This is a genomic window from Thermincola ferriacetica (assembly GCF_001263415.1).
In the GTDB taxonomy this organism is placed as follows: Bacteria; Bacillota; Thermincolia; order Thermincolales; family Thermincolaceae; genus Thermincola; species Thermincola ferriacetica.
This window is the reverse complement of record NZ_LGTE01000024.1, coordinates 1-43,326: the sequence shown is the minus strand read 5'-3', so window position 1 is coordinate 43,326 and position 43,326 is coordinate 1. Positions and strand designations below refer to the sequence as shown.

The 43,326-nt window shown below is 46.6% G+C and carries 46 protein-coding genes; 4 read left to right on the top strand and 42 right to left on the bottom strand.

The features are described 5' to 3' along the window. Positions 1-130 precede the first annotated feature (130 nt). On the bottom strand, positions 131-1,123 hold the full coding sequence (locus tag Tfer_RS13100; protein WP_052218790.1) for a hypothetical protein: 993 nt from the start codon (positions 1,121-1,123) through the stop codon (positions 131-133). Between the two features lie 10 nt (positions 1,124-1,133). Here Tfer_RS13100 and Tfer_RS13095 point away from each other — a divergent pair, with 10 nt between their 5' ends. Next, positions 1,134-1,520 carry a hypothetical protein gene (locus Tfer_RS13095; RefSeq protein ID WP_052218789.1) on the top strand — a complete coding sequence of 129 codons (387 nt, stop codon included), beginning with the start codon at positions 1,134-1,136 and terminating at the stop codon, positions 1,518-1,520. 217 nt (positions 1,521-1,737) lie between these two features. Here Tfer_RS13095 and Tfer_RS13090 read toward each other — a convergent pair whose 3' ends face one another. From Tfer_RS13090 to Tfer_RS12985, 21 genes are all read right to left on the bottom strand, one after another. Continuing rightward, positions 1,738-2,064 (bottom strand): nucleotidyltransferase domain-containing protein, encoded by a 327-nt coding sequence (locus Tfer_RS13090; RefSeq protein ID WP_052218788.1) that lies wholly within the window; start codon positions 2,062-2,064, stop codon positions 1,738-1,740. 134 nt (positions 2,065-2,198) lie between these two features. Continuing rightward, positions 2,199-2,504, bottom strand: coding sequence for a hypothetical protein (locus Tfer_RS13085; RefSeq protein ID WP_052218787.1), 306 nt, complete (start codon positions 2,502-2,504; stop codon positions 2,199-2,201). Beyond that, entirely contained in the window at positions 2,501-3,559 is a 1,059-nt protein-coding gene (locus Tfer_RS13080; RefSeq protein ID WP_052218786.1) for a hypothetical protein, read from the bottom strand. Before Tfer_RS13080 ends, Tfer_RS13085 begins: the two co-directional genes overlap by 4 nt. 447 nt (positions 3,560-4,006) lie before the next feature. Then, complete coding sequence (locus Tfer_RS13075) at positions 4,007-5,431, bottom strand: S-layer homology domain-containing protein (RefSeq protein ID WP_052218785.1); 1,425 nt, start codon at positions 5,429-5,431, stop codon at positions 4,007-4,009. Between the two features lie 23 nt (positions 5,432-5,454). Next, complete coding sequence (locus tag Tfer_RS13070; RefSeq protein ID WP_052218784.1) at positions 5,455-5,748, bottom strand: hypothetical protein; 294 nt, start codon at positions 5,746-5,748, stop codon at positions 5,455-5,457. Between the two features lie 26 nt (positions 5,749-5,774). Continuing rightward, entirely contained in the window at positions 5,775-6,176 is a 402-nt protein-coding gene (locus Tfer_RS13065) for a hypothetical protein (protein WP_052218783.1), read from the bottom strand. Positions 6,177-6,294: 118 nt separating this feature from the next. After that, positions 6,295-7,536: an RNA-guided endonuclease InsQ/TnpB family protein gene (locus Tfer_RS16120; protein ID WP_200901042.1), complete on the bottom strand. Its 1,242-nt coding sequence runs from the start codon at positions 7,534-7,536 to the stop codon at positions 6,295-6,297. Between the two features lie 58 nt (positions 7,537-7,594). Then, positions 7,595-7,996 (bottom strand): hypothetical protein, encoded by a 402-nt coding sequence (locus tag Tfer_RS13055; protein WP_207642455.1) that lies wholly within the window; start codon positions 7,994-7,996, stop codon positions 7,595-7,597. A 482-nt stretch (positions 7,997-8,478) separates the two neighbouring features. Beyond that, positions 8,479-8,820, bottom strand: a complete 342-nt coding sequence (locus tag Tfer_RS13050) for a hypothetical protein (RefSeq protein ID WP_152909058.1) — start codon at positions 8,818-8,820, stop codon at positions 8,479-8,481. A 262-nt stretch (positions 8,821-9,082) separates the two neighbouring features. Then, entirely contained in the window at positions 9,083-9,472 is a 390-nt protein-coding gene (locus Tfer_RS13045; RefSeq protein WP_052218780.1) for a hypothetical protein, read from the bottom strand. A gap of 561 nt (positions 9,473-10,033) precedes the next feature. Continuing rightward, positions 10,034-11,314, bottom strand: a complete 1,281-nt coding sequence (locus Tfer_RS13035) for an RNA-guided endonuclease TnpB family protein (RefSeq protein WP_052218778.1) — start codon at positions 11,312-11,314, stop codon at positions 10,034-10,036. A gap of 17 nt (positions 11,315-11,331) precedes the next feature. Next, positions 11,332-11,760 (bottom strand): TadE/TadG family type IV pilus assembly protein, encoded by a 429-nt coding sequence (locus tag Tfer_RS13030; RefSeq protein ID WP_152909057.1) that lies wholly within the window; start codon positions 11,758-11,760, stop codon positions 11,332-11,334. A gap of 47 nt (positions 11,761-11,807) precedes the next feature. Next, complete coding sequence (locus tag Tfer_RS13025) at positions 11,808-13,631, bottom strand: hypothetical protein (RefSeq protein ID WP_052218776.1); 1,824 nt, start codon at positions 13,629-13,631, stop codon at positions 11,808-11,810. Beyond that, complete coding sequence (locus Tfer_RS13020) at positions 13,624-15,498, bottom strand: VirB4 family type IV secretion system protein (RefSeq protein ID WP_052218775.1); 1,875 nt, start codon at positions 15,496-15,498, stop codon at positions 13,624-13,626. The genes Tfer_RS13025 and Tfer_RS13020 overlap by 8 nt, the downstream gene beginning before the upstream one ends. Then, on the bottom strand, positions 15,479-16,201 hold the full coding sequence (locus Tfer_RS13015; RefSeq protein WP_207642454.1) for a hypothetical protein: 723 nt from the start codon (positions 16,199-16,201) through the stop codon (positions 15,479-15,481). The genes Tfer_RS13020 and Tfer_RS13015 overlap by 20 nt, the downstream gene beginning before the upstream one ends. 476 nt (positions 16,202-16,677) lie before the next feature. Further along, positions 16,678-16,968 carry a hypothetical protein gene (locus Tfer_RS13010; RefSeq protein ID WP_052218773.1) on the bottom strand — a complete coding sequence of 97 codons (291 nt, stop codon included), beginning with the start codon at positions 16,966-16,968 and terminating at the stop codon, positions 16,678-16,680. A 15-nt stretch (positions 16,969-16,983) separates the two neighbouring features. Then, complete coding sequence (locus Tfer_RS13005; RefSeq protein ID WP_052218772.1) at positions 16,984-17,328, bottom strand: hypothetical protein; 345 nt, start codon at positions 17,326-17,328, stop codon at positions 16,984-16,986. A gap of 26 nt (positions 17,329-17,354) precedes the next feature. Then, on the bottom strand, positions 17,355-17,819 hold the full coding sequence (locus tag Tfer_RS13000; RefSeq protein ID WP_052218771.1) for a hypothetical protein: 465 nt from the start codon (positions 17,817-17,819) through the stop codon (positions 17,355-17,357). 14 nt (positions 17,820-17,833) lie between these two features. After that, on the bottom strand, positions 17,834-18,193 hold the full coding sequence (locus tag Tfer_RS12995; protein ID WP_052218770.1) for a hypothetical protein: 360 nt from the start codon (positions 18,191-18,193) through the stop codon (positions 17,834-17,836). Between the two features lie 155 nt (positions 18,194-18,348). Then, the gene (locus Tfer_RS12990) at positions 18,349-19,167 is read right to left on the bottom strand and encodes a sigma factor-like helix-turn-helix DNA-binding protein (protein WP_052218769.1); all 819 of its coding nucleotides are present in this window, start codon (positions 19,165-19,167) and stop codon (positions 18,349-18,351) included. A 500-nt stretch (positions 19,168-19,667) separates the two neighbouring features. Continuing rightward, entirely contained in the window at positions 19,668-19,904 is a 237-nt protein-coding gene (locus tag Tfer_RS12985) for a helix-turn-helix domain-containing protein (protein ID WP_052218768.1), read from the bottom strand. Between the two features lie 138 nt (positions 19,905-20,042). Here Tfer_RS12985 and Tfer_RS12980 point away from each other — a divergent pair, with 138 nt between their 5' ends. From Tfer_RS12980 to Tfer_RS12970, 3 genes are read left to right on the top strand one after another with little or no spacing between them, the layout of a single operon-like run. Then, a complete protein-coding gene (locus tag Tfer_RS12980; RefSeq protein ID WP_052218767.1) occupies positions 20,043-20,405 on the top strand; it encodes a helix-turn-helix domain-containing protein in 363 nt (120 codons plus the stop codon). Then, positions 20,398-21,057 carry an ImmA/IrrE family metallo-endopeptidase gene (locus Tfer_RS12975; RefSeq protein ID WP_052218766.1) on the top strand — a complete coding sequence of 220 codons (660 nt, stop codon included), beginning with the start codon at positions 20,398-20,400 and terminating at the stop codon, positions 21,055-21,057. Before Tfer_RS12980 ends, Tfer_RS12975 begins: the two co-directional genes overlap by 8 nt. 32 nt (positions 21,058-21,089) lie before the next feature. After that, a complete protein-coding gene (locus Tfer_RS12970) occupies positions 21,090-21,383 on the top strand; it encodes a hypothetical protein (RefSeq protein WP_052218765.1) in 294 nt (97 codons plus the stop codon). 128 nt (positions 21,384-21,511) lie between these two features. Here the strand turns inward: Tfer_RS12970 and Tfer_RS12965 are convergent, their stop codons facing one another. The 20 genes from Tfer_RS12965 to Tfer_RS16620 all read right to left on the bottom strand — a co-directional run. After that, on the bottom strand, positions 21,512-22,666 hold the full coding sequence (locus Tfer_RS12965) for a DUF3854 domain-containing protein (protein WP_052218764.1): 1,155 nt from the start codon (positions 22,664-22,666) through the stop codon (positions 21,512-21,514). Continuing rightward, a complete protein-coding gene (locus Tfer_RS12960; protein WP_052218763.1) occupies positions 22,632-23,165 on the bottom strand; it encodes a hypothetical protein in 534 nt (177 codons plus the stop codon). Before Tfer_RS12960 ends, Tfer_RS12965 begins: the two co-directional genes overlap by 35 nt. A 593-nt stretch (positions 23,166-23,758) precedes the next feature. Further along, positions 23,759-24,106 carry a hypothetical protein gene (locus Tfer_RS12955; protein ID WP_052218762.1) on the bottom strand — a complete coding sequence of 116 codons (348 nt, stop codon included), beginning with the start codon at positions 24,104-24,106 and terminating at the stop codon, positions 23,759-23,761. 240 nt (positions 24,107-24,346) lie between these two features. Next, positions 24,347-26,773, bottom strand: coding sequence for a YecA family protein (locus tag Tfer_RS16985; RefSeq protein WP_052218761.1), 2,427 nt, complete (start codon positions 26,771-26,773; stop codon positions 24,347-24,349). A 231-nt stretch (positions 26,774-27,004) separates the two neighbouring features. Continuing rightward, entirely contained in the window at positions 27,005-27,919 is a 915-nt protein-coding gene (locus Tfer_RS12945; protein WP_052218760.1) for a restriction endonuclease, read from the bottom strand. An 81-nt stretch (positions 27,920-28,000) separates the two neighbouring features. Next, on the bottom strand, positions 28,001-28,771 hold the full coding sequence (locus Tfer_RS12940; RefSeq protein ID WP_052218759.1) for a trypsin-like peptidase domain-containing protein: 771 nt from the start codon (positions 28,769-28,771) through the stop codon (positions 28,001-28,003). A 441-nt stretch (positions 28,772-29,212) separates the two neighbouring features. Further along, on the bottom strand, positions 29,213-30,256 hold the full coding sequence (locus Tfer_RS12935; RefSeq protein WP_052218758.1) for a hypothetical protein: 1,044 nt from the start codon (positions 30,254-30,256) through the stop codon (positions 29,213-29,215). Continuing rightward, positions 30,250-31,656 carry a DUF3696 domain-containing protein gene (locus Tfer_RS12930; protein WP_052218757.1) on the bottom strand — a complete coding sequence of 469 codons (1,407 nt, stop codon included), beginning with the start codon at positions 31,654-31,656 and terminating at the stop codon, positions 30,250-30,252. Before Tfer_RS12930 ends, Tfer_RS12935 begins: the two co-directional genes overlap by 7 nt. 294 nt (positions 31,657-31,950) lie before the next feature. Beyond that, complete coding sequence (locus tag Tfer_RS12925) at positions 31,951-32,166, bottom strand: DUF3006 domain-containing protein (protein WP_242843598.1); 216 nt, start codon at positions 32,164-32,166, stop codon at positions 31,951-31,953. A gap of 11 nt (positions 32,167-32,177) precedes the next feature. Next, positions 32,178-33,425: an MBL fold metallo-hydrolase gene (locus Tfer_RS12920; protein ID WP_152909056.1), complete on the bottom strand. Its 1,248-nt coding sequence runs from the start codon at positions 33,423-33,425 to the stop codon at positions 32,178-32,180. A 94-nt stretch (positions 33,426-33,519) separates the two neighbouring features. After that, complete coding sequence (locus Tfer_RS17330) at positions 33,520-33,702, bottom strand: ComF family protein (RefSeq protein WP_052218754.1); 183 nt, start codon at positions 33,700-33,702, stop codon at positions 33,520-33,522. Positions 33,703-33,759: 57 nt separating this feature from the next. After that, positions 33,760-34,824, bottom strand: coding sequence for a restriction endonuclease subunit S (locus Tfer_RS12910; RefSeq protein WP_052218753.1), 1,065 nt, complete (start codon positions 34,822-34,824; stop codon positions 33,760-33,762). Continuing rightward, a complete protein-coding gene (locus tag Tfer_RS12905) occupies positions 34,817-36,733 on the bottom strand; it encodes an HsdM family class I SAM-dependent methyltransferase (RefSeq protein ID WP_052218752.1) in 1,917 nt (638 codons plus the stop codon). The genes Tfer_RS12910 and Tfer_RS12905 overlap by 8 nt, the downstream gene beginning before the upstream one ends. A 52-nt stretch (positions 36,734-36,785) precedes the next feature. Further along, a complete protein-coding gene (locus tag Tfer_RS12900; protein WP_200901040.1) occupies positions 36,786-37,355 on the bottom strand; it encodes a site-specific integrase in 570 nt (189 codons plus the stop codon). Positions 37,356-37,566: 211 nt separating this feature from the next. Beyond that, positions 37,567-38,676 (bottom strand): DNA methyltransferase, encoded by a 1,110-nt coding sequence (locus Tfer_RS12895; protein ID WP_200901039.1) that lies wholly within the window; start codon positions 38,674-38,676, stop codon positions 37,567-37,569. Then, positions 38,663-40,774 (bottom strand): ATP-binding protein, encoded by a 2,112-nt coding sequence (locus tag Tfer_RS12890; protein ID WP_052218751.1) that lies wholly within the window; start codon positions 40,772-40,774, stop codon positions 38,663-38,665. Before Tfer_RS12890 ends, Tfer_RS12895 begins: the two co-directional genes overlap by 14 nt. Before the next feature lie 15 nt (positions 40,775-40,789). Continuing rightward, positions 40,790-41,932, bottom strand: coding sequence for a hypothetical protein (locus Tfer_RS12885; protein WP_052218750.1), 1,143 nt, complete (start codon positions 41,930-41,932; stop codon positions 40,790-40,792). 354 nt (positions 41,933-42,286) lie between these two features. Next, positions 42,287-42,661, bottom strand: coding sequence for a DUF7715 family protein (locus tag Tfer_RS12880; RefSeq protein WP_052218749.1), 375 nt, complete (start codon positions 42,659-42,661; stop codon positions 42,287-42,289). Continuing rightward, on the bottom strand, positions 42,658-43,101 hold the full coding sequence (locus tag Tfer_RS12875; protein WP_052218748.1) for a hypothetical protein: 444 nt from the start codon (positions 43,099-43,101) through the stop codon (positions 42,658-42,660). Before Tfer_RS12875 ends, Tfer_RS12880 begins: the two co-directional genes overlap by 4 nt. Next, a partial coding sequence (locus Tfer_RS16620; RefSeq protein WP_160315566.1) for a hypothetical protein occupies positions 43,086-43,326 on the bottom strand: 241 nt, incomplete at its 5' end. The genes Tfer_RS12875 and Tfer_RS16620, both read right to left, overlap by 16 nt.

Genomic DNA, 43,326 nt, shown 5'->3' with positions numbered 1-43,326 from the left:
CGGAGCTCGGGCTATACTCCGGGGTGTGTTCACCATACCAACGTAGTCTCCAAAAGACTTGGGCTAGTCAACCCGAGGCTTACGGTATCCTCCCGCAAGCCTCCGGCCTTGCCGGAGGTGGTTGACTGTCTTAGAAACTCACGGTCTGGCTGTCCCTCGGCGAGCACCACCATGTGGGCGCAACCTTGTCGGCCATTGTCTCCGCCTCGTCGGGGTTCAGGTATGTGGTGCTGAACCCGTTGACCGGGACCTCGAAGGTTACTTCTATGGCGTCGCCGGTTTCCAGGCGCAGCAGATAATATACCATCGATCCCGGCTTGCCGGCGCGTTCGTACTGCCAGAGGTGTTTTACATGGCCGCTGCTGCCCAGGCTGGACGCCAGGGTTTCCACGGGCCAGACGTACATCTGGCCTTTGTCGTCATACCGTTCTATGACATGGTACGCTTCCACCTTTGTAACTTCTACGGGTATCTCATCGCTTGAGCCGTCGCTATAATAGACCACTTTGCGGAAATTGGACCAGCTTACGTCCACCTTCATGTCGCACAGCTCGCCGCTGGGCCGCCGGTGCCAGGCGGTGAACACGTACTTCGGTGTCTTGCTTACCGACACCGTGCCGTGGTACTCCGTTGACGCCAGAGTACGGCCTCCGCCTCCACCTCCGCCACCGCTACCGCCGCCGGAACCCCTGCCGCTGCCGGACGGGTTGGACAGGGTCAGGGTGGCAATACCGCCAGGACCCCAGGGCGTTGCAGTGTTAAAGCTCGTATAGCCTTTGCTGACGAAATACTCAATACCACCCATATAATCTATTATTGCCCTGTCCAGAGTAACGTCCTTTCCGGTACCTTTCTGCCACGCCAACTGCACGCCGGATATGCCGTATGCCTTGTTGATCAGGTAGGTGCTGCCTTCTTTGGGGATACCGGCGGCATCCAGGGCGGCCCGGACCTCCTTGGACAGGCTGCTGCCGTTTAAGGCCATACGCCCGTCGGTCGGGCTGTTCCCGAACACGTCGCCCAGCACCGTCACCTTCTGCCCGTTCGCCAGGGTGATCTGCAGCGGCTGCTGGTTCTTGTACTGCGTGCCCGCGTATGCCGCGGGGGGTTGTTTTGGGGCCAAAGAGTTATTATTGTTACTCCTTCCGCTTCCCGGCGTGGTACTGCCGCTGGCAGGGCTGGACCAGCCGGAGCTGGTTGTTGACTTACTGCTGGTACTGGTTGACTTACTGCTGGTACTGGTTGACTTACTGCTGGTGCTGGTTGACTTGCTGCTGGTGGTTGATTTACTGCTGCTGGTCGATTTACTGCTGGATGATTTACTGCTGGAAGATTTACTGGTTGTCGCCGCGGTGGCCGACATCACTGCCGATGCCGTGAAAAGCATCACAACCGCCAGTGTCAGTGCTGTCGTTAACCTTGTCCTCCGCAAGGAGCCTTACCTCCTTTCCTGCTTTATATATTTGAAACCGGCGCTGTGCCCGTATCAAACCACCCACCCCCTGCCGGGCGTAAACTAGCCGGTACAAAAAAGAAAACCAGCGGACATCTGCCGCTGGTTCAGGTTGGGGTTATTATTTTTTTGAACCGGCTTTTTGTACTATCTCGAACAAACGCTTATGTCTATAGTATATGGGAAAAAACTTCCCATCTCAATAAAATATGAGTAAAAAATTAAAAAATTTACCCATAAACTAGCCGGTACAAAAAAGAAAACCAGTGACATCTGCCGCTGGTTCAGGTTGGGGTTATTATTTTGCCTTTTTCTATTATCTCATCGTGGAGAAAATCTCCCCGGCCTGCTTTTTTGTTCTGTTCGGTAGAATACGGCCTCGGTGACAGGTCGTAGTCTATCTCCTCTGCCAGCTCCTTCAGGCGTACCGTTTCTTCTATCCTGTCCTTGCCGAAGTCAGGGCCTATGACCGCCAGGTCTATGTCGCTGTCCTCATCAGCTTTGCCGGCAGCGTATGACCCGAACAGTATCGCTTTGTCAATCCTTATATTTTTGCTTCGCAATAGTTTGATGTATCGGTCGATAATTATTTCAGCCTGCTTTGGAGCCATAATATTACCTCCCCGGTCTCGCGAACCACTTCTGCAGCGTATTCCCTTTCGGAGTTGACGGCAGACGGTAAACCCTGCATCTCTTTTGACCACACGGGCGCGTGGGGAACCTTTCCCACCTCATCAACTCCGCTCTATATCTGTTTTAGCATAATATATCCTCCAGAAACCATTCTCTGTTCATATTCTTCCCTGCTTAAAGGACAGTCTAGCAAATCACAAAAATCCTGCAATGTTAGCCGGCACTGCTTTGCCATCTTTTTCAGGTTGTCCAAAGATATATCCTTATGGCTAGTCCCATGACTGGTCTTAGTCCAGATACTTGTTTTTTTACCAGAAAGAGAATAGTAAACAAATTTTCTGTGATCGTTATTATTTTTCCGAAAACCTTTATTCTCCAAAGCCGTTTCTACGTCTTTTCTTGGACGAACAATCCTCAACTTCTTTTAACCTCCTTGACAAGCGCCCTCAATCGTTCTCTCAGGTTTTTAGCGTCCTCGGACAAAGTTTGTTCAGGCACATCCACATATTCCTTCCATAACCAAACGAGATCGGACTGTAACTGCTGTATTGCTTCCTCTCTTTTAACATCAGCTGCAATTATGTTAAATTCCGGTAGCTCGAAAACAATTTCTTGCAATTCTTCATCAAATACCGCTTCTATTTCTAACGGAGTATTTAATACTAGAACAGTATCGTCACTTGCTACCAAGGTTAGTTTTAAGGGACGAAGGTCAAGTTCTGCTATTTCAAACACTTCGACTATTTTGTCCGGTTGCCCATTTGAATCAAGTTGCACTTTACCATACACCTGAATTAAGTCTCTAAGGTTTTGTATAACGAAATCTTCTAATTCAGGATCATAATAACAATCCAAAACCCGTTGAGTAGGTTTGTAGTCAATAGCCAAGCGGTTTTCATCCAAATGCAAACGCACCAATTCACCCGTTATTACGCGATATTCAATTTGTTTTTCAACCAACAAATTTCCAATGTTTTGGCGGACTTTGCCATTTAAGTAACCTGTATAGGGCACACCAATACCGCTTAATGACAACTGCCACTCATCGCCAACTTTTGGACAAAAAGATTCGATAGACCTAAGTATCCTTCTGCGGTGCAAGCTATCAGGCACTAGCTCATTTAATGGAGTTGATGTCTGATTGGAAAGCGTATCAACAATGTGTAAAAACTTTTTACATGAAACTAAACCAATATCTTTTTCAAATACCGCCAATTGCGGTGGTTCGGCTACCTGTACAACAACTTCATAACTCCCCGGCTTTTCCAAAACTCTGCGCAATTCACAGGCTTTTTGAATATCGTTGGGAACCCTGACCTTCTTTTTTATATCATAATGTTTTTCTGACAAAGCAATATAGTAAACTGTTTGTTGAATTCCCTTTAAAATGTCGGCAAGCAACAACAAAGGAATCTGGTTGTCATTTGTTTCCGGTCCTTCAATTTTGACAATAAATTGGCGTTCGTTCACCATTTTTTACCCACCTGACATTTTTGTTTATATTTTAGCACTCAGAAAAAGTACGTTCAACACTTTTAGTATTTGCTGTTTTTCTCCTCAAAAATCGACTGACCACCAGGTTCCTGTGAAATCCTTGACAAAACAAAAACGCAGGCTATAATAAAAATCAAAAAGGGAATAATGTTACCAGCGGCTCGCGTTCCCCGACCGGGGTTTTCAATCAGACCCTTAAAACTGCGGCAACAGTTTTAAGGGTTTTGAACTACTTGCGCCGGTCCGATATGGCAACCACGAGGTTAAGCAGGAGCACAACCACGATAATAATTTGAATTGCATCTGATGTTGCTATCACCCGCCTCACCTCCCTTTGGGTTTATTTCCCCCGGTCGGTGAGGCCCGCCAGCAACCTATCCCCCGCAAAAAAAACGAAGGGAGAGGCGAAAACCTCTCCCTCAATGCTTACGGCTTTTTGTTCGGGTCATACGGGATCACCCTCAGCCAGGGGTCCTTGTCAAGGCGCTCGATCATGTACGCCGGGCCGTCTGTGAATTTGATTATGTTCAGCCATGGGCTGCGGCCATCACCCCATATGGAGGCGATTTTCCATTTGCCGCCCTGCTTTACAAACAGGGCATGTTTTCCACCATAATCTGCAGGGCTGCCGGGAACAGTTTGTACTGTATCGTCGCCTATGGTGTTGCCGTCAACATAAGTGTTAGAGCCAGCAGCGCGAAAAACCACTTCTACAATAGGACCATGGCCAATAAGGTTGACCACTTCTATTTTAGAAAAAGTCAGATACCATACATCTTGGCCGTAGCCCTCGTCCTGGGCCACCTTCAGCGGCAGGGTGCCGGCTATGCCATAGCCGGGGTTCGTTTCCGGCGAAACGCCCACGCTGCAGGCATAAGTCAGGCGGTCACTGTTCTCCACATCCCATCTCAGACTGTACAACCCCTCCGGGTGCATACGGATCTCGCGGTTGTAGTCGGTGAGCAGGCCGGCAGTTTCCGCCTGCCACTGCTTGAAGGCGGCCTCGAAGTCTTCGTTGTACACCATCTTTGCCTGGTAGTCGGGGAACCAGGCTTTCTGCATCTTGGTCTCGATGTCGAAATACTGCTTGATCATCTTCCCGGCGGTGTCCCTATCAATGCCGCCATAGATGGGCACGTGTTTGAGCATTTTTATCAGCATGACGGCGGCTTCGGCGCGTCTGGCGTTAGCCGTCGGCCGGAAGGTGCCGTCGGGGTACCCGTGCAGTATGCCCAGGCTTACGGCTTCGGCCACTTCACCGGCGTATTTGGACGCGGGGTTGAAGTCCCTGAAGCTCACCTGCACCGGTTCGGGTTTGGCCGCGCCGGCCAGCCTGGCGGCCCGGGCCATCCACACGGCGATCTCCAGCCGGTTGATGGGCTTGTCGGGATACAGCCTGGGACCGTAGTCCTCCTGTCTAATGATACCTGCCTTGACCAGGCGCAGGACGTTTTTCCCGTACCATGCGCTTTCCTTTACGTCCTCGAAGGGGCTTTCGGCATAGGGCGCGGCTTCCATGTCCAGGGCCTTCACAGTGATGGTGGCGAACTCGCCGCGGGTGATGTTCCAGTCAGGGTTGAGCTTACCGATGAATTTTACTTTCGTGATCCCCAGCCCGCGCCAGTAGTAGATGCCGTCCTTGTCACCCTCCGGCGGATACCCGCCGAACAGTTCGCTGGCCACGGCCAGGGTCAGGTCGTTGACGGCCCAGGCGAAGTCGCCGTCGGGCCGGACGTACCGGTCGTAATCCGCCACGGCATAGCCGTCGGCGGCATATGCGCCGGGTACGGTTATAGAAAGCAGCATGACGGCAGTTAGAACCAGAGTGAGCAGTTTTTTTCTTTTTAACATAGCATCAGCCTCCTTGAAAATTTCTAACCCTCGGGTTCAGCCAGGGTTAGCTGTTCAGCTATTTCCGGCGGTTCGGTTTCAGAGAAGCCAAACTGTTTCAGCACCTTCGGCACCATGTCCGCCGACACCGGCACGCAGCGGGAACGCAGCGCCTTGAAGGGTTTCCCCAGTTTGCCGCAGTACAGCAACTGCCGAACCACAACAAACATCTTTTCCGGTTTTTCCACCAGGTAGAACCCTGGTTGGTCCACAACATGCACCAATGAAACAAAATCTTTATTTACGTATGTAGGAAAATCTTTGTTAATATTTGACATATCTTATCAGACTCCTTCCAGCTTGCTTATCTTTTTTTTGTTGCGTGTTCCGGCGGCAGAAGCGGTGTGTACAGCCCGTACAGCAGGCCCTCCCCGTCGGTGATGGCGTATACTTCCGCGCCCACCGGGATGTCCAGCAGGCGGTCGGTAACGTATGACGCGTACTGGAATTTCGCGCCGGGCGCAGGCTTTACAGTGACGTTTTTTCCGGCTTCTGCGCTGGCGTAGGTAAGCTCTTTGTCCGGAACCGCCTTAACCACGGTACCGTAGTCGGTTACCTGCTCCACCTGCCCGGGCGTAAGGTCCGGCGCACGGGTGTGCTTCGTGAGTACCGGGCCGCGCCCGCCCAGCCACCAGAGGAACAGGATTACCGCCGCCAGGGCGGTAACGGCTGCAGCAGTGATAATTATAATTTTTTTCCTGGTCAAAAAGGCATTCCCCCTTTCAAAAAAAAGACGGCTTCCGCAGCCGTCTTATTGCACTCTTTTAGATTCGCAACAAAAGAACATTCGTGACATCCTCCCCCTACTAAAGTAGGGGGCATCCTTAAGCGGATGGGCGCAGGGTTATCCTGCGCTTCGGTTCGTGGACCGTATGCCGATCCATCCGGAACGACAAGACCACGGGCCTCGCCACCAGGCCACTACTCCCCTTGACGGGAGATACGTTGTACGCCCTCTCGTAGATATTTAGGGCTGCATTGATGTCGGCGTGCGCCGTCCAGCCGCACCTGCACAGGTACAAGCCGCGGCTTTTCCGGTTCGACGGTTTTTCTACACCGCAGGCGTGGCAGGTTATAGACGTGCCGTTTTCGTCGTGCTTCCGCACCGCGATCCCGACCAGCGCCGCTTTGTACACAACCATGTCTGTCAGTTTGTGGAACGCCCATGCGTGCAGCCGCTGGTTCATCCGGCCAAACCTCCTGCCTTCCACCCTGCCGGTCAGGTCGCCGAATACGATCTCGCCCACCCCGCGCATCACACACTCTTCCACAAAGTGCTTGGAGACTATATGCAGCAGGTGTTCTACCTGCCGGCGCTCCTTGCGGGCAATCTGGCGGTAATGCCGGGACATGCGCGGCTGTTCTTTGGACGGGGGTTTGACTTTCGCACGCACTTTCTGCCAATACCGCCGGATTGACTTGATCAGTCTGCCGGAATAGAGAATAGACCCGCCGTCGTCAAATGCCGCCGCCAACAGCACTGTCTCGCCCAGGTCCACTGCCGCCCTGCCGGTACCGGCATTTTCGCATAACTGAACTTCCACCACCAGACGGGCTTCCAGCCGCCCGGTTAGCTTATCGTAGATGATGGAAAGTTCGCGCAGGTTACTTAGGCTTATCCCGGATCGGCGGGAAACGCGAAAGGAAACCCGACGCACGCCGTCCGGGCGGGATGTGCCCAGGCTTACGGTTACCCGGTCACCGACTACTTTAAACCCGCTTTGGACGTATTTTAGCGGTGACAATGCGGTTTTTCGCCGGAAGCCGGGAGCGTTGTGCTTAACACGTCCGTTTTTCTTCAAGGCGAAAAAGGACCTGTACGCCTCCATCACTTCGAGACAGGTCATCCGCACGGACAGGGAATAGTAGCCTTTCGCCTGGGGAAGTTCTTTGATTATTCGGTTGATGTTCGACCAACTCAGGTTTACCTTGCCGGTCTCTTTCGATCCTTCCCGCAGATGCCACAGCAGGCCGTTGTAAACTTTGGTGGCACAAAACATCGCGTCTTTCAGAACGGCTTCGGTTTCTCTATCGGCATGTACCTGTGCCTTCACCGTTAGAAACAATATCTGGTCACCCCCTTTTTTCAGAAAAACGAGGGGGTCCGTGTATCCCCTCAATGAATTAAGGGGAATTACTGCCCCCTCGCGCTCCTCCATTCTTTAAAAAATCGATGATAAAAAGCCCCAACACAAAAACAATCAATAAAACTTGCGCAGAAGTATCTGATGCTGCAAAACCTATCGCACCCACCTGAACAAATGGAGCTATAAACGAACCAATTATAACAGTAGCAGTTTGCTTTTTAGTCCAAGATGTTTCTCGAACGATATTAAGCATAAACATTACAACTATAGCTACTGACAAGTCCATTATCATAGCCCAGACAAAAACTTGCCTCAACTTTATCCAAAACACTTCCGGCTGGCTATGATGGTACATTTTTACAATCCCTGGCCATAAGTAAGCATATCCCTTAACCATAATTCCCGATACAACTAATAAAACCAAAAAATTTTTAAGCACCAACCATTTCCTCATAGAAAACCGGGCAGCTTCCTCACCGGAATTCATTCCGGGGAGGAAGCTGCCCTTTCCCTCCCTTCTTTCCTCTTCTGCAGCCGTCCTGTTTGCGTACTGCATGTTTTGCCCCTGTTCCAGCCCTGCATAGTCAGGCCGGAAATTTTGCAACAAACCCATGTTCCAGCCCTGTATAGTTAGGCCGGAAACCCGTCTGTGAACACCCGGTCTTATGCGGTTTTCTGCTGTTTCCGGCTTGCTTTTTGTCGTCGATCCCCAATAGCGTTAAAACGCCGGGACTTCGACGACACGTTATGTGCTTGTCGGGCTGTCCGGCCCCGCCTTCCCTGCTTCCCAGGGAGTCCAGACCGGAGGTTTCCCGCTTTCTGCGGAGGCTTGGTGAGCGTTACCGGGCCTGCACGAAGTCCCGCCGGCACTTCTCACCCTCGGACGCCGAATCGCCCGAAAACAGTTCTGTCTGCGATGATTCAGTTGAAAAGCCCGGTTATCCAGTCCCGCACAAACTCCCAGGCATATGCCATGCCGGACTTTATCCGATCAACAAGACTGGTGAACACGCTTTTCTTTTCGCTTTTCGTCATTGTATTTGCCAGGAAGCTGTTAGGCTTGGCTTCATTTATGCTGGTGACAATATCCGGTTTACTGCCCTGCGGGACCGATGCGCTGGTTACCGCCCTGACTCGCAGCCATGACCCGCCGGTCGCGCCGGATGTTTTGCCGTTGCCGGCTGTGGCGGCGAATAACGGCTGGGCTGTCAGCAACAATGCCAGCAACGCGATAATTGCCATACCTGAAATTTTTCTGAACACTTTCACACCCCCTTTTTTTGTAAGACTGACCGTTTTTGTGCTGGTATTCAGCCCGGAACGGTCAAACCGGTTTAGTGTCCCTCGACAATACAGGCAGGGCTTAGGGGTTTCCCCCGTGGCATTAAGCGGTTCTGCCGAATTTCCCCGGGCTGGGACCGGCACCCGGGTGGTTCTTCTAGCCCCGCCTGTGTAGCCCTATATTACACAGGGCTCAGTCTAGTCAACCTGTTACCCTCACCCCCGCCAAGGCAAGCCCCGGACTTCAGTCGGGGTGGTTGACGCTGGCCGAACCGCTGCCGCTGAACAGAACGGGCTTGTCGCCGAAAAAGGTTTTTATGCTCATGTTCAGTGTGCCCGTTACAGTTACGGCGCGCCGGTTCAGGGTGACACCGGTAATCTGCACCATTGGCCGCAGGTTCGGCGGCAGGTTTAACATAACCACTTCCCTGGCCGCCTGCACCGCATCGGCAGCCAGCGTTACGCTGCCGCTGCTTTCCGCCGCCGTCAGGTCGATCCTGGCCGCGGCTGTTTCCGCCCCGGCGGTAAGGGCTTTTAAAAAAGCGCTCCTTGCGGCTATGGCCTGGGATACGGAATGGCTGTAGCTGACCAGCATGATCATAATTACCAGCAGGCCCAGCCCCAGTACCAGCACGCCTGCAGAACCGCGCTCGCTTTTGATTAAGTTTCGCAGTGTTTTAATAGCTATCTTACCTCCTTTTCCAGCCCTGCACAGCCAGGCCGGAAACTGGCCAGCAATGGGCCTGTTCGGGTCTGCGGGTTTAGTTCCAGCCCTGTATAGTTAGGCCGGAAACGATTACCTTCCGGAGAAGCACCCACGCTGCAGGGATAGGGGTTCCAGCCCTGTATAGTTAGGCCGGAAACCCGTGCCCCGGTTGGAAATTGGAGCACTTTAGCTGTTTGGTTCCAGCCCTGCATAGTCAGGCCGGAAACCCGTTTGTGAACACCCGGTCCTATGCGGTTTTCTGCTGTTTCCGGCTTGTTTTTTGTCGTCGATCCCCAATAGCGCCAAAACGCCGGGACTTCGACGACACGTTATGTGCTTGTCGGGCTGTCCGGCCCCGCCTTCCCCTTACCAGGGAGTCCAGGCCGGAGGTTTCCCGCTTCCGCGGAGGCTTGGTGAGCGTTACCGGGCCTGCACGAAGTCCCGCCGGCACTTCTCACCCTCGGACGCCGAATCGCCCGAAAGAAAACATCAGCTTGCCGATGTCTGCTGTTCCGGGATGCTGTCCCGGGCCAATACCGCTATGTTCAGCGCGGCGTTATACTCCAGGCTTATTCTGGCCCCGCACTCCTTGCAGGCCAGGAATTCGGTGTTGTCTCCCACGTTTTCCGGGGCGGAATACCCGCACTCGGAACAGGTGTGCCACGCTTTGGCCCGGTCTCCGGGCTTTTCTACTATTTCTACGTCAATGCCCTGTTCTGCGGCCTTATACCCTATTTTCTGCACCAGGTCGGACCAGGGCCATGCTTTAAGCGCGCCTGACATCCCCAGCGCGGACATGTCGGCCAGCCTTATTTTGCCGCACCGGTTGGCAGCGGCGATCCGGACTATCCGCCTGCTGTATTTGTGGTTGATGGCATCGCGGATGTTTGCAGTTTTCCCGGCCAATACCCTGGTGGCCTTGAGCCTGCGTTTCCTGCCGTGGCCGGTCACGCCTGCAGTCCGCTGCATCTCTCTGCGCCGGGCAGTGATGGCCCGAATCTTTTTCTCCGCGGCCTCGATCTCGCCGGCGGGGATGCTTCCCCGTTTCGGCGAAAAGGAAAAAGCCCAGTATACCGCCTCGCCGGTGGCAAGGTTCACACCCATGACACGTTCCTGGTCCAAACCGGGAGCAGGGTCTTTGGTTATTGTGTATGAGACTATGCAGAACCATTTCTTTTTTCTGGGATGTTTGATGATCTGCATAACTCCCTGCTTATACTTTCCTTCCACGATGCGCCGGAATACAGCCTTTTTCGGCGCGTCACCAGCATCGAGCAGAACAGTGAACCGGCGACAGGCGGCATCCTTTCCCAACAGCGTGATTTCCGCGCAATATTCCGGCGGTTCGCCTTTCGCGATATACAAACTATAGTTCTGGTTAGCTACCTGAACAGGAGTCCCCAGGCGGAAGGAGGGTACAGACTTCTGCAGGCGCATGACCTCACGCAAGTCTGTCTGCCATCGTTTCAAGGCAAACTGGTTTGTCTGGCTGACGTTGGAAGATGCCATCAGCGGGTACATCTCCCGCAGCCGGTGGTATACCACGTTCCGGAAGCTCTGGCCGTATATCTCTTTGTCCTGCGGGTACCTGCCGTGCTCGGCTTTGTACCGGTTCCGCATGACATTGTGCTCCCAGTACATCTGGACCGCTGCGTTGCACATTAGAGTTGTGTGATATGACAGGTCGTTCAGTATCCTGCCAAACTCATCCCACGAAAAATTTAAAGGCTTGATAATCTGAAAGCGCACAGCTTTGGTCACCTGCAACATGACCACCCCCTTTTTTTTTACGATTTTTCCCGGATCGGAACCACTGCCTGACCGACCAGATCAAAAGTCCTGAGCGTGCCTCCCGTGCCGTTGAACACCTTCAGCGGCAGGTGGTAGTTAACGGTCACGGACAGCATTTTGTCCGGGGCCACGCCGGTTTCGACGGCTGTAACGGTAACAACGCTCGGATCTGTCCAGCCGGGCAGTGCGCCGGCAGCAAACCCCCGGGCGACTGACACTGCTTTCGGTACCGGGTCCTCGGCCACCGAGCCCGCCCTGGCCGCTTCAAAGGCCGCCTGCTGGACGGCGATCTTGGCGTTCCACAGCAGGGTCAGGTTGAGGGACAGGGATACAACAGCCATCAGAACAATCAGCACCATAGTCGCTGACAGAAGATTGGTCAGGCCGCGCTCGTCGCGGATGAATTTTTTTATCAGCTTCAGCAAAAACATACACCTCCTCAAGAAAAAAGGACGGCGTTCTGCCGTCCTGATTACTCCAGATTGTCCAGGGAAAAATCATTTTGTTTCGGTTTGAATGTTTTTTCCTGCGCTGCCGGTACCTGTCCTGGCCCCGGCATGGACCCTGTTTCGGATTCGCCGCTGTACGTTCCGCCGATTCCTTCCGGGCCGGAATTGCCGGCAAAACTTACAGGTGCCATACTTCGGTCAAGTCCGCTTCCACCGGAACTTCCGCCACCCGGCGGCGGCTCGTTTGACTGCCGCCAGGTTGCCGGCACCTGGTTTTCTGCTGCCGCACCCGATGCACCGTATTTCTGCAGCAGGCCCGGCATGCCTGCCGGGCTGAAGGTGTTCTGCGCCACTATCCGCCCGGCGCGGAACAGCGCCTGCGGGGTTGATGCGGTACCCGTGGCTTTCTGCAACCCACCTGCCAGGTTGGTGCCGTAGGCCCGGGAGTTAAACCAGGTTTTCCGCGCCAGGCCGGCTGATGTACCGACTCCGCGGATTATGCCGCCCGTTATCGCCCCGGCGGCCTGGCCGGCCATCACGCCCAGGTGCTCACCACCCGGCACGGCGGCGGTCACAAGGCTGCCGGCGGCAGCGCCTGCCGTTGACACGCCTGCGGCCATAACACCGCCCCACTTGGCGGCGTTATATGACGACCGGTACAGTGTCCCCATTGCCGGGCTGCCGGAGAAGTCCGCGGTACCGCCGCCAAGGCTGCCGCTGCCTCCTGCCCCGGCCATGCCTTCCGGTTTGGGCATCTTATTGAAATCGGCCATGGCCTGTTTATTGCCGCGCAGGACCTGAGACATGCCCATAAGAGCGCCGCCGCCGGCAAAAGCCAGGGCCCTGCCGGCAATGCCCGCCTCGTTCACACCGGACCAGCGGGAGACCAGGGACTGCAGTACGTTGCGGATCACTTCCGCTATCGAAGTAATCATAAACAGCCAGACAATCACGTCAATCCATGTTGCCTCGGCCAGGTTCACAAACGAGAGGAACACGGAGAACACCAGCGCATAGGCTGTCTGCATAAAGAAGTTGCTGGCCAGCTCGCCGAACAGCACGGACAGCGGCTGCGGCTCGCCGCGGATGGACCACAAGTACACTGCTACCGGGGCGAACACCAGCATAATAATCAGCATGATCTTCCGTATCTTGAACAGAAAATTTATCCACGCCTGAATGCCCAAAAGCACAAGTTTGGCTATGGCCGTGCCCAGTATGCTGCCGGTGTGCAGGCCGGATATGAAACTGCCGCCGGCACCATAATCGCCCAACTGCCGGACAGCTTCCGCGCCGGACACGTTCCTGGCAACACCCTGGATTGTATCGACAAATGCGGTGTTCAGGCCGGAAAATACCATGAACAGATACGGTATGGCTGCCACCAGGACCAGGGCGATAAACCACCGGCCCACGTCCTGGGCGAGTCCGGCCCTGGCCGCAGGGTTGTACGCTGCATAGGCGGCTGTTTTTATAAACGTGTAGAACACGCTAATTATCAGCAGCGACATTGTGGCTCCTGCTATGCCCACATACCATTTCTGCGCCGTTGCCCATTCGCCTGCCGTTAACGGCGACACATCCGCATCCCCGGATGCGTCATATATCAGCTTGTCCAGCGTCTGGATTCCGCCCACCTCACCCAGCCATTCCAGAGGTGCAACCAGGCCGTTAATTATTGTCGCGATAAAACTTTCTCCCAAACTGCCCTTGTCCTCCAATGGCTGCTTGGAAAGCTGTTTTTGCTGCTGGTCCTCCCCGGCAGCGTACACCATGGCAGGCACCAGCGCCATGACCAGCACTGTCAGTATCAGCGCCAGGGTTATTGTTTTTTGCATTCTAAGCATGTCTCCGCACCTCCGCAGCAACTTTGTCCGGCCTTGTGTCGATGTACTTCATCTCGAAGTCCAGCGGCGTTATTTTTATTGCGTGCAGCCGCCCGTCGGCCAGCATGATGCCTTCGCCCGGCCCGCAGCCGTTCAGGAACTCGCCGCTGCCGCCGGACAGCCTGAAGTGGTCGCAGACCATCTCAACTACCGACGGGTTCTGGCGCAGCAGGATTACCGTGCTGCAGTTGTTGATTATGGCCCTGCCTGATTCGCTGGACAAAAATTCTTCCACCTGCTGGCTGGCAACGGTCAGGGAAAACCTGTAGTGCCGCCCGCGCCGGGCGTAGTTCTCCAGGAACCCGGCGGCCAGAGGGTGTTTGGTGAACATCCAGCACTCGTCGTTTTCTATCACCTTTTTGATGCTCTTGTCAAGCTTCAGCACAAACTCGTGCCAGACCCAGGTGTAGATAACAAAAGAGGCATACAGCCGGGTGGTGTCGTCCTTGATATGGGACAGGTCGAAGTTAATGTGAGATGTGTCATGCAGTTTTACTGTAGAAGTGCAGTCGAACATGCCCTTTTCCCCTGTGCGCAGGAAGGGTTTCAGATAAATCGCCATGTCCTCCGCACCCATGTTCCTGAGTTCTTCGGCCAGTTCGGTCAGCGTGGGCATGGCTTTTTTGACATAACCAACCTTGATTTCGTCTCCCTGCACGCCGGGCGCTGGCTCGTACAGGCTGTCGGGATTGCTGTCTATCCCGCGTTTGGCGTACAGCGCGCCTATGGCGTCCGTCAGTATTGCGCTCTCCCGCGCGGTGAGGCTTATCCGGCCTTCCAGTTCGACCATGGTCGTGATGAGAGCTTTAATCTCGGCAATTTTGTCGGCCACGTTCGCCGTCTCCTGCCCGGTTTCCGTTTCTTCGACAGACAGTTCAAAGGGGTTGATGCCGGATACCTGTCCGGGTTTTATGGGGATGTTTATGCCGCCGGTAAACGGTACCATCCGGGCATATTCGCCGTTTACGTCTATGGTGACGTACCGGCTGCCGTTTATTGCTCCGCGCAGGAGCATTACCTTCAGCGTTGTGCTTTTGCCTGCGCCGGAGTACCCGAACACGGCAATGTGCGGGTTCATCAGTTCCGGCGGGCCGACAAACTGGTCGTAAAACATCATGGAGCCGGTGAAATAGTTCCGGCCAAGCCAGATGCCGTTCGGGTGGTTCAGGGCCGAGCCGGTGATGGGCAGCATGGATATTGTATTGCCCGTCGTGCCGTTCTGCCAGGGCCGGGTTATGCCGGAGTGGCACATGCCCAGCAGGCTTCTGAAACCTTGGTACTGCCGATAGTCCAGGGATATTATCCGCACGTCGCTCCGGGCCAGTATGTCGCCCAGGGCCACACTGCGCGCGTTCAGTTCGTCGATAGTGTCGGCATATATCCCAAACAGTATCTGAATGGAAAACAGCTTTTCCCTGCCGGTCTGGATGAGTTCGCGCAGGTTTTCATAATCGGCAACGGTCTTTTTAAGCTCAGGCAGGTTCAGGATGTTGCCCCGGTTATCTTCGAGTATATACTGCGACATCTTGTTGGTGATTTTTCTTGTCAGGGTAGCCTTGACCATGGCCGGCTCCTGCGGCTGCAGGTGTATTGCGGTAATCACGCTGCCCATCATATACACATCGTCCAGCCAGGATATATACGTCTGCAGCGGGTAGACGGATACCGCAAACACGCGCAGGTATTTGCTTCCTACCTTCAGGTAGTCTATGTATTCTGTTATGGACGGAGGGTTGATCAAGTTGTCCAGGCCGGGTGTGTTTGCGGTAAACTCGTCGGTTTCCGGCTGCCGCGCCTGTGATGTTCTGTCAAGCAGTCTTTTCAGCACCAATCCCACCCCCTTTTGCGTAATATAAACCGCCGTTCCTGATTGCAGCAGAGGGTTTGAAGGTCTGCTGCGGGTTCAACTGGTCAAAGAAAATATCCGGTATTTCGTCGGTTTTGACCGGCTGGCAGGGGATCTTGGCCCTGGCCAGTTCGGAGATTACCAGGTCGGCACGGCGGTAAAGCTCGTTCCTGGTTTTGTCCGCGCTGTCCAGCATATCACAGCGGATCACCAGGTATTTTTCGTAATCCGGCGTGCCGCGGTTCTCCATCATGGCGCTTAAATACCGCACCATTTGTTCCGCGTAGCTCCGCAACTGCGGGCTTAACCGGTTGATATTCAGGCTCTGTACAACGCCGTTTACCGCCATCCTGGTATCGGTCTGGCGGCTGATAACCACCACCTGAACCGGAAAGTTTACTGTCCGGGCCAGGGACAGCAGCACGTCCTCGACGGACTGCTGCTCGCCTTCGGTGAGCAGGTGAAAATCGATACTGCCCAAACGCAGGTAGATGCACATATGGGTATCGTATTCAGCTATGCCGTTTTTGATGTTTTTCAGGCCGAGCAAAGGGTTCTGCACCCGGGAAATTTCCTCGGACTTCTGTTCCGCTGCTTTACCGGCGTAACCGACACTGCCTTTCAGGGCTTTCTTGTTCATGTAAAAAATTGCCGCGCCCATTAACGCGGACAGCACAAGAAACATTACGGTTATTGCTGTTGACATAGGAAAAGCGGCAGAACCCTGCCTGCCGCTTTTTCACCTCCTCATGTGGCGCTGGAGGCCCCGGCTTTTAAGCCTAGGGAGGAAAGCGCCTTAAATTTGTCCCCCGTAAAGGGGAGGGGGTTTACGCCCCCTGTGCCCGTAAGGGCCTTGTGACGGGCTGAGGCGGACTCTCCTCAGCCTCCCTCCTCGCCAATGTTACCGGGCGGCCGTCTCCCGGCGGCACTGCTCGCTACACCCCCCAGCTCGCTGTTTAACCGCCGGGTTGCAGGGTCTCGGGACTGGAGGAGCATCCCGGAGTGCGAACTTCGGCTCTCCCCGGTAACGTAGGACCTTCATCCCCTTGTCCTTCGAGTCAGGCCTCTGAGGCTGGTCATAGCGAGGCCTTTTTTGGGCCTACGGCTAAAGCCTGGAGGACAAGCCCCCGGCTTCAGCCGTGGGGTCTATGACCCCCTTTTTTAGTTTGGGTATTGAATTTTGCCCGCGTTCCCAAAAAATCTGGAACGGTAGTATATGTACTGAATGAAGTTCAGGTCCCCCACCCGGACCACGGCAAATATGACCCCGGCTATGGCGGCCAGTATGATCCCTGCTATCCGCAGGACCAGCGGCAGCCACGTCATAGAAAGAAGTGTTGGGGTAACTATTATCAATACCACACCCATACAAACGGCCTGGTAAATATCAATTATACCGCCCAGGATTTTGATGTTCAGTTCCGTTTCGTAGGGCATTTTGAATATTCGCACAAGCCCGACCTCCAATTATTGCAAATTATTGCCCAGGCCCATGATGAAGCCGGCCAGGAACAGGGCCCCGCCAAGACCTACGCCAGCCACCACTATATACAACAACGACTGCACTGTCTTGGCACGCTCCGTGGGGTTACCGGAGGTGACTGCCAGGCGGAAGAAAGCAAACAACAGCGTTGCAAATACTACTGCTGAGCCCAGGGGTTCACCTACATCCTGCACCAACTTAATGATTTTGTCGCCCAGGTCTTTGGCTGACGGATTTGGAAGTTGTTCCGCAAAGGCCACATGTGCAAACAGGGCAACGAGAGAAACAACCAACAGCATAATTATCAGTGTTTTTCTCTTATTGAACATGAAACCATCTCCTTTTTGGTTTTAGATTAGCTATTCAGAACTTTCGCCACATGGTTGATAAAGCCCATGATTGACGGGATACTGTAATACAGCACCAGCGCAAGGGCGGAAAACCCCAGCCCGGCCAGGGCGTATTTGCGGACAACCTTGATACCGAACAGCGACCCGACCAGCAGCGCCAGGAGCAGGATAACAACCACCACTTCCGACACAGGTACGACAATCTTGTCCAAAGACTGTTTTACCTCGCCGGTTAAAGTGTTTATCTTGCCGCTGAATTCTTCGGGCGTTACGGTCCGGTAAGGGCTGCCGCTGCTGACTATTGTCTTACCATCCGGGCTGACAGTTGGTGCCGGTGCCTGGGCCGGCGTCTGGTCCGCAGTCCCTGCCGGCACAGGTGCAGGGTCCAGCAGGGTCTCCGCCCTGGCCATCAAAGGCAGAGCAAAAATCAGCAGCAGGCACAGGATTGTAACAACAAAACCTTTCTGCACAACAACACACCTCCTTATGCTGTTTTTCTTCTGCCGCGGCAGTGCCGGCTGAATTGACGGTCGCGCGTGGAACGTTCCCAGTTGTAGCGGGCAAGGGTGCCAAAAATGGTTTTTACAACAAGTTTGCCTCCTTTTCGGGCAGCGGCGTACACAACCTCTTTGGCAGCATAGACACCTTCTTTTCCCCGCCTGTCGGTTTTTATTATGCGGGCGCGTTTGTGTACGCTTTTTATCAGTTCCCTCAGTTCTTCTATAGTCTCACACTCTACCCCCCTGACCTGCGCGCGCTGGAACGCGTGCCTTGTGATTAAGACTTCGATAGCAACCATCCCCTTTCTCATGTTTTTTGCCCGGGCCGGCTGCACTCCCCGCACCGCCGGCACCCTCCCAGCCCCAGCGTTCCGCGCTGGTCTGCCAACCGGGCCTCTGAAAAAAGCAAAAACCCGCCAGGGTATTCTCCTAACGGGTTGAAAACTTTGGGGTTGAAGCTGAAAACTTTGAGGTGAAACCAAAAAACTTTGATAGTCGACTACAGGGCTTTGAGAAGCGTTTCCAGCGCTGCGGCGCTGACACTGTATACGCGGTAGCTGTCTATCTTCGGCTCGTCATATTCATGGGTATATTCGAGTTCGGTCACGGAACACAGAAGTTTTGCATTGTTATGCGCCAAATCTGCTTGTGCAGTTTTGGCTTTGTCTGCAGGTACACGAAGCACCTTTTCGCGCGAGCCGGCGATAATTGTTTTCAGGTGTTTGGCGTTGGCGCGGTTTATGTTCGGCGTGCGGCGGATATATCCTTTGGCACGGAGCACCACTTCCACGCCAGCCAGATGGTCCCTGGCGATTTCTCCGTTAATGTATGCGCGGAGAAGGGCGGCATCGGCCCAACTGATACGTTTTTCCGCTGGTGGTTTGATCTTTTCGACGCGTTCCCGTTCCTCCGCCGTTAACTTGCGTTTGGAAAAATCTTTAGCGGAAATGCTTTTCTGCTTAAGTGTGCATCTTACGGCATTTTCCGATTTATTCAGCTTCTTGGCAACCTGTTTTACAGTCAACCCTTTGCCAGCCAAGGCCAGCACTTGGAACTGGTTGACCGTCATCCTGGGCGCTCCAGGTACTTCGCTTATCATTTCTTCCAGATTCTGGTCCTCAAAAAGGGCACACGGATATTGTGAAGGGTCGTTTGGGTTATCTTTGTCACCCCCCTGCAATCTCGCCAGTTTTTCTTTAATCCGCCGAAGGTTGGTTTTTACCGTTGATTCTGATACCCCCAGCGTTTGGGCTATTTTTTTTGCGCCCAGACCCTGTTTTTTAAGTCGCACAATTTCTTGCTGCTGTGGGCTTAACATGTACACCCTCCCTTCTTTGCCTAACAACGCGTCTCGCGGAAACCCCGGAATTCATTCCGGGGAGGAAGCTGCCCTTTCCCTCATTTCTTTCCTCTTTCCTCTTTTTTTGTAAGACTGACCGTTTTTGTGCTGGTATTCAGCCCGGAACGGTCAAACCGGTTTAGTGTCCCTCGACAATACAGGCAAGGCTTAGGGGTTTTCCCCGTGGCATTAAGCGGTTCTGCCGAATTTCCCCGGGCTGGGACTTGCACCCGGGAGGTTCTTCTAGCCCCGCCTGTGTAGCCCTATATTACACATGGCTCAATCTAGTCAACCTGTTGCCCTCGCCCCCGCCAAGGCAAGCCCCGGACTTCAGTCCGGGGTGGTTGACTGAAGTTCCTAAGCAAGCATTGCAACTTGTGATTTTTTGGCAGGTTTTGTCGAAGGGGTTTACTGTTTTTCACCTGTGTTCGATAATATAAATGAAACCTGTCTTTATTTCAAAAATATTTCTCTGGTCGTTAATTAGACTGTATCGCAATTCCTTTAATAACTTCGTCCGTTAGTTTGTCGTCATAAAAAACACTGGGCTCACAGCCAAGGATAGCGGCTATAGTTTTCAGACGTTCAGCATCCAGCCGCACGCTCCCCGAGGCAATGTGCCTGTAACCCTGCAGTGATAGCCCCAGGGCTTTTGCTATATGTGTTTTGGTGATTCCTTTTGCTATGCGTATTTTTTCCACGTTTTCGTATACCATATATACCACCTGCCTTAACTCTATTTTACTAACGTCTAACGTTAATGTCAAGATTATATTTTTATTAAATTAAATTTTATCGTTATTTTTGTATCATATTTCGTTAATTCATGCTATTATATTTCAGAGGTGGCAAATATGGAAATAGGCAAAAGAATTCGCATGACAAGAAAATCCAAAGGATTAACACAAGAAGAACTGGCGAAGCTGGTCAATAAGTCGGCACAGGTGATCTCAAACTGGGAACGGGGGTACACGTCAACAATAAATTACGATGATATTTACAGGTTGTCTTCTGCTCTAAATGTATCATCTGATTACCTGATTGGCCGCACCGACGACCCCAGCCCGCCAAGCGAACCGGACCTGGAAAAATTATTGTACCTGCGGCTGCAAAAGTCGAACCTGTCGGAAGCCACAAAAAACCAATTCATGCGGGCATTCCGGGAAAATCTGGAATTAATCAGGCAGTTGGAAAGAGAGGAGGAGGAGAATGATTAGTGTGGACGATATGTGGCACACAACGGTCTGCAGTATGGATTTTTTCGCGAAAAACAAAATGCGGTTTCCACTGGATGAGGAGGAAGTGGCCCAAAAGCTCAATCTGGACAAACCTGTGCATATTCTACGCGTATCAAACCTTCCGGACGACATAGGAGGATATGTTCAACGCACTGAAAAACGTTATTATGTTCTGGCGAACAAAAACCACCCTGTCCTGAGACAGCGTTTTTCCATATTTCACGAATTCGGCCACTTTATTCTCGGGCACAGGAAAACCAGCATACATGCCTGGTATGAGACCAGAGACATTCAGGAAAAAGAAGCTGACTATCTGGCAGCCAACCTGCTTATGCCGCTTGATATTGTGTACAGGCTGGCCGAACGCTACTGGTATAACGTAATGGGCCTGCTGGACGCTGTACAGTCGGTCTGTCACGTTTCCCTGTCCGCCGCTGCCTACCGGATCTGCAACCTTGGGCTTTTCCAGGGGTCCATTATCCTCAAGGACGGCTTTACAGACTGCTTCCGGTACCGCACACCGGGGTATCACGAGCGTATGGGATACAGGCACTATGACAGGAGGACCCTGCTCAGCGGAAAAACACTGCACATACATGTTTTGAAAACTTTCCCCCCGCAAATACCTTAACATTTAGTCTTGTCTGTTCAAGGGTGACGCCTTTGCCAAAAAAGAATCAAAAAATGGTCTGGTACGAAAATGTGGGACACCGTAAAGAAGGCGGCTGGTCTGTCTATTATATAACCTATGTCCAAGCCAGGAACAGCCGTGAGGCGCTAATGAAATTCAAGGAATATAATCTCCGGCATCCTGAAATCAGATGCAGCAAGCATGACGTTGACATAAGGAAAATAGGTTCAGACCGCACCAAGGGCAGGTACAAAGAGATATTTAAGGAAGGGCCTGGCACAAAGGTGATTGAGACGGTCATACCATCAGAGGAAAATATTGATTAATGACCAAAAAACCGGCCAAGTTCCTGCACAACTTAAAATATGCCTACAAAAAAATAGCAGAGGGCACGCTTTTCCGGCGTGCCTTCTGCTATACAGGTCTTTTGTTATGCTATGGCACGTATGTTTCATTACCCCCTTTTTCTAAACAACTTTTTTAACCACCCGACTACCTTGTCCCATAACGACATTGGCACAAGCTGTTTCTCGATCTGTCCGTGGGCCTGGCGGGCCAGGTACAGGATCACGTCGTCAAGGCCCTTGCCCTGGTTAATGCTCCACCGGGCCAGCTTCAGCCTGTGGCGTTCGGTGTACAGCGCTTCCGTAAACGCCTGCAGGTTTTTGGCGACGTGCGGGTTTATTGCTGCGTCGGCATCAAAGGCCAGAATTTTATCCCGGTCCCGGTAATCGTTCAGTACCGGCATGGCCTTCCGCCAGGCGCTTACACCCGGTATGCCAATGGTGGTCCGTTTCAGATAGTATGCGGCGATTTTGGCTTTCACCGGGCCTTCGGTGATCCAGACAGGGCCGTCGTACTGAGGGCCGGCTACTTCTATCTGGCCCTCAAAGGCCACGTCATGGCCGGAGAACCAGAAGTATTTTGGGCTGCCCTCGTCGGCTCTGATCTGCATACCGGCAATCATGCCCAGGGCGGTGCGCACAGGGATGAAATACCCCGGCGAAGCGACAAAGTTCCAGCTGCCGTTACGGTCTTTGTAGAAGCCAGGGACGTTTACCAGGTCATAACCCCGGCTCAACAGTTCCCGGCATACCTGCGCCCGCAGGCTGTAATCCGCCGGCACGGACCGGAATTTTTCTTTTTTGATTATCTCTGCCGGGAACCCGCGCCGGACCAGGTCGCGGTAGTGCCGAACCTCAAGCTCCAGCAGGTCCAGCAGGGCGTTGTACACCGCGTCCCGCTGTTCCAGGCTGACCATTTCCGGTTCGGAGCCATAGGGCCTCACCGGCTGCGGTCGGGGCGGCGTATTCGGTGTTGGCCGTTCCTTTATCCGGCTTTCCATACCGCCGACCAGTTCCCTGTATGCGCTTTTGGTGTCCTGCCCGGTTAAGCGCGCGTAAAGGGTCAGGGCGTTGCCGCTTTCGCCGCAGCGGTGGCACTGCCAGACGTTTTTGTTGACCTCCACGTACAGGTGGCCGTGGTTGTCCCTTTTACGGGAATCGCCGCAGAAGGGACAGCGGTAAATCCAGTGCCGGCCCTTCGGTGTTTTAACCGGCTTCATGTTAAGACGGTTAAGTACGTCTAAGATATTCAGTTCTTGCTGCATCGGATCGCCTCCATTCCTGCCATTTCACAGGGAAAACCATCGGCCCGATCAGGTGCCGGTTGTACGGCTGTTCCACGGCCAGCACCTTAATGCCGGCAGCGTTCAACGCCTGAATCTGAACCGGGTCGTCCTCGAAGGCCAGGCCGATACCCAGGCGTCTGGCCGCTTCCGCCTTGTTCCCAGCAAACACCACGGCGTCCGGGCAGGGGAAACCGTGGAGTTCCAGCCAGCGGCGGGTGACGAACCGGGCCTCCCGCGGGCGGGCGGTAAGGTACACCAGCCTGCCGCCGGTTTCCCTGGCTGACCGGTATACCTGCCATACGCCTTCCACCGCGAAGGGCAGCGGCTTTGCGGCCATGAACACGGCCAGCCCCGCGGCACTTCGGAAAAATCCTGGCGGCAGGTCCGGCGAGGGGTATACCTTTGTATTGTACCCCCGTTCCGCCAGGGCGGCGTTGATGTGGGATATTGTGTTGCAGATGTCAACTGCGACGTTCATCTTTTGCCCCTCCTTTTTTGTGAAAAATTTAAAAGGGCCAGTGTTTTTAACACTGTCCCTTTTTGTCCCCTTTGAATTATTAAGTTTTTAAGGCCCCGGGCTGGGCTGTGAATATAAAAAAGGGTACGTATCTGCACTCATAAAGTGACATACGTACCCCTTTGGTTGTTAATATAAAACTTTCCCGGGAACGGGTGGATAAAAAACTTGAAATAAAACCACAAAAACTTTGGTTACAAGTATAGTTTACTGGTATATGGCAGGTTTTGTCAAGCGGCTTTAAAGGTTCAGCCGCGACTATGACCGTGCTTTGAACCCGCCGCAAGTTGCCAGGCTTAAGCCCGAGTAAATAGGCGGGTTTTAAAACGGTTTTAACCAGATTTTTTGCGCACACTTGTTTTATTAGTTAAAAGCATCACAGTGGTTTACCTGGCGCATATCGGCTAAATAACTATTTCTCGCGCATTGATGGCGCGGTTTTGCTCCAGGCACCGCACACTATATACCGCAAAGGCTGGTCGCAGTGTAGTCGCATATGTGTTGTTAAGTAATGTATGCACATTGCCTCCATATGTGCTTGACAATATACTTATCTAATACCTATTATAATCATCGTTATTCTTTTCGTGTTGCTCAGCCTTTTTACTTAAAAAATTATAAACAGGAAATATAATGATTATCTCAGCTAATGGGTATAAAATAATTTTTCCGGTAAAAACAATTATAACCAGCAACATTAGTGTATATTTCCATCCAAATATAAAGAAAAAGGCAATAGTTAGCCCAAACCAAAGTAGGGTTCCGATGCTCAATATTCCCTGTATTATCACGCTAGAATATGCTAAAGGAACCTCAAATTTACTGGCGCGTGACCATGTTCCATGAATAATACCTAACCCAGCCGAAAGTATATAAACAGCGGTCAATATAATTTTTATCATTCCAAAACCTCCCCCAGAATTAATGTTCACATTTCACCTAACCATCACCATGCCGCGCCGCTGTATGCTTCGCGAATGCGGCTTCGTCCAACACGTGTTGCCGCAATTTAGCATGTTGAGTAATGGTTAAACGACAACAGGGTCAGTGCTTGCCGGTGTTTTGCATGGTCAAATGCGGAAACACGGCTTTATGTTAGGCGATGTCATGGCTCATGCTCAAGTTTCAGATACACAGAAAGATTACTTACCACAGCATTTTTTATATTTTAGGCCGCTACCACAAGGACATAATTCATTTCTACCTACCTTTTGCCTTGACTTCGTCACCATATCCCATTTTCGCTTTTTAAATTCTTCTAGCCGCTGTTCCAATTCAGAATTATGTTCCCATTTCTTTTGATAAACCTTGAAGTCAATTTTTCTTTCTCCTTTGTCATTAACACAAATAACTACAAGAAACCAATTCTCAAAGTGAGTTTGATACATCTTAAGTTCACAATGGGAATCTAAACTATTTAGAGCTTCCTCAATGCTTTTCGAAGTTACAGCAACTAACAAACCAGCATTTGCTTCTTTAAAATATAGTGTAAAATCATGGTCACGGGAGTCATCGCGTAACTTGGCCTCAATTGTTTTTATATATTCTAAAATGGTTTGTTGAGTTTCGAAACTACAACTCAATAAAAACGTAGTTACTCTAGTAAAGCCCTCTTTACCGGTTGCCTCAATATCATTAATAAGTTTTTTGTACTCTTCAGAAATTCTTAGTCTCGGTTTTTCACCAGAACTCACTTTGCCTGCAAGAAAGTTATAGTAACGGTCCATCTCATCCGTATATCCTGTTAGAGTTAGCAGATTAATATCTCCTAGTTTTCCATCTTCAAAATACAACCCTTCTTTGAAAAAATACATCAAAAAATCCAATTCATCTGTAGTATAAAATTGAGGGTAATCATTAACTCTTATTCGCCTCTTTAAAAATGTCAAAAATTCTGATGGACATTCAATAAGTTCTGAAATTATTCGTAAGTCATTTATAAAGACAGACCAAGGCCATTTTTCTCCTTGAAGATGATTAAATATCTTCAATGAATTTAATTGAGTTGATAAATGCCCCAGACTTTCCAGTGTAACATTTACAAGAAATACGTCGTGTAATTTTTCTTTATTTAATACCAATGCTTCCGTACCATCCTCAAATTCAAATCTAGGTTGACTGCAAGTATTGATATAATGTTCTGTCCTTAAAGCTTGAACATAAGCTTTATCAATTAGCTCAGCGACATCTCTTTTTATACGTTCTAATCCACCCCTACGGGCCGACGTTGAAAGTGATCCAGCCTTTGCTTCGATAATAAAAAGATTTCCATCAAATAGAACTAAACCATCGCATTCGCATTTCTTTGTAGTTCCGTTTTCTGTTACGTCGTAAAAAACTTTATGTAATATTAACGCTTGAGGAAATATCTTTGAAAAATACTCCAATGCTTTTCTTTCTAAATATTCAGCCCTTTTTTCTTGATAGGTTGTTTTATAGTAATTCTCATCTATCTGTTTTATTAAATCTTCTAAAATATTTCCTATGTTCCTAAATAATACTTGAGGAATAAAGCAGTAATATTTTTCTCCGTAAGAAACAAGTGGTTTGCTATATATTATAGAATCATTTGTAGGCCAACCTGGAGCTTTTTCAAAAGCCACAAATAATTCGTTTTCTCCAAAACTACAACTTAATAAATCTAATAGCTGTCTAGGAATCTTTTCATTTGGTTCTATGATAAATATTATTTTCTCAGATTTTTTATAGAGTTCGTCTAATCCCTGTTTTTTCTCCTTAACCTCAGGTAGAGAGTTGTAGATATCCCTTAACTCTTCAAAATTAGATACATTATCAAAATCTTGTTTATCAACAAATTCAATAAATAATTGATGTAGCTCCTTTATTTTTTTAAAATAATCTATTAATGTTCTAATATTTTCATTTAATTGTCTCTCTATTTCTTGTAAACCTTCAATTATTTCTACCGTTGAAAAACCTATCTTCTCTTTTAAGAAAGCATCGTGTAGTTCATATAATCCCTGGACCAATTCAAGATGGTGCTGTTCAAATGAATCTCCTCTGAGAAACAAACATCTCAGTATTGACATGAAACGTAACTCATCTTCCTTTGGTTCTCGTCTTCCTTCAGCTGCTTCACTACCAAAAAACCACGTCACATCATTCAGTATTTCTTGGATTAAATTGTTGAATTTCTCGATCGCTTCTTCAGTAACACTATTCCCTATCCCCAGCTTATTGTGACCCATTATAAGGCTTTGTGCGTATTCCATATACGCTTCTTTCCCTTCATGAGTTGGTTCACTATACTGTTCAGGGTCCGAAAAACAGTTTTTGGTTGAAACTGTAGTCATTAGCTCTAACGGATCATACTGTTCAATCAAATCTAAAATTTCACCAATTTTACGATTAATCTCGGCCTGTAATTCACTTCTATTTTCTTGCATAAATTGGATATGCTTTTCAAACTCACCTGGTCTCCAATCAGAGGACATTCTAACAAAGCGCCCAATGCGTTCAACTTTAATGGGACCCTGTTGGAAACATTCGTAGTCGTCTTTCTTAATTTTAAGTTTGTCCTTTTTATGCTTAAAACGTTTGTAAAACATAGTCATAACCTCGAATCAAGTAAAAGCTTTTCAAAGCTAACATTAGAGCCATGATTTCGCCTAACCACCCTCACGCCGCGCTGCTGTACGCTTTGCGAACACGGTTTCGTACAACACATGTTTCTGTAATTGGGCATATTGAATATTGGTTTAACACCGGCAGGGTCAGTGTCCTGCTTATATGTTTAAACTATAAAGGATACATGATGTTATATTGGATGACATAGCATGTCAGTCCTCACCAAAATAATCGCTGTCAATTTTTTTAATCTCGTAAACAGCACTCTTTGTAACACCAACATCGTAATCAATCATCAAATCAGCAAGATATTCGCCATCTATAAGAACAATCTTTGTATTAATCCGCTGCACATAGTCAATTGCTTCTTTTGTGAACGATGAGGTTGTTATAAAAACACCTTTTTTAGCTCCCTGCCCCGCCAGTGCTCCGACGAATTTCTGAATTTCTGGTCTACCAACTACATTGCCAGGTTGCCAACGTTTGGCTTGAATGTAAATAATGTCAAGGCCAAGTTTATCTTCCTTGATAGTACCATCAATGCCCTCGTCTCCGCTTTTACCAATAGCCTTTCCTGCATCTTTGATTGACCCACCGTAGCCCATTTTGACCAGCAATTCAACAACAAGCCTCTCAAAAAAAGCAGGGGGAAGCCCAATAACTTTATTCAAAAGGTCTTGGGCTAGCGATTTTCTAATTCTTTGGTATGCGTTTTCAAGATTCTCTTCAGGGGTCTGAGCAATTATTTCTTCTGTATGTTGCTGTACTTCTTCCAAAGCATCACGTTTGGTGCTTTGAAATTCAACAAACTCAGGAAATTGACGTAGGAAACGAACATTTATTTCCCGTGGATTTTGTTTTAAGACATCAAGACCTCGTTGCGTAATTACAATCGTTGCACGCATTGGAGTATCGAGGAGACCAGCTTTTTTTAGATAAGTTTTGGCCCATCCTACTCGATTATCGAAAATTGGCTGTTGTCCACTGGGCAAAAGTTCCTTTCTTTCATCTTCCGATAGTTTGAAATGCACAGCGAGGTTCTCAACGATGTCCCTGAACTTATGTTTTTGGTTGTCAGAAATTAACTGAAGTAAAGGAAGCATTATGGATTGATAATCTGGAATCATGTCTTCACCTCGATTATTTTCACTAGTAAGGTCATCCCCCTTTGCCAGTGTTTTTTCATGCTCAAATGCGGAAACACGGCTTTATGTTAGACGATATTTCGCTCCGGTCAAGATTTCTGATATGACTTTTGGTTTCCATACCTTGCCTATCTCTGCTTCATTGTGAATTCTTCCAGAATAAACACCAAGAAATTTAGTTGTAACTCCCTCTGAAACTAAACCTTGAACGTTATTTGAATAATATGTATGGGTAAGTCGTAATACAACAGGTGACCCAGACATTCCGCTACGTGTTGTAGCATCTATTAAAAAAATGGGGCATCCATCAAAATCCACATCTGGGTCTGAAGCAATATGCCCAGTTTTCCAAATAGGCCACAGAAAATTAGACAATCCAAAAGGGTATCCAATGATAGAGGCTGGCATGCCAGGCTGAGGGATAATTTTACTTTCGGCTAATCTCAAATCAAGTGGGTACAGTTTTACTTTGTCAAGTTCGCTAAGAGGTAGTGCTACTACATCGATTTTTCTGCCAAGTTTATGTTCAATCCATCTAGGATTACCGTCTGAATCATATAACGCTTCAGATGTTATTATCCACTCACCTAATTTGGCAGTGTGATGAAATATCCTAATACTATCTGGAGTTGCACCAGTTTCAGGTGATAATAATTTACCCGAATTAGGATTTCTCCCGGATACCACATGCCAGTTTGTAATGAGATAAGGCATCTGTCCATATTGAACTACGAACCCCGTTGCTGATCCTAAAATATTGTTATTTACTTGAGGTTCTAAATATAAACTAACCACGCTTAACAGGTCGATTTTCCTAGCTTCCTCATTGTTCATTAAAATTTTCCTTTCTAAAAATAATTTCCCAGTAGCGAATTTCGCCCAACGCATTGGCTGGAAACAAACTTGACCCGACCGCATGGCTGGCGCGATTTTTGCACCTGGTCCACAAAAATTGCGACACCAAAATTGTCGTGGAGAACACCGTCACTCGGCCAATCTGCGGAGCCGCTCAATTGAGTCGGCTTTATTGCTTTGTTGAGTAGGAACAGCCAATTGGCCAGGCACCCGGCTGCCTTTTCCCAGTGTGCCACCTGTCCAGTGGTACCAAATGAGCGGCGGGGCGGGTTATTGCAGTAGCCCTAGCCTCACCTGCTTGGTGGTGTGATTTTTTCCAGGTAATTGCAAAAACCGTTACAGCCTAGGACAGGGCAAGTTAGGTCGGAGCGCAGCGGAGCCTTTTTGGCTGTTGTTAGGCGATGTAGCCCCCTAACTACCTTATAAAAGCTGAAAAATTTTAGATACTATTTCATCTAATTCATTAATTAAATCTCTACTCTTTAGTTCTGATTCCGATTCTACATATTCAAAAGCTTTCCAAACATTATCGCCAAAACCAAACAGGTTAAGACTTTGTACAGTGGTAGTTGCCGCAATCTCTTTTTCTGAAGAGTGGATACTCTTCCAAATTGGTAAGTTCATACATTTTTTATGAAGTCCTTTTTTCATATCAAAATAATCCTTTTGTATATCATCTAATCCAAAATAGTCGTAGTCATCACAGCATCTATTAGTAGCATTTAAATATTTCTTTAAAGCTGAATCTGGAATATAGTTTTCCATTTCACGTTTGTTAAGAATATGAAGAATATATCCAAAATTATCGCAAATTTTTTGTAGTTGTTTACAAAAAACTTTTTTATCCGCTGAAATTTCTTCAGGAGAGTTTTTATCACAATCAATAATACATACAACACGTACTTTTCCAGCAAAGTTTTTAAGTACCTTAGGTATATCACTGCCTCCCCCATGAACAAATTCAATCCAAAGATCGGAAGGATCAATCTTAGCTATCTTTGAAAGGCATGTGGTAATGAAAAGAGCATCAGACTCGACGTTTTCTACAACGATTTTCAACGGTTGTCCCAAAAACGATTCAGCAAGTTCGATATCCACAAAATCGTGAATATTTCCATCATATTTAGCAATTGCTCGCTTTCCATCTAAGTATTTTTTAACTTCTATATCAGGGTTTTGAGTAAGAATATCCATTTTTTCTTTAATATACGATTCTATACTTAACCGAACTAGATAATGTTCATCATTTTTTTCATACGCAACATGTTCTACAACATACTTTTCTATAAATTCGCGATAGCTTTGTAAACATGGTGATTTATGAAACAACCTAACATCGTTCTTCTTCAAATACCACTTATGTTTACCGCACTCAAACAATACAAACATCAACTTTAGTACCTGTCCAATCTCTTCATTATCATTTGCCTTAATCAACAATTCGTCTGGGATGTATACTACCATAGGGGAGACTCCCCCCCCAAAGTCTTTTTTCTTAGAGCGTCCTGCATTGCAATTGTTTCAATATAGTCTTGTGAGAAAAATCCTTCCGGCCATCCCTTTATTTTACCTTCTTCTGATATTTCAAGCCTTCTTATATCTAAGCTCCCATGTTTAGAATTCTTTTCCGAGTAATAGATTGCGATATTTTTGGGAGAAATTCGCTCTTCTACAACATATCGCCGCAATCTCAACAACATATGTTCACTATGAGTCTCAATTAGAAAATAATCTTTGCTTTTTGCTTTTCGATTAACCGCTCCTACAAATAAGTCCGCTAGACTTGCTTGTCCAGCTGGATGCAAATGAAGCTCCGGTTGCTCAATGATATGTAAATTGTATAGTGGCATTCTATTGTAGAAAAGGGAATAATTTTCATTTGGAGTTTTCATGAAAGTTTGAACAACAATTGGAAGTAATTGAGACAAGCCATGCCCTACATCAATAATATTGTTTTTTGCATTGGTTTTCTTGTCCTTTATCATTATCCTAAATAAGTCACCCTTTAAATCTTCCACTTCAAGGGTAAAATCTAAATTCTTTTCTAACCAATTTGAAACATCTTCAATTAATGTTTGGTTAGTTCTTAAATTCTGTCCAAGGATAACAGAAGCAAACTCCCCGTCTCTTCCTACGTAATTAACTGCGTTTTCAATATACCTATAAAATCTTTCTGGTGTTTTTCTGAACGGTCCAATATAAAAGATTTTATTCGCGAAACTATTGAAATAAAAATTCAAAGCAGTAAACAACGCATATAAGAAGTCTAAGCTTTCTTTTTTATTCTTGCTTTTTATTTTACTTCCGATGACGCGTATAGATCGGAAGTCAGGAATGAACTTTTCGAATCCAAACTCTTTTTTAGATATCTCATATTTGTATCGTCTATCTTTGAAGGTAATCTTTATTTGTTCGTTCTCTTCAATATTTTCAACACTTAATACTGGTCGTTCTGAATCCGAGCTATAGATACAGAATTTATCAACCCTTAAAGCTTTTCCGGAATATGAAATCGTTACGTTTATAATTAGCTCTCCACATAAATAGTTTTTAATCTTTTCCTCGTAAAATGGTGGAACAATCATGAGTAAATCTCTAACATCAATAGAAATTTCAAACTCAATTGGTTGCTTTTTATCATGGCCAAAAACTACGTCCTCGAAGTTGCCGTAATCTATAGACTTTCCATATAACAAAAGTGGGGCCATTGATGCATCCAAAAAGGTTTGCCTCAATACTAGTGGGAACCTAACTATACTACTTTTCCCTGAACTGTTTTCTCCAATCATAATTGTGATGGGCTTTATCTCAAGTTTTCCGGTATCAATAAACCCTTTTATATTCTTCAATCGAAAACTATTCACTAAAACTTCCTCCTTAATCTAAAATTATAATTAAAGCAAAACGCACTTTGCCATAGTTTTAGTCAGGGGGCTATTTCGCCTACCACTGCCCTAAACGAACTTTTTTCGCTTATTATTTGCAAACATCCATTTTAAGCATTACATAGTACAAACCTTGCTAATCCCTAAAACTGACATTTTCAATCGTCAGAGGTAAATGGCTTCCTACATTGTACTTGGCCAACTGAGTTATAATTCAGTGCTAACCCCGTCCTATACAGTAAACTAATACTGTATGCTACAGCCTTACCACCTTCAATCCTCCCATACATCTTCCATTAATTCCTCAATCCTCTTTCTCAGTTCAGCCGTAGCTTTTCGGTCAATGCTGATCCTGTTTCCTTCTATAATTACAGCATCCCCTTCCCTGGCATCTGCCGGAAGCAAATGCCGGGGATAGTCATGGATCTCTCCGTTTATCTCTATAAGGGCAAAATCGCCTTCAAACCGATCTATTATTCCTTTCTGCACAGTTCCCCCTCCTACGGATAGCATTTTTTGCACGGCACATAACCGGCACTGATGGCCGCTTCCCTGGTTTTAAAAATAACCTGGTTTTCCGGGTTGGGTAAGTATGAACACGAGGGCAGATGAAATTTATGAGTGTTGCGGTTTCCTATATAATAGTCACCGCTCTGCGGTTCGGGCCGGGGACCCGGGCCTGCACCTCCGACGTAACCGCTACCAGAACCGCTGTTTGGTGCGCGCGGTTGAATGGCGCTTGCGTTCTTGTCAATGGTAAAGTTAGTACCATCGGACACCGCAACAATAGTCCCGGCTTCGTCTGTCCGGTATATTTTTGCGCCGGCATTCGCCAGGGCAGCCACAGTCTCGTATGCCGGGTGGCCGTATGAGTTGCCGGCCCCCACGCTGATAACGGCATATTTCGGGGTGACGGCGCGGAGAAAAGATGATGAACTGGAGGACCGGCTTCCGTGGTGACCGACCTTCAGAACATCCACATCCAGGTTGTAACCGGCTGCAAGCATTTGATGCTCCGAAACAGTTTCCGCGTCGCCTTCAAAAAGGAAAGAATTTTTGCCATACTTCAGTTCTATTACTGCGCTGTAATCGTTTAAGTCCCGGTAGCCTGTCCCGTTGGGGGCCAGAAATTTCGCCTCAATCCCGGGACCTAAATCCAGCACAACGCCTGCGGCTGCCGTGCTGACTTTCAACCCCTTATTTTTAATAGACTGGAGTAAACTGGCGTAAGCCTCGGTCGTATGAGAGGCTTTCGGCAGATAGATTTTGCCTATGTCAAAGGATCGGATCACTCCATCAAGTCCGCCGATATGGTCTTCGTGGGGGTGAGTGCCTACAACCACGTCCAGTTTTTTCACACCCTGGGCCTGCAGATAGCTCTCAACAGTTGACTCGGCGGAATTCGGCCCGGCGTCTATTAAAAGGTTTTTCCCGCCAGGCGTCTGTATCAATATGCTGTCACCCTGGCCGACATTGATAAAATGCACCTTGAGTTTACCACCGGTATTAACAACAGGTGTTTGCTGGCCGGTTCCGGTGTTGTTTACATCTGAGGTGGCGTCTTTTGGCGATTCGGTTGTGTTGTACGCGCTTTGGTAAACGCTTTGAGTTATTTGAGTTGCAGGCGCTGTCGTTATTTTATTCTCCGTTTGGTTACCGCCGCCAAGACATGATCCGATGGCCCCTATGATTAAAAAGAAGAAAATCAGGGCAAGGCATCCTGGACCCTGTTTTTTTCGCATGGCCATAAACAAAAAACACCTCCTTAACGGAGGTATTCGACATGTTCCAGCTTTTTCCTTGACAAAAATTGCGACATTGTTCGACAATGCAACGCCATAATTACCCGTAAATAAAAGAAGCCTCAGTATGGGCAAGTGCTATACCAAATATTTTATCTGCGCCACATATTTTAAGCTGTTTCCCAACTTCTTGTAGTGTGCTTCCTGTTGTAATAACATCATCTATGAGCAAAATAGATCGCTGCTTCTTTTTTTCTTTCCGAGTCAGTAGAAATGGAAACAAATTATTTTACACTCTCCAGATAGATTAGGCGATAAGCCTAGCTGTATACCAAGCAACTTAACTGATATATTTAGAAAATAATAGTCCTTTTGTGTAGTTTTCCATGTAGCACCAATCGGGGTTGCCATCAGCAGTTGCCGGAAGTTTTATTAATGTTTCTTTTATTTTCTCTAGGCTGTATTTTCTGCCGTAAGAATATTTAGGCCTTTCTTTATCTAATATACTTACAAGAAATAAACCATTATATACATTGAGGTTTGGATTTCTACCTATCGTGAGTGTCGTAGAACCAATAAAATCTTTTGGTTGATATAAAGCATAACCAACAGACCCCTGCCCATCACTAATAAATACAATGCTATTTCCTGCTGTTACTAAATTTTCCCTCCGCTTTACCATTCTCATTAAGCCATTATTTGACTTTTTGGCACCTATGTATGGTATCTCATTTCCGTCTTGAAGTAATGCTCGTGCATTTCCGCATTTACCCTTTTCTAATTCGAAAAGGTCTGCAATTTTAAACCATTTCCAATGAGATGTGTCAATTTTTTGCCCCAAATTGCTTTTAGATTTTTTATAGTCTGCTATTACTTGTCCTGTTTTGTTTATATGATTGATTAAATATTTTTGCTGAATATTTTTCATAAAGTTTTCTATCCATTCAAAATCGACATGTCTTTCTTGGTTGATTATGGTTGTGGGTAATTTTATTTTTGTATTTTCAGCTCGATAGTTGTTTATTGAAAATCCTCTTGAGTGCTTATCTTTTTCTAAGGTTATTATTGTAGCGAAAAATAAACCTGTTAATTCATTAAGCTGAAAATTCTTTGGGATAAGGACAGTAATGTGGTTTGATGGTCTAAAAGTGTAAGGATGATAGAAACAGTAACCTACGCCTCCATTACCATCATTAACCCAACCCAATACATTTTTATAAATCTTATCGTTAACGCAAATTAACTGTTCTAAACCATTGTTATTGTTTTTTGCGCTAATGTAAGGAATATTACCGTTGATTCTGTTTTGCTTAACAATTCCCTTGCCACGCTCTATCTTAAACAGATCTTTTATTTTCCACCATTCCCATGTAGAAGTGTCAATAGGATTACTTAAACTACTCATTAACTTCTTCACCACCGAACAGCAAAGGATACTGAATTTGAAAAGCTAAATAGTTTTGAATATTTTGTACAAAATCATTTATCGTCAGATTTGAATAATCCGTTTCGATATGGGCATCAACAATCCATTCATCGTTTTCGTCTAAATAAGCTATCGTAGAATATCCGGGTTTAACAATTTTAGTCCTAAAATCCTTTAACCATTGATTCTGAATTTCTTTCCAATCACGTACCATCACCCGACCCCTATGCATTAGTACTTCAAAACCATCATCACTCCAATTAGCCAGCCATACAGGAGATACTTGTTTTTGATGAGGCCTATGTGCTTCAAACACCATAATGCAGGTGTGCGATGATGCATTTTCTCCGAATAGCTGCACATTCATTTTCATAACTGCCTTTAATGTATGTTTTTTTAATATAGATTTTTTATATTCGACGTCTTGCTTTTGCAGGGAACAGGCTTTACTGAGTGGCACAATAACAATTCCACTACCTCCTTGTTCAAGTAAATCAAGCATATTTTCTATGAAGTGGTATTCTGATTCATCGCTCTTTTTTTGGCTATAAGGAGGGTTCATAAAGCCAACAGTAGGCTTTCCCTTGGAAATAACTTTTTGTTTGATAGCCTGATCAAAACAATCTCCATATTGTATTCCGCTTCTTCCGTCACCACGAACAATCATGTTTGCACTTAATAATGCAAACATTTTGTCGTTTGACTCAATACCTCGAATCCGGTTTTTCTTAATATCTTCAATAATAGTATGATTATTTTTGGCTTTGGTTATCATTTGGTGCATCGCACTAACAAGGAAACCACCTGTACCGGCACAAGGGTCTAAAACAATATCCTTTTCAGGATCTAACCCTCTACCATCATTGGCAAGGTTACAAAATAATTCAGTGATATGTTGAGGAGTCAATACTATACCCAACCCTTTTCCATCAGAAGAAGTGTATTTCAAAAAATTCGAATAAAAAATCCCGATAATATCAAGGGTTGTCTCATTATTTTCAATAAACCTGAAGCATTCAGATTCAAGTTTATTAACCATGTATAATAACGGAGCCGTTTCAGGCCTTATATCATTAACATCCCAATGAGTTTCTGATATTAGCCTAGTAGTTGTTCTTAAAAAAGCATATTTTGAAAGTAGAGCATTCCTTTTGGTCTGTTCAATTTCATCTTTTAAAATCATATTTGACACTGTTGTATCAATAAGTGTAGCTAAACCTAAAGAATTTTGCATATTTCGATATGATGCTCTAAAATTACCATCTTTAAGAGCCAAAAAAATGGCACTGATTAAAAGTGGTTTCTGATCTTCACTTAATTTAAACTCATCTCGCATTAAATTGTTTAATTCATTGGCAATTTTTTTCAGCTTTTCTTCGTCAATAGTTTCTCTTAGTTCTTCTTCTTTTAGAAATGCTTCATAATCAGCAAATGATAGAATTTCTGTACCAAAAAACTCATGTTTTTTACTACCTTTTGCAATATAATAAGTTTCTATATCAAGATTGTTTTCTTGTGTTCCGGCTACTCCTATGCAAAAAACATGAAAGACATCGGACAAAAATTTCCCGTACCATAAAGAGCCATCAACGGCGTAATTTTTAATATTCGATTGGTTGCTAAAGTCACTGCTTTTAAGTTTGGATAATTCTTTTTTGCATTCAATAACAATTACTATGTCACTGTTCATCTTAGAACAGATAAATTCCGGTTCTCCTGGAGCGCCTGTGCCGTTTTTGCTTGCTTTGGATAATCTTTCGGCAATTTTATGTTTTTCTGATTTTTGCTCTTCGAAAACAGGGTCATCCTGATTTGCTTCATTGGGATGTTTATATCCCTTTTGTTCCAACATTTTTCTTACAAAATACTCGGTATTTCTCTTCTCCATAAATATTCTCCCCTCCCTCAATAATCTTTTAATATCTCCTTGTTGCTCGCTCCTACAAATTCACAAAACTGTAAACCTCATCAATCTCATCCTGCGTAATCCCGATATACCGCATGGTAATCGACGGTGCAGAATGGTTAAACACCTTCTGAAGAAGCTCTATAGACGTCCCCTGCTTCCTGGCATGGTAACCGAAGGTTTTCCGCAGGGTATGCGTACCGATATGATCCTCCAGCCCTACCTGCCTGGCAGCGTTGTTTATTACTCTGTATGCCTGAATACGGTCAATAGGGTGTTCGCCCTTCCGGCTCTTGAACAAATACTGTCCGGGCTTAAGGCCGGATTCGGCCAGGTATTCCCTGATCGCATCCTGGCAGGATTTATTTAAGCCAAATTTTTTCGGCTTGTCCGTCTTTTTCTCGCGGATATACACGCAGTCCTTTATCCTTTTGCCGTTGCCGCTGGCCACGTCCTCCACTTTGAGCTTTAAAAGGTCGGATATGCGCAGGCCGGTGTTTATGCCCAGGACAAAAAGCAAGTAGTCCCTTTTGCTAGTTGCTTTGAGCAGTTTCTTCATCGTTTCGATTTTCCGCCTGTCGCGGATCGGTTCAACGGTGTTCAAAAAGGGTCCCCCTTTCTTGAAACCTGCTTTTAGTGACTAAATTTACACAAACTCCAAAAACGTTATATATTGCATGTTAGCATTTTAGCTACCACTCAAAATTGGAACTATTTCCTACATATAACAAAAACAAGTGATTTTTACTTCTTGAAACATTGGTTTCCGATCGCAGTAGCCGGAAACTCAACGTCTTTAGACGTGGTACAACGACTCATCCACGTTTAACAGCTATAATGTCAATTTCTTCAATCTGTTCTTTATTTTTTTCCGCAAAAGTATCAGCTTGCCGTCGGCCTTTTTTAGCAAACCCTGCAGACCTAATCTCTTTAATTTCCCATAATGTTCCACTTAATGAATCTTTAATCACGTCCTCAGGATTAACTTTGCGATCATTGATGCTACCAAACCTAATAGCCAAAATAGCATTTCGACTACTTATTTCTGCTGTATTATTCCAAACTTTTCTTAGTTCTTTTATAAACACTTCTTTACCGGAGTGTTTGATCTGCCCGTTAGTAGAATAATCAACAACATCTGGCCCACCTAAAAACCAGTTTCTAATCCACTGGTCGGCAATATATGTCTTCATGCCGTAATAAGGCGGGGAAGTAATAATCATTGATACTTTGGCATTATGTTTATCTAAAACTCTTTTCACTCTCGCAAAAACCCGACCAGTCGTACTATCACCTTTAATCACAAACCCATAACCATTAGGCAACTCCTGCCCATAATACCTCTCGGCTCTTTTTTTTATGATACTTAATATATCCACTTTTAGAGGCTTAAAGTTTCTTTCTTTCCAAAACCTAACGGCGTAAGCCGGTTTTGGTGCATAAGTACGCGGACATTGATTTGAAAAATATGATGGACTATTAATAGACTGCGGGCCATGTAACGCACCAAGCATTATTGCCCGCAGAGCAATTCTTGCTTCAGAATCACAGCTTTTCACTAACGCTTCTCGTATTTTGCATATGTTAGAGAGCACTTCATAATCAAAAGCATGTTCCCAAAACTCACCTTGAGGGATATCGGGAATTATATCCTTAGATAAAATTTTATCTGCTGTCCGCATTATTTGAGTTACGGTTGTATTTACAAGCTTTGCCTCTGTCAAAGCAACTGCAACAGGGCTGCTGTCAATTCCTATTGAAGGACAATTATGTAATCTGGCAGCAAAATTTGTTGTTCCTCTGCCACAAAAAGGGTCTAATACCCATTGAGCCCCTTCACCATATTGTTCCAAAATGCTCAACGGGAAATCTAAAGGGAACATAGTAAAGTAAGGGCATATTGCATTAAGATTAGTTATCCCCATTAACATCACCTAAGTTTTCTAAAGCCTTAACATATAAAATATTTTTATCGTTCCTATATGTATGCCAACCAAAGTTTTCTTTACCAAATATTTCATCAAGGCATCTTGAAACCATGTTATAGGCAAAATTATTCTTATTGTCAATAATATCTGGTAACTCATTCTCAATCTCTGACACAACTGCGCGCCATGGAATACCTTTTCTAACTTTTTCAATAAACTCTGTTTTAATTTTAAGATTATTGATTACAGCATTTTTATAAATTTCTTGATTGTCAATCACCACTTCAACATCTTCACTATCCTCATAGGTAACTCTATTTGAAGATTCCATACTTTCCTGTAAAGCTTTCGCAAATTTTTTCTTTAGATGATTTGCATAAGTTTCAATTTCATCTTTATCGTAATTTTTATCAATTGTGGTTACTTCGGATTCAAAAGACATAACCCTTACAGATATTGGATACGGCTTCCCACTAACAGAACTCCAAAATACACCTTGCCCAACAATAGGTTCGTTTAACAATGCACTCAAAATATCATCACTAAAGTGAGCATTGGCTTTTTTTACATTCTGCAGGTCTACTGCTGAAAGTAAGTGAAATATAAACCAATTATCTCCCTGGCTGAGTATGTCTGAAGGAATGCTTCCTGGCTGCTGTGTTATAAGTAATGCTCCCAAGTCATATTTACGACCTTCCTTCACCCATGCAATATACGGCTCAGTAGCAGAAACTCCGGGCACTAAAACTGATTGTGCCTCCTCAATAACTGCTATGGTTGGTATCGTTTTCGGTTCGGCAGATGTAAACTCTTCTTGGTTCCTGTCAAAAATCCTTCTCAGTATAATACCGCTAAGAATCAAAGCCTGCTCGCCCCTGAGCTGTGAAATATCTACAATACAAAGTTTCCCATCTGCCAGAGCCATAAACAGCATATCCACAAACTGGCTACTCGGGTCGTGCAGGGCATTTACAATTGTTGTCATGTTTGCCCTTGCAGCAAGCGCTTCCGCGTCCTGTTGGTTGTCAAGATTGAGAAATTTCTTTATTTCACTCAAATCAGCTTCATTTTTTTGTCTGTAAATAAGGTTAACAAGTCTTTCCCAATTGTCTTGATTGAGTCCTTTAAGTTTTCTGACATTTTGTTGGTCTTGTTTTTCTTGAGATAAGGCAATAGAAATAATATCTGAAGGTCTAAATCTTCGTATGTCAAGCCGTATTCCTCCGGCTACAAATGAACCATAAAATTTACTTGGAGCCTGTCTGGATGTAAACACTACAATGTTATCCCTCAGTTCTGGTACATCGCAAAGTCCCGGACGGCCTTTATCATCTGGCCAAAAATACTCGCCATCTCGATCAAAGATAATAGTTCCTACCGGTACTTTTCTGCCGCCTCTTTTTTCAACTGTTGGTGTACTTCTATAGAGTCTGCTGAATAAAAGTTTGTTGAGGTTTGACTTTCCAAAACCAGCGCGAGCAAATATAAATGACCTACGAGAAACTAAATTTTCAACAGGAAATTTAACTGATATTTCAGGGTGTTTGACTTGCATCCAATCTTTTTTACTATCCCTGAATTGCGTATTATCACCCGCATATATATATTCTCCGAGTGCAAAAAAACCGAGTTCAGCACCCGTCTCATTATGTCCAGCAATCTCTTTAAGTACCTCATTAGACGGAAAAGCAACGGGACTACCCACATGTGGAATTCGTCTGTGAGAAGGCACAAAAACAATTGTCCCATTCACTAACCTTAAACTTCCAAGAACACGGATGTTAATTTTATACTTCAAATATTGCTCCCTTAAATCTTCAGGAATAGGCCTATTATCCCTTATAGCTCTAAGGTTATAATCCTCACCAACACCTGAAGAAAGCTTGCCTTCGGAAGAAACCGAAGTTATACGACCTAAAACTGCCTCTTCTGGAGATTCAAGCTGTACAAGCAAAAACTGTCCATGCATTGGTATATTCTGAAAATCGTTTCTGTATGGTAAAACCAAATCTGCATGAAATTCCATGCCACCTTCGGTAAACCCTCTAAAAACACCTACAATTTGTTCTCTCGGAAAAAGATTGTCAATTGGCATTGTGCTTCATCCCTCTCAATATCTGTTAATCGATGGATCTGTGTCTACAAACCTAAAAATATCAATTTTATCGGAATCAGGCCCAAGTGATATCCTTAAAGCGTTCAATATCTCGTCTTGAATAATATTCATATCAAAATCAATTAATGCAGCGTTTTCATGGGCCTTCTGAAGACTCAAGGGATAGAACGGAATAGGAAAGCCGTTTACTGCATCAGCTAACAAACACCCAATAATCTGCTGAGCTTCTCTCGCCTGACTTAACAAAATATCTACAGCCCATACCGGATCTTGTTTCCCAGATCCAAACTTTACAAAAAACATTTTGCCAGCAACAAACTTATTAACTTCCGTCCCTTCACTAATAATATCATCGCCCCTAGCATATTCTGACCAAACGTATGCTTTCTCTTCAATACTTCTCGGAATTTCAACGTAACAAGGATAATTAACTGTCATTATATTCTCAATGTGCATAGCCAAACGATATCTTTCCAGTACCTTACTATGCTTGGCAAGTCCGGCAATGTAAATTCTCCTGCGATTTCGTTCAAACTGCTTCTGTATGCCCTCTTCTAAGCCTCTTCTATATTTAGCAAATAAATCACCCGCAAAAACCTTACTTCTTAGCAGCCCGTCAAAAAGAATTAAGGTATCAGTCCCAAAATCTTTCTCTCGGACTACCGCAAAAAGCGTTGCCCATTCAACCAGTTCCCTATAAACTTGGACCCAACTAGGGCTAATAGGCTTATCCGGCGAGTTATATTTTATCATTGGACTTAGCTTCGTAATATTGTCAACTCCAAGATACTCCATCATCTTTTTCAATGAATTAAGTTTGCTTTCATTATCTTCAAAAATTCTCCGGTTAAGTTCTTCAACTTTAGTTGTAGGTGTAATAACGTCCATATAATATTCGTTGTTACTTGAATCAACAACCCTTATCACTTGAACAAAAAAAGGATCGAATTTCAACTTGTTATTTCCTCCATCTGTGCCAACAAGGGAAATAGATGTAGAATTTCTCGGAACAATTCTACGCACTTCTCCATTTAATACACTAATTTCTCTCCTAAGTGTATCAAGAAGAACCATGTCATTCTCCATACATTTGCTCATAAGCTTTCTTAGTTGTGATAAATTTTGGCTATCTAACACGATTTCACTTCCCCAAAACCGCACGTTAAAACCATTTCACAAATCGGTTTAACGGTATTCAAAAAAAGGAGTTTTTTTCGACGCATTGTACAAATAATTATCTTTTTACCAATATTTTCTTCTACATTTCTCCTCATTTTTCCTGCTTGCCAATACAACATAATATAAATTTTGTTGTATTGGCAAAACAGCCGCTATCCCTTGCCGCTGTAAGGGTTGTTGGATTTTTGGCGTTGGTAGTTCAAAAAACAGGGGCTTTTTATACAACATATTATAGCAATTTATATGGTTGTGTTGTATTAAAAAACGGCATTTTTAAACCCCCTCAAAACAACTTTGAGGGGGTTTAAAATGTTATTTTCTGACCTGAAAAACACTGCCCCGTTTTTCAACCACCGCCCCGACAGGGAAGCAGTTTGCAATGCGAAGCAGTTCTTCTGCTTCTTTCTTCGTGTCGATTATCCGGCCAAACCCGCTCTTGTTCAGGCTGGCCTGGATTTTCTGTATATACTGTCTTTTAGTTAGCCGAACATCGGCAACCTTGCAGGTTGTGGTTGCCCTAAGACAGTCGATGCCAACCATCGACCTGCGGCAACCACAACCGCCGTCTATATTGTCTTTGTCACTGTCACATTCAAAACCGAACGTGACAATTTCCCCTTCCGGGACGAAGCAAAAATCGCTTTTGCGCTGACCCTGGGTTTCTGTGGTGGCAACAAGAATTTTCATACCACACCCACCTTTCCAATGCTGTTCTGCCGGGCAATTTCCTGCATCAGGGCCAGTATGACCCCCATTGCTTCGCCAGGACCACAGTCCGGATCAGCCGCAAGCTGTTCAAACATCGCTTTGGCCATGTCGCTCAGCCCCAGAAGATATACGGCAGCTTCCGGGCGCTTGCCCAGCATACACTGCCTGAACCCTGCCTGGACGACCAGAACAGGCAGAACATTCAGGCGTTCAGCTATCTCGTCCGCTAACTTTGAAGCAGCAGGCTTGTTGCCGCTGCTGACCTGCGCACCCAATGCGTCCAGGTCTTTCATCAATTCCGCCAAGCGCGGGTCGTTTTCGTCAACTTTAACTATGCCTATACTTTCCATAAAAATCCGACGGCGCGGGAACCCACGGTCTCGTACCGTGGGAGGAAGCGCCGTCAGGCCACCTCCCATATCAAAGTATCCGTGTTTTGAAGTTTCTTCAGTTTGTTGATACTGGCACCAGCATACAGTTCCTTGCCGCTGTAGTCGGTTATACGCACCGCGCCGCGGCTGAACAGGGTATTGATATACCCCTTGACCACCCTGCCGGCTTTGCTGCGGTAGACCACCAGGTCGTATTTCCGGAACCTTACGCCAGCCCTGTTGACAAGATAACGGTTGGCATTGGCCGGCTGC

Excerpts from the sequence above, each read along its gene's own strand:
- Tfer_RS12975 (WP_052218766.1), top strand. The coding sequence starts at position 20,398 with ATGATTAGTGTGGACGATATGTGGCACACAACGGTCTGCAGTATGGAT.
- Tfer_RS12990 (WP_052218769.1), bottom strand. The coding sequence starts at position 19,167 with ATGTTAAGCCCACAGCAGCAAGAAATTGTGCGACTTAAAAAACAGGGT.
- Tfer_RS13035 (WP_052218778.1), bottom strand. The coding sequence starts at position 11,314 with ATGTTGCAGGTGACCAAAGCTGTGCGCTTTCAGATTATCAAGCCTTTA.
- Tfer_RS12880 (WP_052218749.1), bottom strand. The coding sequence starts at position 42,661 with ATGAAAATTCTTGTTGCCACCACAGAAACCCAGGGTCAGCGCAAAAGC.
- Tfer_RS16985 (WP_052218761.1), bottom strand. The coding sequence starts at position 26,773 with ATGTTTTACAAACGTTTTAAGCATAAAAAGGACAAACTTAAAATTAAG.
- Tfer_RS12890 (WP_052218751.1), bottom strand. The coding sequence starts at position 40,774 with ATGCCAATTGACAATCTTTTTCCGAGAGAACAAATTGTAGGTGTTTTT.
- Tfer_RS12935 (WP_052218758.1), bottom strand. The coding sequence starts at position 30,256 with ATGGTAGTATACATCCCAGACGAATTGTTGATTAAGGCAAATGATAAT.
- Tfer_RS12960 (WP_052218763.1), bottom strand. The coding sequence starts at position 23,165 with ATGAACGTCGCAGTTGACATCTGCAACACAATATCCCACATCAACGCC.
- Tfer_RS12955 (WP_052218762.1), bottom strand. The coding sequence starts at position 24,106 with ATGATAAAAATTATATTGACCGCTGTTTATATACTTTCGGCTGGGTTA.
- Tfer_RS12965 (WP_052218764.1), bottom strand. The coding sequence starts at position 22,666 with ATGCAGCAAGAACTGAATATCTTAGACGTACTTAACCGTCTTAACATG.
- Tfer_RS13075 (WP_052218785.1), bottom strand. The coding sequence starts at position 5,431 with ATGTTAAAAAGAAAAAAACTGCTCACTCTGGTTCTAACTGCCGTCATG.
- Tfer_RS12895 (WP_200901039.1), bottom strand. The coding sequence starts at position 38,676 with ATGGGGATAACTAATCTTAATGCAATATGCCCTTACTTTACTATGTTC.
- Tfer_RS13025 (WP_052218776.1), bottom strand. The coding sequence starts at position 13,631 with ATGCTTAGAATGCAAAAAACAATAACCCTGGCGCTGATACTGACAGTG.
- Tfer_RS12985 (WP_052218768.1), bottom strand. The coding sequence starts at position 19,904 with ATGGTATACGAAAACGTGGAAAAAATACGCATAGCAAAAGGAATCACC.
- Tfer_RS12940 (WP_052218759.1), bottom strand. The coding sequence starts at position 28,771 with ATGAACAATGAGGAAGCTAGGAAAATCGACCTGTTAAGCGTGGTTAGT.
- Tfer_RS12945 (WP_052218760.1), bottom strand. The coding sequence starts at position 27,919 with ATGATTCCAGATTATCAATCCATAATGCTTCCTTTACTTCAGTTAATT.
- Tfer_RS13090 (WP_052218788.1), bottom strand. The coding sequence starts at position 2,064 with ATGGCTCCAAAGCAGGCTGAAATAATTATCGACCGATACATCAAACTA.
- Tfer_RS13080 (WP_052218786.1), bottom strand. The coding sequence starts at position 3,559 with ATGGTGAACGAACGCCAATTTATTGTCAAAATTGAAGGACCGGAAACA.
- Tfer_RS12910 (WP_052218753.1), bottom strand. The coding sequence starts at position 34,824 with ATGAGTAGTTTAAGTAATCCTATTGACACTTCTACATGGGAATGGTGG.
- Tfer_RS13070 (WP_052218784.1), bottom strand. The coding sequence starts at position 5,748 with ATGTCAAATATTAACAAAGATTTTCCTACATACGTAAATAAAGATTTT.
- Tfer_RS12905 (WP_052218752.1), bottom strand. The coding sequence starts at position 36,733 with ATGGAGAAGAGAAATACCGAGTATTTTGTAAGAAAAATGTTGGAACAA.
- Tfer_RS12980 (WP_052218767.1), top strand. The coding sequence starts at position 20,043 with ATGGAAATAGGCAAAAGAATTCGCATGACAAGAAAATCCAAAGGATTA.
- Tfer_RS13005 (WP_052218772.1), bottom strand. The coding sequence starts at position 17,328 with ATGTTCAATAAGAGAAAAACACTGATAATTATGCTGTTGGTTGTTTCT.
- Tfer_RS12875 (WP_052218748.1), bottom strand. The coding sequence starts at position 43,101 with ATGGGAGGTGGCCTGACGGCGCTTCCTCCCACGGTACGAGACCGTGGG.
- Tfer_RS12920 (WP_152909056.1), bottom strand. The coding sequence starts at position 33,425 with ATGGCCATGCGAAAAAAACAGGGTCCAGGATGCCTTGCCCTGATTTTC.
- Tfer_RS13015 (WP_207642454.1), bottom strand. The coding sequence starts at position 16,201 with ATGTTTCTTGTGCTGTCCGCGTTAATGGGCGCGGCAATTTTTTACATG.